Below are 45,795 nucleotides of genomic sequence, written 5' to 3'. Positions count from 1 at the left end.
TTCCCCCCCCCGCCCACTCACACCCCCCTTCTCCCCCCCCCCCCCGCCACTCCGCCCCTTCCCCCGGCGCCGGAGGCGCCGCCCTCCCCCCCCCCCCCTCCCCCCCCCCCCCCCCCCACGCCATTTCCATGGGCTGGGGACGGGTTCGATACCGCCGTACAGCGCCGTCTCGGGTCTCGCCGTCGCGGAGCACGATCAGGACCCGGCGCCCGTCGAGCAGCGACCGGTACAGCGCGGCCCGCGCGTCCAGCCCGTCCGGGATCTGCTCCTGCGGTACCCCCTGGGCCCGCAGGCACGCCTCCACCGCGGCCTCCGGGGTGACGGCGGGCCCGCTGTCGTAGCCGTGCAGATCGACGCAGAGCTCGCCGTCCGGGAAGTACGCGCGCTGGGTGTGCCCCCAGTGGACGGCGAGCGCGGTCTTGCCGGAGCCGGGGATGCCGGCGATCAACACGGTGGCCGGGTACTCCGGCGTTGTTTCCGTCCCCCGCAGCAGCTCGTCCAGGCGGGCCAGATGGCCGACCCGGTCCGTGAAATGCCGTGCGGCGAGCGGAAGTTGGCGCGGCACGGGGCTGCACCGGCCTGGCCCGCCGTGGAAGTGGACGTCGCCCTCGATCGTGCGCGCCTGGACGGCGTTGTGGGCGTTACCGGTCAAGTCGTTGTACGTGCTGTCGCCGCTCGGCGCTGTCTCCGCCTGTTGATGGGCGTACCCATGCGGAGGTCCCGTACCCCTCAAGGAGTACGGGACCTCCGCATGGCGTTCGGGTTAATTACCGCAGGCGCGCCATCAGCGCGTGCTCGACCAGCGTGATCAGCGCCGACTTCGCGTCCGCGCGGTGCCGGGCGTCCGTCGTGATGATCGGTGTGTCGGGGCCGATCTGGAGCGCCTCGCGGACCTCGTCCGGGTTGTACGGCTGGCTGCCGTCGAAGCCGTTGAGGGCGATGACGAACGGAAGCCCCGAGTTCTCGAAGTAGTCGACCGCCGGGAAGCAGTCGGCGAGACGGCGGGTGTCGACCAGGACGATCGCGCCGATCGCGCCGCGGACCAGGTCGTCCCACATGAACCAGAAGCGGTCCTGACCGGGGGTGCCGAACAGGTAGAGGATCAGGTCCTGGTCCAGGGTGATGCGGCCGAAGTCCATGGCGACGGTGGTCGTCGTCTTGTCTCCGGTGTGCGTGAGGTCGTCGATGCCCGCGGAAGCGGACGTCATGACGGCCTCGGTGCGCAGCGGGTTGATCTCCGAGACGGCGCCGACGAACGTGGTCTTGCCCACGCCGAAGCCGCCCGCCACCACGATCTTCGCGGACGTGGTGGAGCGGGAAGGCCCTCCGCTAGAGCTTGCGAAGTCCACTGAGCACCCTTTCGAGCAATGTCACGGCTGGCTGGCCGCCGGCGCTCTCGTCGCCGCCGGGCTGATGAATGGCGACCAGGCCCGCCTCCGCCAAATCGGCGACGAGGATCCTGGCCACGCCGAGGGGGATCGTGAGGAGCGCCGAGATTTCGGCGACCGACTTGATCTCTCGGCAGAGGTTGCAGATCCGCTGATGCTCGGGCAGCTGGCCCTGCATCTGGTGCGGCTGCGCGGTGGTGTGCACCAGCGCCTCGATGGCGAGCTGGTAGCGGGGCCTGGTGCGGCCGCCCGTCATGGCGTACGGGCGCACCAGGGGGTTGTTCGACGACCCCGCGGGCGACGGCTCGGGAGAGCGTCGCTGCGGCTGCACAGGCTGGATGCGTGGCGCCGCCGGCTGGTCGTACGGCGACGGACCGGGACCCTGGGGGCCCTGGGGCGCGTACGGCTGACGCCGAGGGCTCGGCGCGGAGGGGAAGTTGTACCGGTTCGGGTTCTGCGAACCGTCACCCTGGCCGCCCTGCCCCTGGCCGGGGCCGTACGACCAGTTGCCCGAAGACGAACCGCCTGGGGGTGTTGCCACTTTCTCCTCCTCCGACTGTGCCGGGCACCCATCACTGTGGGACCGCGTCCCGAAACCTTACGGCCACGGGACGCCAAAACGCACCGTCTGTCTGCTAGTTGAGAAGGCTCCCCTGGAGCTCCGCTCGAAGGTCCGGGGTCAGGACCGTACCTGCACGGTCCACCAGAAGTGCCATCTCGTACCCAATGAGACCGATGTCCGCCTCCGGGTGTGCAAGCACGGCGAGTGACGACCCATCGGAAACGGACATGATGAAGAGGAATCCTCGCTCCATCTCCACAACCGTCTGGTTCACACTGCCGCCCTCGAAGATGCGGGAGGCTCCCGCGGTCAACGAGGTCAGACCGGACGCGACGGCCGCCAACTGGTCGGCGCGGTCACGGGGAAAGCCTTCGGACATCGCCAGAAGGAGTCCGTCGGCGGAGACCACCACCGTGTGCGACACCCCAGGGGTGTTGTCCACGAAGTTGGTGATCAACCAGTTGAGGTTCTGCGCCGCCTGGCTCATCGGGCTCACACTAACGCTCCTGGTTGTAGGTGCTGTCAGGACCGAAGCCCTGGCCGTTCGTGTCACTACCTGCATTACGTCCCCGCTGTACGCCGCGGCGCAGGTTGCTCAGCCTGCCCCGGACGTCCTCGGGAGCGCGGGAGACCTGGGGGCCGCCCTGGGGGGTCGATTGCGCGGTTCCCTCGACCAGGTTGGCCTTGGGTACCCGCCGCGGCAGACCGGACGAGGTGACCCCGCCCGCCTTGGGCTTCTTGAGCTGCTCGGCGCGCTGCCAGCGGTCGTCGTTGGACGAGCGCCAGTCGTCGTTGCCCTCGGTGGCCGCAGGCGGGGCCTGGACCCCCTGGTCCACGGGGCGCTGGCCGTTGCCGTTCGCGTTGCCGCTCGGGGTGGATCCGCGGCGGGGCAGCCCGGCGTCGGTCAGCGCGTGGGTGGCGGAGGGAGCCGGTCCCGGACGGGTGAAGCCTACGCGGTCCTGCTCACTCACGTCAGCGGCCTGCGCGGATTCCGCTTCCGGAACGTAATCGGACCGATACGTGTTCTGATACGCGTCCTGCTGCGGCCAGTCGTCCTGGTAGGACGGCTCTTCGAACGCCGAGAACGTCTCCGAGGCGGCGCTCCGGCTGCTCGGGTGCTCCTCCTGGACCGGTTCCGCATACGTGGGCTCCGGGTAGCCGCCGTTCGACGGGAAGTACGTCTCGTCGTACGTCGTCTGCTGCGGTCCCTCGTACGCCGCCTGCTGGTCGTACGTCGCCTGCTGCTCCTCGTACACGGGCTGACCGTTGTCGTACGCGCCGCGGCTGTCGTAGGACGGCTGACCGTTGTCGTAGGCGGGCTGCTGGGCGTCGAACTCGTCCGGGTAGCGCGGGGGCTCGATGGCCTCCTGGCCCTGTGCCTGGGCCTCCAGGGCCGCACGGCGCTCCTCGCGCATCAGCGAGCGGCCCACGGGGTCCAGCTCGCGGATGTCGTCCGGGACCTCGGTGTAGCGGCTGTCGTCGAAACCGAGCTCGGCGGCCGTACGCAGCGGCTGCTGGCCGCCCCCGAAGTTCTCGCCCTGGAACGACTGCTGCTGCGGGATGATCTGCGAGACGGTGAACTCGTCGCGCTGGAGCTGCTGTTCGCCGCCGCTGCCACCGTGGGTGATCGCGTCGGGAAGCATGACCAGCGAGGTCGTACCGGCCTGCTCGCCCGAGGGGCGCAGCTGGACGCGGATGCCGTGCCGGTCGGACAGGCGGCCGACCACGAACAGGCCCATGCGCTGCGAGATCGCGGCGTCCACGGTCGGCGGGTTGGCCAGCTTGTGGTTGATGTCCGCGAAGTCCTCGGCGGTGAGGCCGATGCCCTTGTCGTGGATCTCGACCATGATGCGGCCGTCCGGGAGACGGGTCGCGGTGACGCGGACCTTCGTCTGCGGCGAGGAGAACGTGGTGGCGTTCTCCAGGAGCTCGGCGAGCAGGTGCACGAGGTCGGTCACGGCGCGGCCGTGGATCTCGGCCTCCGGGACGCCGGAGAGCTCGATGCGCTCGTACTGCTCCACCTCGGAGGAGGCGGCGCGCAGCACGTCGACCAGCGGGACCGGCTGGTCCCAGCGGCGGCCCGGCTCCTCGCCGGCGAGGACCAGGAGGTTCTCGCCGTTGCGGCGCATACGGGTCGCGAGGTGGTCCAGGCGGAAGAGGTTCTCCAGCTGGTCCGGGTCGGCCTCGTTGTTCTCCAGGTCGGTGATCAGGGTCAGCTGACCCTCGATCAGGGACTGGTTGCGGCGCGACAGGTTGGTGAAGATCGCGTTGATGTTGCCTCGGAGCAGAGCCTGCTCGGCGGCGAGTCGTACGGCCTCGCGGTGGACCTGGTCGAAGGCGCGGGCGACTTCGCCGATCTCGTCCGTCGTGGTGATCGGGATGGCCTGCACGCGGGTGTCGACGCGGCCCGGGTCGGTGCGGGAGAGCTGGTCGACCAGCATCGGCAGGCGCTGCTCGGCGACGTTGAAGGCCGCGTTGCGCAGCTGGCGCATCGAGCGGCTCATCTGGCGCGCCACCATGCCGGCCAGGATGAACGCGGCGAGCAGGGCGACGACCACGATGGCGCCGGTGGTGAAGGCGTCGGTCTTGGCGCTGTCGGAGATGACCGCGGCCTCGGCCACCGCCTTGTCGGCGAGGTCCGACTCGATCTGGCGGTAGGCGTTGTACTTGGCGGTGTTGACCGCCCACCAGTTCTGGGCGGTGATGCCCTTGGTGGCGAGCGCCTGGAGAGAGATCGCGTCCGGGGTCTTCATCGTCGCGACGCCCGAGACCATCGTGGTGGTGTTGGACGGCGGCGGCACGTAGGTCTTGCCCTTGGCCGCCGCGGCCGCGTAGGCCTGCTTGGCCTGGGCCGTGAGGTCGGTCTTGATCTTCTTCTTGGCCGCGTCGAGCTTGTCCGCGTCGGCCTGGGTGCCACCACCGAGGTACTCCTCGACGGCGATGCCTTCGAGGTAGGCGTACGAGGAGAGGGCGACGCGCTGGCTGGCGAGGTTGCCGGCGTCAGGGCCGGGCCTGATCAGCATGTGCATGCCGATGGATCGCTCCAGCGACAGCGCGGCCTTGGAAAGGGAGATGGCGTAGACCGTACGGCCGTAGCTGGTGATGTTTCCGGTACCCAGACCGAGCTCGTTGGCGAACTCCATCAGCGGGTGCTGGATCTGCAGGTAGCCCTCTTCGGTCTTCACGCCGGAGAGCCTGGTGGTGTACGCGACCTTGCGCAGGGAGTCGAGGCCGGGCTCGACCTTGCGGAAGATGCTGAGCCGGCGCTCCAGGCCCGCCGTCTTCGGCATGTTCTGGGCAGCCTCGTCGAAGACGTCGGCGGCCGCGTCCGTGGCCGCACGGGCCTTCACGACGGTCGCGTCCTTCTGCCCCGCGCCGCTCAGCAGCGGTGCGGCGGTGACGTCACGCTCGACGAACAGCTTGTCGCCGTAGGTCAGGGCGGCCTGCACCAGGCGCGCCGTCTTCTCGGCGTCCTGCGCCTGCTGCCAGGTGTCGATCGAGCTCTTCACCTGGAAGCCGCCCATGACCAGGCCGACCGCCACGGGTATGAGCAGGATCGCGTTCAGCCTGGTCGGCACGCGCCAGTTGCGCGGGGAGAAACGTCCGCCGCTCGGCGCCGGCGCCGCCGTGGGCTCCGGGCCGGACACTTGTGCGGGCGCCGCTCCGCGCGGCGGCGGGGTGAAGTTGCCCCGTGCCGACGGCTCGGGACCGCTCTTGCTTCGCCTCACTCGACCAACAACCTCTCGGCGTCGGCACCTACGTTGTGCCGCGGTGTCTCCAGCGCCCTTGACTACTGGGCAGTTCAGCGCATTCCAGCACGTCAGGCGGCGCCCTTCCAAACACTCGGAACCAGCCATTCCGAGTGCGGTTGGCCCCAGATAAAACGGTCATAAAGAGCGAGCCCCGCCAAAAGGCGGGGCTTTTGTGAGCGCAGCGGCACCGGGTGACCGCGATGCGTGGCGATGCCAGTGAAATTCTCTGTCGAAACGTTATGAACACTGTGGCCGACCGTGTCAAACGACACAGCCGGCTCCAATGCGTCTACGACAACTTCCCTATGGAACTGTCGACTTGAAGTGCTACCGCAGACGTGCCATGAGGGCGTGCTCGACCAGCGTGATCAGCGCGCTCTTCGCATCCGCACGGTGTCGGGCGTCCGTGGTGATGATCGGCGCGCCCGGGCCGATCTGGAGCGCCTCGCGCACCTCTTCGGGGTTGTACGGCTGGTGCCCGTCGAAGCCGTTGAGGGCGACGACGAAGGGCAGCCCGCTGTTCTCGAAGTAGTCGACCGCAGGGAAGCAGTCGGCGAGTCTGCGGGTGTCCACCAGGACCACCGCGCCGATGGCGCCGCGGACCAGGTCGTCCCACATGAACCAGAAGCGGTCCTGGCCCGGCGTACCGAAGAGGTACAGGATCAGGTCCTGGTCGAGGGTGATACGTCCGAAGTCCATGGCCACCGTGGTGGTGGTCTTGTCCCCGGTGTGGGTGAGGTCGTCGATGCCCGCGGAAGCGGACGTCATGACGGCCTCCGTGCGCAGCGGGTTGATCTCGGAGACGGCGCCCACGAACGTGGTCTTGCCGACGCCGAAACCACCCGCCACCACGATCTTGGCGGAGGTGGTCGCCCGACCTCCGTCAGAGCTTGCGAAGTCCACTGAGCACCCTTTCGAGCAAAGTCACGTCCGGCGCGCCGCCGTTGTTCTCGTCGCCGCCCGGCTGGTGGATGGCGACGAGTCCGGCCTCCGCGAGGTCCGCGACGAGGATCCTGGCCACGCCCAGCGGCATGGACAGGAGGGCCGACACCTCGGCCACCGACTTGACCTCACGGCAGAGGTGGCAGATCCGCTGGTGCTCGGGGAGCAGCCCCATCAGCTGCGCCGGGTCGGCCGTGGTGCTGATCAGTGCCTCGATGGCGAGCTGGTAGCGCGGCCGGGTCCGGCCGCCGGTCATCGCGTACGGACGTACCAGCGGCTGGTCGCCCTCATCCTCGTACGTATGTGCGTACGGATCATGAGAGGCGGTGGGCGGGGTCATGAATCCTCCGGGCGGGACAGCAAGTCGGTCAGTCGTGCCGTCTGTTGGGGCCGGTGGGGGGATTGTGGCGGCCGGACGGTGGTTTCGTGCAGTCGGTGGAACCAGGGCGGTCAGTGGAGCAGACTGCCTTGGAGCTCGGCGCGCAGGTCCGGCGTGAGGACGGCGCCCGCACGGTCGACGAGCAGCGCCATCTCGTAGCCGACAAGGCCGATGTCGCACTCCGGGTGGGAGAGGACCGCCAGGGACGATCCGTCCGAGACGGACATCAGGAACAGGAAGCCGCGCTCCATCTCCACAACCGTCTGGGCCACCGTGCCGCCTTCGAAGATCCGGGATGCCCCGGCCGTCAACGAGGTCAGACCGGAGGCGACGGCCGCGAGCTGGTCGGCACGGTCACGGGGAAAGCCTTCGGACATCGCCAGAAGGAGTCCGTCGGCGGACACGACGACGGTGTGGGACACCCCGGGGGTGTTGTCCACGAAGTTGGTGATCAACCAGTTCAGGTTCTGTGCCGCCTGGCTCATCGGGCTCAACTAACGCTCCTGCTGGTGAGTGGGGCTGGGGAAGCTGCCGGTCTGGCCGGAACCGGCCTGTCGACCCTGCTGAATGCCCCTACGGAGATTGGTCAGCCGGCCGCGTACGTCATCAGGCGCACGCGAGACCTGCGGACCGGTTTGGTGCTGTTGCTGCTGTGCCGTGCCCGCGACGAGGTTGGCTCGCGGGACGCGGCGCGGCAGGCCTGAGGTGGTGACCCCGCCCGCCGACGGCTGACGGACGCGTTCTGCCTGCCGGCCGAGGTCGTCGTTCGGCGACGTACGCCAGGAGGCAGGTGCGGCGGGGGCGGAGGGAGCCGGTGCGGCGGCCGGCCGCTGAGGAGCCGAGGGAGCCTGCGGCTGCTGCGGAGCCTGCGGCGCACCCTGGGAGCCGGTGTGCTGAGCGCCGTTGCCCGGGGCGCCGCCCGCCTGACCGTGGAACCAGTTGGTCTCCAGCGTGTCGTACAGCGGCGTACGCCCGTCACCGGGGCCCGACGCCGGCGGCAGCGCCTCGGGCTCCTGCGGACGCGTGGGCCGCTGCTGCTGCGGCGGCTGCGGACGCTGCGGTGCCTGGGGCCGCTCGAACTGGCCGGTGGACGACGGGTCCTGGCGGTTGCCGTACCCGGGCGTCGCGAACTGGCCGGTGGACGAGGGGTCCTGGCCGTAGCCCGGCCGGGCGAACTGGCCGGTGGACGACGGGTCCTGGGAGGTGCCGTAACCCGGGGTGGCGAACTGGCCCGTGGAGGAAGGGTTCTGGCTCGCGGGCGCCGGGTTCCCGGGGCCGAACACATCGGGGCGGACGAACTGCCCGGTGTTCTGGCCGGAGTTCTGCGGCGCGCCGGCGCCGGGGCGCGGGGCGTCGAAGTCGGGGCGGGCGAACTCGGACGTCGCACCCGGACCCTGGCGGTCGTCGATCCGGGGCATTTTCGAGGTCGCACCCGGGCCCTGGCGGTCGTCGATCCGCGGCATGCGCGAGGTGGTGTCGGGCTCCTCGTGGCCACGCGGGGTGTCGAGGGACGCGCGCGGCACCGGCGGCTGCGCGTTGTCGTCGCTCCAACTCGGCACGCGCGGCTGCGGGTTGGCGCCGGGCAGCTCGGCACGCGGACCACCGCGCCCCGGGAGCTGCGGCCTGCGACGGCTGCCCTTGCCACCGGACGGCTGCTGCGGGGGCGCGGCCGCGGGGCCGCTCTCACCGAAGCTGCCCTGACGCGCACCGGAGGTGTCACCGAAGCCGCCCTGGCGCGCACCCGGTCCGTCGCCGAAGCCCTGCGGCGCGCCGGTTCCGGCGGCCTGGAGGCCCTGCGGGGCGCCCGGCGCACTCTGCCCGAAGGCACCGGCACCGGCACCGGCCGGAGTCGGCCTGCCCTGCTGCGGGGCGGCCGGACCCTGCGGCCCACGCGCCCCGCCCGGAGCGCCGGGGCGACCGCCCTGGTTGCCGCCGGGCAGCGCGGGACCGCCCGGGTTGCTGCCGGGCAGCGCTGCCCGCGGGCCCTGGCCCGCACCGACCTGTCCACGCTGCGGCGCGGCGCCGAGAAGTCCGCCGCCGGCGGCGGGAGCACCGGAACCGAGCGAGGGGCCGCCGGTCGGACCGTTGCCGCGGCGGGCCGCGGCGACACCGGCCGAGGCCTGCGCGGCGCCCGGACCACCGACGCCCGGAGCGCCCTGGCCCGGCTTGCCCGGAGCCTTCTTGCCGCCCTGGGCGACATCGACGGGGAGCATGACGAGCGCGGTCGTACCACCGGAGTCGGACGGACGCAGCTGGATGCGGATGCCGTGACGCTGCGACAGACGACCGACCACGAAGAGGCCCATGCGCCGGGAGACGGAGACGTCCACGGTGGGCGGCGAGGCGAGTCGCTCGTTGATCGCGGCGAGGTCCTCGGGGGAGAGGCCGATGCCGGTGTCGTGGATCTCGATCAGCACACGGCCGTCGGGCAGCGCGTGACCGGTGACCTTGACCTTGGTCTGCGGCGAGGAGAACGAGGTGGCGTTCTCGAGCAGCTCGGCGAGCAGGTGCACGAGGTCGTTGACGACCCGGCCCGCGACCTCGGTGGTCGGGACCGCGGCCAGCTCGATGCGCTCGTACTGCTCCACCTCGGACGCGGCGGCGCGGAGCACGTCGACCAGCGGGACCGGGCGGGTCCAGCGGCGGCCGGGCTCTTCACCGGCGAGAACGAGGAGGTTCTCACCGTTACGGCGCATGCGGGTCGCGAGGTGGTCGAGCTTGAAGAGTGAGGACAGCTGGTCCGGGTCGGCCTCGCGGGACTCCAGCTCGGAGATGAGCGAGAGCTGGCGCTGGATAAGACCCTGGGAGCGGCGCGAGAGGTTGGTGAACATCGCGTTGACGTTGCCTCGCAGGAGGGCCTGCTCGGCGGCCAGTCGTACGGCCTCGCGGTGCACGTCGTCGAAGGCCGCGGCCACCTGGCCGATCTCGTCCCGGGAGTGCACACCGACCGACTCGACGGAGGTGTCGACGTCCTGCGGGTCCGACTCCGAGAGCTGCTTGACCAGCTCGGGCAGGCGGTCCTGGGCGACCTTGGTCGCGGTGTCCTGGAGGCGGCGCAGCGAGCGGATCATGGAGCGGGCCACCACGAAGGCGCCGACGAGGGAGACACCGAGGACGAGGAGGATCAGCGCACCCGAGATGATCGCTTCGCTCTCGGACTCGTTGCGCAGCTCACGGGCCTTCTGCTCCATCTGGCCGAGCAGCGTGGTCTCGATCTTCGACATCTGGTCGATCTTGGCGGAGTCGTCGTCGACCCAGTCCTTGTACGAGCGCTTGTCCTGCGTCTTCAGGCCGTCCGCGCTGTTCAGTACGCGCTTCGCGTACTCGCCGGCGGACTTGATCGTCGGGTTGTCGCCCAGGATGGGCTTGAGGAGCTCCGTGACGCCGTCGCCGTAGATGCTCTCGAAGCCGCCGAGTTCGGAGTCTTCGCTCTCCAGCGCCGAAAGCGCGTACTGGCGGTCGTTCTCCGCCAGCGAGCCGAAGGTGGTGTTGCCCTCCGGCAGCGCGGCGGCGATGACGGCGCGCTGCATCGACGCGTACTCCTTGGCGGACGAGAAGGCCGCCAGGGCGCGCGTGCGCTGGATCATCTCCGGGTTGCTGGTCGCCTCGGCCATGTCCTGCGAGAGGCCCAGGAGCTGGGTGATGACGCGGTGGTACGCCTCGACCGTCTGCGTGGAGTTGTTGCTCTGCGTGTAGGCGGCGCTGCGGATCTCGTTCAGGTTGCCCAGCTCGGTGGCGAGGCCGACGAGGCTGTCGCGGACACCGTTGAGCTGCCCGTTGGCAGTGGCGTCGTCGACCTGCTGGACGCCCTCGAGGAAGTGCTTCTGGGCGATGTCCGTCGCGTCGCGGACGCCCTTGACCGTGTAGTCGGTGGCCTTGGCGCCGTGCGCGAGCGGTCCCGCGGACTGGTCGCGCTCCTTCTGGAGCGCGGCGGCCAGCTCGGTCGCCTGCTTGGTGATGTCGGTCAGCAGCTTCATGTTGTCGAGCTGCTGGATGCTGTCCATCGACTGGTTGATGCGCAGCGCACCGAGCGAGGTCGCGGCGACCACGGGGAGCGCGAGCAGCGAGACCAGACGCGTGGAGATGCGCCAGTTGCGCAGGGCTATTCGCGAGCCGGGGCCCGAAGGGCCCTTCGGCTTCGAGGCCTTGGCTGCCGGTGTGGCGGGAGCCTTCGCGCCGGGGCGTGCGGAACGTTCACCGCTGCCGCCGACCTCTGCCGGTCCCGGGTTTTGGGCGTGCTGGGGCGAGGAACCGCGGTCGGTCCCGCCTTGCGGCTCCGGCTCCGCCGAAGCGCTGCCATCCCTCTTGAAACGTCCCTGCACTAGCGTCGCAACCTCTGGACCAGGCGCCCCTCCGCGTGAACGGTGAGGCGGTGTCGGCGTCGTGGGGGCGCCCTGAATGCGTCCCCATGGTGGTCGTGAGTGACCGGCGCTGGCTCCCCTTCCCGCCGCCACTCGGCGCTGCGTTGCGCCCTTGCGCGCCGGTTCGATCCCGCGGCGGTCCGTGGAATTCCAGCACAGTGCCGGATCTCCAACAAGGCCCGAGTGTCAGGCTGTGACCTCCGTGACAGTTTGTGAGGGAGGCGTCACGAGACGTAGAAAGTGATCTCGTACATAACGGGCGTATGCCTACGAGGTGTTGGGGTATGCAGGGTGTCCCAGTCGCCATGATCAGGAGCGGAATGTTTGCTTCAGTGGAGCAATGTCCGTTTCGCCGGGGCGAGTCGAGGGCCTGAATTGACCGGTTTGCCTGCTAGTAAGTGAGGAAACTCACACGCCGATCATGGCGTCTTCACGTCTTCACCCGGGAATTGCATGTTTAGCCTGACGCTTTACAGGGATGGCGAATCCGACAACCCGCACCGGCGCGAGGGCCCTTGAGCCCGCCCGGCGCCCACGACGACAAGGTCGAGTACAACAGTGAAGACGACGATGATGTTCCGCAACATAGCCAACCCGCGACGCACCACGCTGGCGCACCTCGAGGACGCCGACGCGCTGCAGACGCCGGAGCAGCCGGAGCACTCGGTCGACCTCCCCGCCCAGACCGCCAACCCCCGGCGCACCATCCTCATGGAAGCCCCGGTCGCGGCCTCCGTCGCGGAGTAGTACGCGCGCCGGCCGCGGACCGCTCACCGCTCCGGTCGGCACGACCGCTCAGCATGCCGCTCGAGACGACTGCTCAGCATGCCGTTCGATCCGACCGCTCACCGTGCCGCTCGATATACGCGAAGCTCGTACCCCTTGCCGCGTTAGCCTGGAGCGTCAGACTCCAGCCAGCTCAGTGAGGGGCGCAAGGATCCCGTGCGCATCGCCAGATTCTCCATCGACGGCAACGTCGCTTTCGGCGCGGTCGAGGGCGACAAGCCGGACGAGCTCGTCCTCGACATCATCAAGGGCATTCCGTTCGCGGACTTCGAGCTCTCCGGTACGAAGGTTCCGCTGAGCAAGGTCCGGCTGCTGCCGCCCGTGCTCCCGAACAAGGTCGTGGCCTTCGGCCGCAACTACGCGGAGCACGCGAAGGAGCTCGGCAACGAGGTGCCCGACGCCCCGTTCGCCTTCTTCAAGCCGTCGACCTCCGTGATCGGCCCCGGCGACGAGATCCAGTACCCGCCCTTCTCCCAGGACCTGCACCACGAGGCCGAGCTGGCCGTGGTCATCGGCCGGATGTGCCGCGAGGTCCCGCGCGAGCGCGTCAAGGACGTCATCCTCGGCTACACCTGCGCCAACGACATCACCGCGCGCGACGTCCAGAAGCGCGAGAAGCAGTGGGCGCGGGCCAAGGGCTTCGACACCTCCTGCCCGCTCGGCCCCTGGGTGGAGACGGACCTCGACCCGAGCGACCTCACCATCCAGCTCACGGTCAACGGCCAGCAGCGCCAGCTCGGCCGCACCAGCGAGATGATCCACTCCATCGAGGATCTGATCGTCAACATCACCGAGGCCATGACGCTGCTCCCCGGCGACGTCATCCTCACGGGCACCCCGGCTGGGGTCGGCCCCCTGAACGTCGGCGACGAGGTCGCCGTCACCATCGAAGGCATCGGCACTCTCACCAACAAGGTGATCAAGCGTGGCTAACGCGAACGTCCGCGTACGTTTCTGTCCGTCCCCGACCGGCAACCCCCACGTGGGCCTGGTCCGCACCGCCCTGTTCAACTGGGCGTTCGCCCGGCACAACGAAGGCACCCTGGTCTTCCGCATCGAGGACACCGACGCGGCCCGCGACTCCGAGGAGTCGTACAACCAGCTGCTCGACTCGATGCGCTGGCTGGGCTTCGACTGGGACGAGGGCCCCGAGATCGGCGGCCCCCACGCGCCGTACCGCCAGTCGCAGCGCATGGACCTCTACAAGGACGTCGCGCAGAAGCTCCTGGACGCCGGTCACGCGTACTACTGCTACTGCTCGACGGAGGAGCTGGACACCCGCCGCGACGCCGCCCGCGCCGCCGGCAAGCCCTCCGGCTACGACGGTCACTGCCGCGAGCTGACCGCCGAGCAGAAGGCCGCGTACGAGGCCGAGGGCCGCACGCCCATCGTCCGCTTCCGCATGCCCGACGAGGCGATCACCTTCACGGACCTGGTCCGCGGCGAGATCACGTACCTCCCGGAGAACGTGCCGGACTACGGGATCGTGCGCGCCAACGGCGCGCCCCTGTACACGCTGGTCAACCCGGTCGACGACGCCCTGATGGAGATCACTCACGTCCTGCGCGGCGAGGACCTGCTCTCCTCCACCCCGCGCCAGATCGCCCTCTACAAGGCGCTGACCGAGCTGGGCATCGCCAAGGAGACCCCGGCCTTCGGCCACCTCCCGTACGTCATGGGCGAGGGCAACAAGAAGCTCTCCAAGCGCGACCCGCAGGCGTCGCTGAACCTCTACAGGGAGCGCGGTTTCCTCCCGGAGGGTCTGCTCAACTACCTCTCCCTCCTCGGCTGGTCGCTCTCGGCGGACCGCGACATCTTCAGCATCGACGAGATGGTCGCCGCCTTCGACATCGCGGACGTGAACCCGAACCCGGCCCGCTTCGACCTGAAGAAGGCCGAGGCGATCAACGCCGACCACATCCGCCTGCTCGATGTGAAGGACTTCGCCGAGCGCTGCGCCCCCTGGCTGAAGGCCCCCTTCGCCCCCTGGGCGCCGGAGGACTTCGACCAGGCCAAGTGGGACGCGATCGCCCCGCACGCCCAGACCCGCCTCAAGGTCCTCGCCGAGATCACCGACAACGTCGACTTCCTGTTCCTGCCGGAGCCGGTCTTCGACGAGGCGTCCTGGACGAAGGCCATGAAGGAGGGCTCGGACGCCCTCCTGCGGACGGCCCGCGAGAAGCTGGAAGCGGCCGACTGGTCCTCGCCGGAGTCCCTCAAGGAGGCCGTCCTGGCCGCCGGTGAGGAGCACGGCCTCAAGCTCGGCAAGGCGCAGGCCCCGGTCCGCGTCGCCGTCACCGGCCGCACGATCGGCCTGCCGCTCTTCGAGTCCCTGGAGATCCTGGGCAAGGAGAAGACGCTGGCGCGCATCGACGCGGCGCTGGCGAAGCTGACCGCGTAAGGCGTACCGGTGAAGGGGGCGCCACCCGGCCCGGGTGGCGCCCCCTTCGTCGTCCCCTCCATGACCCCCATGCACCCCCCATGACCCACTCCCATGACAACTGCCGACCGGCAGACGTGCTTCAGGGCCGCGCGTTACCGTCGGATCATGAGCATTCGAGCCGTGGTCTGGGACGTCGACGACACCCTCTTCGACTACACGTCCGCGGACCGCACCGGTATGCGCGGACACCTCACGGCCGAGGGCCTGCTCGATGGGTACGAGACCGTGGAGGAGGCCGTGGCGCGGTGGCGGGAGGTCACCGACGCCCAGTGGGCGCGGTTCGCGGCCGGGGAGACGTCCTTCGAGGGGCAGCGCCGGGATCGCGTACGGGTCTTCCTGCGCGAGGAGCTGACCGACGCGGAGGCCGACGCCTGGTTCCTGCGCTACCTGGCCCACTACGAAGCTGCCTGGGCTCTCTTCCCGGACGTCCTGCCCGTCCTCGACGCCCTCGCCGCCAGCCACCGGCACGCGGTGCTCTCCAACTCCAGCATCCACGTCCAGGAGCGCAAGCTGCGCGTTCTCGGCGTCCGTGACCGCTTCGAGGCCGTCCTGTGCGCCGCCGAGCTCGGCGTCTCCAAACCCGAGGCCCAGGCGTTCCTGGCCGCCTGCGACGCCCTGGAACTGCCCCCGTCGCAGGTCGCCTACGTCGGCGACCACCCGGAGATCGACGGGCGGGGTGCCGCGGAGGCCGGTCTGCTGTCGGTCTGGATCGACCGGGACGGCGCGCACACCGGAGCAGACGCGTACAGCGGCCCCCACCGCATCGCGTCCCTCGCCGAACTCCCCACGGTCCTCGGCGCCGATACCCGTTTTGGAGCGCCGTCCACCTTCAGGTAATGTTCTTCCTGCGCCGCCGGAGAGCGGGCCGAAAGGTCCGAAAACCCGGAGGCGCAAGCTAAAACAAGATCCCCGCAAGGGATTGTGTTTCAGTGGCCTATGGTGTAATTGGCAGCACGACGGTTTCTGGTTCCGTTAGTCTAGGTTCGAGTCCTGGTAGGCCAGCTCGCAGAGCTTATCTGCATCGCAGACACCAGTTCTGCAAGGCCCCCGTTGTGTAGCGGCCTAGCACGCCGCCCTCTCAAGGCGGTAGCGCCGGTTCGAATCCGGTCGGGGGTACTGATCCTTCCCAGGGGGACAGTCCGGGTCGCACCCACTGACTCTCATGCAGGATCGCTAGGGCCCCCGTTGTGTAGCGGCCTAGCACGCCGCCCTCTCAAGGCGGTAGCGCCGGTTCGAATCCGGTCGGGGGTACTCGGTGGTCTAGACCACCTTTGGGCTATGGTGTAATTGGCAACACGACGGTTTCTGGTTCCGTTGTTCTAGGTTCGAGTCCTGGTAGCCCAGCTGGATCATCCGTGATCCTTGCCCCCGTTGTGTAGCGGCCTAGCACGCCGCCCTCTCAAGGCGGTAGCGCCGGTTCGAATCCGGTCGGGGGTACAACAGGAAGGCCCTCCACTTCGGCGGAGGGCCTTCGTCGTGCCCGGCGCCGGCTACTCGAAGCCGTACCGCCGCGTCGACTCCTCCTCCTGGGCCAGCCGGTGCAGCGCCTGCAGCACCGGCTCGTTGAGGATCGCCCCCAGGATCGCGAACTCGATCTGCTCCTCCTCCGACGGTTGCGTCTCCATGAGGTTCAGGTCGAGGACAGCCATCCGGTGCATCAACTCGGCGTACGGCGTGAGCAGTTCGGCCGCCCAGTCGTAGCCGAGCCGGAGGAGCGCGGCCACGGCCACCACCAGTGAGCGGTACGCGGGGGAGATGGTCGTGAGCCGCTTGGCGTTCTCCCAGCCGAGCCGGTCCAGGAGCGTGGTGACCTCCTGGTGTGCGGCCCGGATGTACTCGTCGTCCTCGTCGGGCTCCGGTACCTGCGGCAGCGCCCACATGGCCGCGCCCAGGCGGAGCGCGCGGCCCGGGGAGTCGTCGTCCACATGTCCGAGCACTTCGCGGACCGTCGCCACCGGCACCCGGCCGACCTGGATCATCGCGCGCACCAGCCGCAGCCGGCGCAGCTGCTCCTCGTCGTACTCGGCCGTGGTCGCGTTGACCTGGCGGCCGGGCGTCAACAGACCTTCACGCAGGTAGTACTTGATCGTCGCGACGGACACACCGCTGCGCTCGCTCAACTCGGCCAGCCGCATCTCTCGCGCCTCTCTTCGGGGGGCTTGCGCCCCTCCTTGGGAAGTGTCACTATCCAAGCATTGCTCAGAAGGATAGTGCCGCTATCCGATCGGAGATCCGGGGGATCGTCATGTTCGCGAAACCGATACCGGGCCACACCACCGCCGCAGTCGAAGGTGACGCGGTCGTGTTGCTGATCGGCATGCGCATCAACCACTTCTGGGCCGTGCACCACTGGCTGCCGGTGCTCCTCGCGATGCCGCGCATGCTGCGTGAACTGCAGAAGGACAAGAGCCGCGGACTGCTCGGCCACGTGCTGCTGACGGCGTCCCCGCGGACGTACTACGTCGTCCAGTACTGGGAGTCCAAGGAGAAGCTCTACGCGTACGCGACGTCGCCCGACATGCTCCACCACAAGGCGTGGGCGATCATCAACCGCCAGGAGCGGGCCGGAAAGATGCGCGCACACGTCGGGCGGTGGCACGAGAGCTATGTCGTGCCGGAGGGGGCGTACGAGTCGATCTACGCCCACATGCCGGCCTTCGGGCTCGCTGCGGCGCACGGTCAGGTGCCGCTGGAGAAGCGGGGCCGACGGGCCAAGGACCGGTTCGCGTACCGGTCGGCGGAGGGTGCCGAAAAAGCCGGGTGACCGGGGGGGATCGGGGGAACGAAGGGGCCTGCCGCGGCGTTGAGGCAGGCCCCTTCGTCGATGTCCCCGAACAGTCAGCCGGTGCGGCGCAGGGCCTCGGAGAGGCGGCCGGCGGCGTCGATGACCGCCTGGGCGTGCATACGGCCCGGGTGGCGCGTCAGGCGCTCGATGGGGCCGGAGACGGAGACGGCGGCCACCACGCGGTTCGAGGGGCCGCGTACGGGCGCGGAGACGGACGCGACGCCGGGCTCGCGCTCGCCGATCGACTGGGCCCAGCCGCGGCGCCGTACGCCCGACAGGGCCGTCGCCGTGAAGCGGGCGCCCTGCAGGCCGCGGTGCAGACGCTCCGGCTCCTCCCAGGCCATCAGGATCTGGGCAGAGGAACCGGCCTTCATGGTGAGCGTGGAGCCGACCGGGACCGTGTCCCGAAGGCCCGACAGGCGCTCGGCCGCGGCGACGCAGATGCGCATGTCGCCCTGGCGGCGGTAGAGCTGTGCGCTCTCGCCCGTGATGTCACGCAGGTGCGTGAGCACCGGCCCCGCCGTCGCGAGGAGGCGGTCCTCGCCGGCGGCTGCGGCCAGCTCGGCCAGGCGGGGGCCGAGAATGAAGCGGCCCTGCATGTCGCGCGCCACCATGCGGTGATGTTCAAGTGCCACGGCGAGGCGATGTGCCGTGGGTCGTGCCAGTCCGGTCGCCGCGACCAGGCCCGCGAGGGTGGCCGGACCGGACTCCAGAGCGCTCAGGACAAGGGCTGCCTTGTCCAGAACGCCGACGCCGCTACTGTTGTCCATGCAACGATACTCGCGTCTCACTCTGTGAAACGCAAGTTCAATTTTCCGTGGAACGCGCCACCCTTGTAGACACAGCGGCCCGCGGACCAACGGGCCCGGCGGACGACGTACCGGTACGAGGGGTACGAACGTTGCCGCCCCGGAAATCTCTAGTTGGGCCGGCGCCACACAGGCCGGCCGGAGGGAAAGCGATGGGTAGGACACTCGCGGAGAAGGTCTGGGACGACCATGTCGTCCGGCGCGCCGAGGGCGAGCCCGACCTCCTCTTCATCGATCTGCACCTGCTGCACGAGGTGACCAGCCCGCAGGCCTTCGACGGTCTGCGTCAGGCGGGGCGCCCGGTGCGCCGCCTCGACCTCACCATCGCCACCGAGGATCACAACACCCCGACCCTCGACATCGACAAGCCCATCGCGGACCCGGTCTCCCGGGTCCAGCTGGAGACGCTGCGCAAGAACGCCGCCGAGTTCGGCGTGCGGCTGCACTCGCTGGGCGACGTCGAGCAGGGCGTCGTCCACGTGGTGGGACCGCAGCTGGGTCTGACCCAGCCCGGCACCACCGTGGTCTGCGGTGACTCCCACACCTCCACGCACGGCGCCTTCGGCGCGCTGGCGTTCGGCATCGGCACCTCCCAGGTGGAGCACGTGCTGGCCACCCAGACGCTGCCGCTGGCCCGCCCGAAGACCATGGCCATCACCGTCGACGGCGAACTGCCCGACGGCGTGACGGCCAAGGACCTGATCCTGGCGATCATCGCCAAGATCGGTACGGGTGGCGGCCAGGGCTACATCCTGGAATACCGCGGCTCCGCCATCGAGAAGCTCTCGATGGAAGCCCGGATGACCATCTGCAACATGTCGATCGAGGCCGGTGCCCGCGCGGGCATGATCGCCCCGGACGAGACCACCTTCGCGTACCTCAAGGGCCGCGCCCACGCCCCCGAGGGCGAGGACTGGGACGCCGCCGTCGCGTACTGGAAGACCCTGAAGTCGGACGACGACGCGGAATTCGACGAGGAGGTCGTCATCGACGCCGCCTCCCTGTCGCCGTTCGTCACCTGGGGCACCAACCCCGGCCAGGGCGCGCCGCTTTCGGCGTCCGTCCCCGACCCGGCTTCGTACGAAGACGCTTCGGAGCGCCTGGCCGCCGAAAAGGCCCTGGAATACATGGGGTTGACCGCCGGACAGCCGCTGCGCGACATCAAGGTCGACACCGTCTTCGTAGGTTCCTGCACCAACGGCCGTATCGAGGACCTGCGCGCCGCCGCCGAGATCGTCGGGGGCCGCAAAGTCGCCGACGGCGTACGGATGCTGGTGGTCCCCGGCTCCGCGCGGGTCGGTCTGCAGGCCGTCTCCGAGGGCCTGGACGTGGTCTTCAAGGAGGCCGGCGCCGAATGGCGGCACGCGGGCTGCTCGATGTGTCTGGGCATGAACCCCGACCAGCTGGCCCCCGGTGAGCGCTCCGCGTCCACCTCCAACCGCAACTTCGAGGGCAGGCAGGGCAAGGGCGGCCGGACGCACCTGGTCTCGCCGCAGGTCGCCGCCGCCACCGCCGTGCTGGGCCATCTGGCTTCGCCGGCCGACCTGTCCGACGCCGACGTCCGTACGCCCGCTGGAGTCTGATCAGCCATGGAAGCATTCACCACGCACACCGGCCGGGCCGTCCCGCTGCGCCGCAGCAACGTCGACACCGACCAGATCATCCCCGCCCACTGGCTCAAGAAGGTGACCAGGGACGGCTTCGAGGACGGGCTGTTCGAGGCCTGGCGCAAGGACGAGAACTTCATCCTCAACCGGCCCGAGCGGGCAGGCGCCACGGTCCTGGTCGCCGGTCCCGACTTCGGCACCGGTTCCTCGCGCGAGCACGCCGTCTGGGCGCTGCAGAACTACGGCTTCAAGGCCGTCATCTCCTCCCGCTTCGCCGACATCTTCCGCGGCAACTCGCTCAAGAACGGCCTGCTCACGGTGGTTCTGGAGCAGAAGATCGTGGACGCGCTGCAGGAGCTGACGGAGCAGGACCCGCAGGCCGAGATCACGGTCGACCTGGAGGCCCGCGAGGTGCGCGCCGAGGGCATCACCGCCGCCTTCGAACTCGACGAGAACGCCCGCTGGCGGCTGCTGAACGGCCTGGACGACATCTCCATCACCCTCCAGAACGAGGGCGACATCGCGGCGTACGAGGCCAAGCGGCCGTCGTACAAGCCGAAGACGCTCCAGGTCTGACGCGAGGGCCGGATCCGCGGCTGACGCAAGACTGATTTCGGCCACGGCAACACCCCGCTGTACCCCCAATCGTGGACGGTTGGGGGTACAGCTGTGTCTGCCCTCGGACGGCTCCGGTTCACCCCTTCGAAGGGCTCCAACTCCCCTAGTTACAAAGGCGATTGCTTGGGTACGCGCACCAAGGTCCCGCGTCGTTCCGAGGTGCTCAGAACCCCCTCCAGGGGCGGCAGTTACCCCCTGCGCAGGCGACAACTCGCCCCAGATGGCACAATCTGTGCATGGAACACGACGGCCAACTCGAGCTCTATACGGCAGTCGCGGCCCAACTCAAGGAAGCGCACACAAGAGTGCGTGCACTGCAAGTCCCGGAGGGCGTACGGATGGCGCTGACCCGGAAGCTGCTGGTCATTACGGCCGTGGCCAAGCACGATCTCGCCGATGCGACAAGGCGTCTGGAGCGGTTCACCTCCGACCTCGACGAGGGGCGATTCCTCGAAGGGGAACGCTGAGGAACTCCGCGACAGCCCGAGTTCGTTGCGGCACAAGGGTGATTAGCCCGTTTCGTGTTTGATTTGCGGTATATATCTGCCTAACGTGCGAAAAAGCTTGAACGCATTCGTTCGGGCAATGTCTCCGAAGGGGAAGACGTGAACAAGGCGCAGCTCGTAGAAGCGATTGCCGACAAGGTCGGCGGGCGTCAGCAGGCCGCCGACGCGGTCGACGCCGTACTGGACGCCATCGTCCGTGCAGTTGTCGGCGGGGACCGGGTCTCGGTCACCGGCTTCGGTTCCTTCGAGAAGGTGGACCGTCCGGCTCGTTACGCCCGCAACCCGCAGACGGGTGAGCGTGTTCGGGTCAAGAAGACCTCCGTGCCGCGCTTCCGCGCGGGCCAGGGCTTCAAGGACCTGGTGAGCGGCTCGAAGAAGCTCCCGCGTGGCGGCGAGGTCGCCGTCAAGAAGGCCCCCAAGGGCAGCCTGACCGGCGGCGCGGCGGTCACGGTCAAGAAGGCCGCGGCCAAGAAGGCCACCACCGCCAAGAAGGCGGCGGCGAAGAAGACGGTCGCGAAGAAGGCGGTCGCGAAGAAGACCACCGCCGCCGCGAAGAAGACCACGGCCAAGAAGACGACCGCCAAGAAGACCACGGCGACCGCCAAGAAGGCCACGGCCAAGAAGACCACCGCCAAGAAGGCGACGGCCAAGAAGGCCCCGGCGAAGAAGGCGACGGCCAAGAAGGCCCCCGCCAAGAAGTCGACGGCTCGCAAGACCACCGCCAAGAAGGCCACCGCCCGCAAGTAGCAGGGGCGCAGGGCAACTCACGCGCCGGGCCGGGCTCCCACCGGGAGCCCGGCCCGCGGCGTGTTCACGGCGCTCGGAACGCCTTTCGCGGCGCTCGGGGCGTCATTCGTGGCGCTTGGGGCGCCTTTCGTGGTGCTTGGAGCGTCATTCACGGTGCTTGGGGCGTCTTTCGGGGCGTCCCAAGCACCGTTCGCGGCGTCTAGAGCGTCTGCAGCGTGATCAAGGTGATCCGGAGCGTCTCGCCCTCGCCCTCGGTCTCGATACGCACCCGCTGTCCGGGGCGCAGCAGCCGCAGACCGCCCGCGTCGAACGCCGGGCCGTCGAAGGGCACCGGGGTGCCGTCGTCGAGCAGCACCTGGCCGCTGCGGGTCTCGGGGTCGTACGTGTACGAGGTCGCCTGCATGGCGGCAGCCTACTGTTCGGGAATCAGCAGGCGCGCGGCGACCGCGGCCGTACGCGGGCCCACGCCCAGCGCGAGCGCCGCCCGCAGATCGTCGCCGGTGTCGACGTCCTGACGTACGGAATCCACCGCGGTGAGGTGGAGTTCCATGGCCCCCGAAGCGCGATGCCGGGCGCGCGAATCGATGCCGAAAGCCGGGAGCAAATTCCGGCCCGGGGCAGCGGCCAGCAGAGTGGTACCGATTGCGGCGGCATCGGGGAGAAAAGCGCGGGGGAATTCAGCGGCCGCGTCGAGTACCCGGGCCAATTCCAGGGGGCGCAGTGCGGGCAGATCGGCGTTCAGAGCCGCCACGGCGCTTTCGGGACTTCGGGAGCGTACGGCCGACGCTCCGTGCGTCAGAGCGGCGTTCAGGCCGCCGGCCGGCTCGTCCCGGACGATGCGGGCGCCCAGCGCGGCCAGCTCCCTCCCGGCCAGGGCGTCGTCCGTGACTACCGCCACATCGCACACCACCGCGCAGGCCAGCGCGGCCGCCACGGTGTCCTGCGCGAAGGCGAGGGCGAGGCCGGGGCGCACCCCGTCCGCGGCGGTGTCCGACAGCCTGCTCTTGGCCCGCGCCAGGGGTTTGAGGGGTACCACCAAGGTCCACTGCACGAGCGCTCCGTCCCTCCCTTGTTCGCGCCCATTGTGACCCGGCAACCCTGGCGGCCCGGAAGCCGGGGCGTACGGTGTTCTCGACAGACAAGCGGCCTGGGGCGACACTTGTGCGGCCCCCCAGGCCCTAGAGGAAGGTGTCCGCGTGCCCCGCCGCAGAATCGGCTTCTGGTACCGCTTCGCAGCGGTCCTCTGCAAACCGCCACTGGTGGTTCTGATCAAGCGGGACTGGCGCGGAATGGAGAACATTCCGGTCGAGGGCGGATTTATCACCGCGGTGAACCACAATTCGCATGTGGACCCGTTCGCGTATGCGCACTATCAGTACAACACCGGGCGTGTTCCGCGATTCCTGGCGAAGGCGGCCCTTTTCAAGAAGGGATTCGTGGGGGCCGCGATGCGCGGCACCGGACAGATCCCCGTCTACCGCGAGAGCACCGACGCGCTGAGCGCCTTCCGGGCCGCGATCGACGCCGTGGAGCGCGGTGAATGCGTCGCGTTCTACCCCGAGGGCACCCTCACCCGCGACCCCGACGGCTGGCCGATGACCGGCAAGACCGGCGCCGCGCGGGTCGCCCTGCAGACCAAGTGCCCGGTGATTCCGGTCGCCCAGTGGGGCGCCAACGAACTGCTGCCGCCGTACGCCAAGAAGCCCAACCTCCTTCCGCGCAAGACCCACCACGTGCTCGCGGGCCCCCCGGTGGACCTTTCGCGCTTCTACGAGAAGGAGATGACCCCGGACGTCCTCAAGGAGGCGACCGAGGTCATCATGGCCGCCATCACCGCGCAGCTGGAGCACCTCCGCGGTGAGAGGGCGCCCGGGAAGCCGTACGACCCGCGCGAGGTGCGCATCGCACAGCGCCGCAGGGCCGCGGCCATGGAAAAAGCACAGCAGGAAGAGGGGCAGGGCACGTGAGCAAGCCGGTCAAGGCGGCAGTCTTCGGGACCGGATCGTGGGGTACGGCCTTCGGCATGGTGCTAGCCGACGCGGGGTGCGACGTCACCCTGTGGGCGCGCCGCCCCGAACTCGCCGAAGCGGTCAACTCCACGCGGATGAACCCGGACTACCTGCCCGGCATCGAACTTCCGGAGAATCTGCGGGCCACCACGGATCCCGCGGAAGCCGCGCGCGACGCCGACTTCACCGTGCTCGCCGTGCCCTCCCAGACCCTGCGCGCGAACCTGGCGGAGTGGGTGCCGCTGCTCGCCCCGAACACCGTGCTCGTCTCGCTCATGAAGGGCGTCGAACTCGGTACGGTGAAGCGGATGAGCGAGGTCATCGAGGAGGTCGCCAAGGTCTCCCCGGACCGTGTCGCCGTGGTCACCGGACCCAACCTCGCCAAGGAGATCGCCCAGCGCATGCCCGCCGCCGCGGTGGTCGCCTGTCGCGATGAATCGGTGGCCCAGCGCCTCCAGGCCGCCTGCCACACGCCGTACTTCCGTCCGTACACGATCACGGACGTAGTGGGCGCCGAACTCGGCGGCGCGGTCAAGAACGTGATCGGTCTCGCCGTCGGTATCGCCGACGGAATGGGCCTCGGAGACAACGCCAAGGGCTCACTGATCACCCGTGGCCTCGCCGAAACCACCCGCCTCGGGCTCGTCATGGGCGCCGACCCGATGACGTTCTCCGGCCTCGCGGGTCTCGGTGACCTCGCCGCCACGTGCTCCTCGCCGCTCTCGCGCAACCACACCTTCGGCATCAACCTCGGCAAGGGCATGACCCTCCAGGAGACCATCGCGGTCACCAAGCAGACCGCCGAGGGCGTCAAGTCCTGCGAGTCCGTGCTGGATCTGGCCCGCAGACACGGCGTCGACATGCCCATCACCGAGACGGTCGTCAGCATCGTCCACGAGGGAAAGCCGGGGGTCGTCGCCCTCAAGGAGCTGATGTCGCGCAGCGCGAAGCCCGAGCGGCGCTGATCATCAACGCTGTGCAACGGCTCGTACGACGCTGAGCAACGGCCGTCGTGGGGCGCTGACTCACCCCCGTACCAACGGGTACTCTCAACCCGATATGAGCACCGAGAACCTCCCCCAGAGCCCCGAGCAGCCGCCTCGCAAGCCGCGCGTGGCCGTCGTCTTCGGCGGCCGCAGCTCCGAACACGGGATCTCCGTGGTCACGGCCGGCGCCGTCCTGCGCGCCATCGACCGGACGAAGTACGACGTCCTGCCGATCGGCATCACCCAGGACGGCCGTTGGGCGCTCACCGCGGACGAGCCGGAGCGAATGGCGATCATCGACCGGCAGCAGCCCAGCGTCGAGCAGCTCGCCGAGTCGAGCGAGGGCGGCGTGGTGCTCCCCGTCGACCCGGCCAACCGCGAAGTCGTCTACAGCGAACCGGGTTCCGTCCCCAAGGCCCTGGGTGAGGTCGACGTCGTCTTCCCCATGCTGCACGGCCCGTACGGCGAGGACGGCACCCTCCAGGGTCTCCTGGAGCTCTCCGGAGTCCCGTACGTCGGCTCGGGCGTGCTCGCCTCGGCCGTCGGCCAGGACAAGGAGTACATGAAGCGGGTGTTCACCTCCTTCGGGCTGAAGGTCGGCCCGTACGTGGTGATCCGGCCCCGCGAGTGGGAGCTCGACCCGTCCGCCGCCCGCAAGAAGATCGCCGAGTTCGCGGGCGAGCACGGCTGGCCGCTGTTCATCAAGCCCGCGCGCGCGGGGTCCTCGTTCGGCATCACGAAGGTCGACTCCTTCGAAGGCCTCGACGAGGCGATCGAGGAGGCCCAGCGCCACGACCCGAAGATCATCGTGGAGGCGCTGCTGCGCGGCCGCGAGATCGAGTGCGGGGTCCTGGAGTTCGAGGACGGGCCGCGCGCGAGCGTGCCCGCCGAGATCCCGCCGGTACAGTCCCACGACTTCTACGACTTCGAGGCGAAGTACATCGACTCGGCCTCCGGGCTGGTGCCCGCGCCGCTCACCGAGGAGGAGACCGCCGAGGTGCAGCGGCTGGCCGTCGAGGCCTTCGACGCCGCTTCCTGCGAGGGTCTCGTCCGCGCGGACTTCTTCCTCACCGAGGACGGCGAGTTCGTGATCAACGAGATCAACACGATGCCCGGCTTCACGCCGATCTCCATGTACCCGCGGATGTGGCAGGAGAGCGGGGTCAGCTACCCGGAGCTCGTCGACCGCTTGGTCCAGGCGGCGCTGCGGCGGCCGACGGGGCTGCGCTAGACGCCGTACGCGCGCTCAGGAGGCGATCCCCTTCGGGATCGCCTTCTTGATGGACGGGGCCAGGTCGACGAGTACCCCGGAACTGTCCCGCCCCTTGGGCACGGTCACCTCGACGTACGCGCGGCGCAGACTGGTGGTGAAGCGGTACGCCCCGTCGTCCTGCTTCTCCATCAGCCAGCCGACGCCGTCCACGCCGCCGCCGACCGCGTTCGGGTCGTCGCCGGTGGCCACCTTCGGGTCGACCATCTTCGGGGGCTTGTCGACACCGCAGCGCAGTATGATCGCCGGGCCTCCCCAGCCCGCGGTCAGCGCGGACCGGGGCTCGGGATCGTTCCGGTCGAGGCCGTCCACCTTCTTCGGCAACGCTTTGTCCAGGTTCTGACACAGCTTGGTGACCTTCGCGTCCGGGCTGGGAACCACGGCCGAGGCGTCGTCGTCTGCTGAGGAGCAGCCCGTGGCGGCGATCAACAGTGCGAGAACGGGCAGCCCGAAGGAAGTGGTGCGCCGGTGACGGAAAGAGTTCACCGGCCAAGGGTAGACGGGGGCTAGAGGTGCACGACCGGGCAGGTCAGGGTGCGGGTGATGCCGTCCACTTGCTGGACCTTCGCAACCACCATGCGGCCGAGTTCATCGACCGTGTCGGCCTGGGCGCGCACGATCACGTCGTACGGTCCTGTCACGTCCTCGGCCTGGATCACCCCCGGGATCTTGCTGATCGTCTCGGCGACGGTCGACGCTTTGCCGACCTCCGTCTGGATCAGGATGTACGCCTGTACCACGGAACCTCCAGGGCGGCCACGAGGATCATGTGGGGAAAAGGAACGCCACGGTATCGCGTCGCCGCTCGCCGCGGGGAGACCCGCGGTGGCTGGGGCTTGCGCGCCGGGGTGCACGGACTGCACAAGTTGACGGTCAACTCGACCGTACCGAGTACGGAGACGGCTCGCGACCGGGCACGGGTAGCGACAGAGGGAGCACTACGATCATGAAGGGCACCGTGGGCGAGTTGGGGGAGTTCGGGCTCATTCGAGAGCTCACCTCGCGCCTCACCACCACCCCGGCGGTCCGGGTCGGTCCCGGCGACGACGCCGCGGTGGTGGCCGCGCCCGACCGCAGGGTCGTGGCGAGCACCGACATTCTCCTGGAGGGGCGGCACTTCCGCCGCGACTGGTCGACGGCGTACGACGTCGGGCGCAAGGCGGCCGCGCAGAACCTCGCCGACATCGCGGCGATGGGCGCCGTACCGACCGCGCTGCTGCTCGGCCTGGTCGTCCCGGCCGAACTCCCGGCCACCTGGCCGTCCGAGATGATGGACGGGCTGCGCGACGAGTGCCAGGTCGCGGGCGCGGCCGTGGTCGGCGGCGACGTCGTACGCGGCGACACCATCATGGTGTCGATCACCGCGCTCGGCGATCTGCGCAACCACGAGCCGGTGACCCGGGGCGGGGCCCAGCCCGGCGACGTGGTCGCCGTGACGGGCTGGCTGGGCTGGTCGGCGGCCGGATTCGCGGTGCTCTCCCGGGGCTTCCGCTCGCCGCGCGCCTTCGTCGAGGCCCACCGGCGCCCCGAACCGCCGTATCACGCGGGTCCCGCGGCCGCCGGGCTCGGCGCCACGGCGATGTGCGACGTGAGTGACGGCCTGATCGCCGATCTGGGACACATCGCGGAGGCGAGCAAGGTGCGGATCGACATCCGCTCCGGCGACATCGACATTCCGTCCCAGATGAACGACATCGGGCAGGCCGTCGGCGTCGACCCCATCCAGTGGGTGCTCACCGGCGGCGAGGACCACGCGATCGTCGCGACCTTCCCGCCGGACGTGAAGCTGCCCGCGCGCTGGAAGGTGATCGGCGAGGTGCTCAACCCGTCGGCGCTGCCGCAGGTCACGGTGGACGGGGCGCCGTGGACGAGCAAGGGCGGCTGGGACCACTTCGGGGACATCGAGTCGTGAGTGCGCCGCCCAGGGTCCTGACGGTCGCGGGCTCCGACTCCGGCGGCGGAGCCGGGATCCAGGCCGACCTGAAGACGATGCTCGCGCTCGGCGTACACGGCATGAGCGTGATCACCGCCGTCACCGCGCAGAACTCCCTCGGCGTACAAGGCGCTTGGGAGCTGCCGGTGGACGCGGTGCGCGCCCAGTACCGCAGCGTCGTCGACGACATCGGAGTCCAGGCGGTCAAGACCGGCATGCTCGCGTCGGCCGAACTCGTCGAGACCGTGGCCGAGTTGATCGGCGCCACGGACGCGCCGGCCGTCGTCGATCCGGTCGGCATCTCCAAGCACGGGGACTCCCTGCTCGCCGAGTCCGCCCTCGACTCCGTACGCACGAAGCTGCTGCCGGTGGCGACCGTCGCCACGCCGAACCTCGACGAGGTCGCCCAACTGACGGGGGTGCGGGTCGAGTCGGAGGACGGGATGCGCCGGGCCGCGGCGGCCGTGCTGTCGTACGGGCCGCGGTGGGTGCTCATCAAGGGCGGTCATCTGCCCGGTGACGCCCTGGACTTGCTGACCGACGGCTCGGACGAGCACTGGCTGCGCGCGCCCCGCCACGACAACCGGCACACCCACGGCACGGGCTGCACCCTCGCGTCCGCGATCGCGTCGCAGCTCGCCAAGGGGGAGTCGGTGCCGGAGGCGGTCGCGGCGGCCAAGGAGTACGTCACCGGGGCGATCGCGGCCGGGTTTGCGCTCGGGGGCGGGATCGGCCCGGTGGATCATGGCTGGGCCTTCAGACGGGGTACTCCCTCAGCTTGATGCCGGTGACCGCCTTCTCGGTGAGCTTCTTGAAGAAGCCCGCGAGGGGGCGTGAGCTGAGGAGCCGGTACATACGGTCGCGGCTGCGGATCCTCCGCTCGGTCGCCCGGGGCGAAGAACGGGCCCGCGTTGCCGGAGATCTTCTGGCAGCCCTGGGCGAAGTCCCGGATCCGCGTCTCGTACTCGGCGAACGCGGTGGTCGCCGTCCGCCAGGGCCAGCTCCCCGGCGAGGACGTACGCGCCGACGATGGCGACCCCGGTGCCCATGCCGCCCATGGTGGCGTCGTACCCGGCGTCCCCGAGCAGCGCCACGGGCCCCTGGGTGAGTCGGTCGACATGGATCTGGGCGATCGCGTCGAAGCACAGGTCGTCGGCCTCCTTCAGGTCCTTGAGGACCTCGGCGCCTCCCAGCCCATCCCGACGAACCGCTCGGCGAGGATCCGCTTCTGCGCGGTCACGTCACGGGGTCGAACGTCAGCTTCTCGGACCGGAAGACGAGCAGCGCGCCCGCCCGGTCCGGATCGCCGTCGTAGTTGCCGAGGGCGATCGCCCGGCCCGGTTCGCTGTAGACGCGGCCGGTGCGGTCCAGGCCCACATGATCCGCGCCAGCTCGCCGCGGTAGATCTCCACGTCTCCGCTCATCAGCTCGGCCGGCAGATCGACGCGCGGGGTGCCGTCGGCGTCGACGACGGTCTGGCGGCCCATGTGGGTCTGGCGGGCGTGGATGTCGTCCCAGATGCCCATGGCGGTCAGGACGGTCCGGTGGACGTGCCCCCGGAAGTCGACCGCGAACCCGCCCCCGCGCAGCTCGGCGGCCTTCTCGACGACCGTCACACGGGCGCCGTACCGGGCGAGGTTCAGTGCGAGGGCGGGGCCGGCGCCCGTGTGACGGTCGTCGAGCAGAAGCAGGGTGAGCAGGACGCGGGGGCGCGTGAGCGCAGCAAAAAACCGGCCCACCGTGAGGTGGACCGGTTCAGTGCAAGCGAACCAGCAGTGGCCGCGCGCTGGCGGTTGTCAGCGCGTGACCTTGCCGGCCTTGATGCACGAGGTGCAAGCGTTCACGCGCTTCGGCGTCCCGCCCACCACGGTACGGACGCGCTGGATGTTGGGGTTCCAGCGACGGGACGTACGGCGGTGCGAGTGCGAGATGTTGTTGCCGAAGCCCGGCCCCTTGCCGCAGACGTCGCAGTTGGCAGCCACGGGTCACTCCAAAGACTTCAGATGCACTTACGGTGGATCCCGGCATGCCGGGATCAAGATCTAGGATCTGAGTGGCGGTGCCAGGGGAAGACCCGATCAGATCGGGCAACTGGAGCAGCATACAACGACTGCGTCCGGAGAACGAAACTACCATGGCTGCCCCGGGCTCCGTCCCGGCCCTCGTCAGGGCCCCCTACCGCCAGTAACCCGTCCTGGGTCTACGCTGCGTCCCACGTCCAGCAGCTCAAGGAGGCGCAGGTGCCGCAGGTGCCGCAGACATTGGATGCTCTCGCGGTGCGCACCTGGTGCGGTCTCGCGCTGGAGACGCTGGGGCGGGCGCGCGAGGAGATCGACGCGATCAATGTCTACCCGGTGGCCGACGGAGACACTGGGACGAATCTGTATTTGACGGTGGAGTCCGCGGCCGCGGCCGTCGAGGCGGTGTTCGCGGGTCATGACGCTGTGTCCGCCGTTGTTCTGCCCACGGGGACGTTGCGGCCCACCCTCGCCGACGCCGTGCGGGCGATGGCGCACGGGGCGCTGATAGGAGCCAGGGGCAACTCCGGGACGATCCTCGCGCAGCTGCTGCGCGGCATGGCGCAGGTGCTCGCCACCGAGAGTGACACCGCTCACGCCGATGGCCAGGGTCTGCGGCTCGCCCTCCGGCACGCCGCCGACTCCGCGCGCCAGGCCGTCGCGCACCCCGTGGAGGGCACGGTGCTCACCGTCGCCTCGGCCGCGGCCGACGCGGCCACCGGTGCCGAGGGCGATTGCGGCATGGTCGCGCGCGCGGCGTACGAGGGGGCGCGGGCGGCCCTCGCGGCGACCCCCGGACAACTGGCCGTCCTGGAGCGCGCCGGTGTGGTCGACGCGGGCGGGCGGGGGCTGGTGGCGGTCCTGGCGGCCTTGGTGGAGACGTTCACGGGGGAGGCGCCGGAGCCCGCGGAGATCCACGCGCGCGTGCAGGAGGTGGAGCCCGTGCCCGATGTCATCGGCGTCGGCATCGGCGGAGTGCACCCCGACGTGTGCGCGGACGCGGTGCCGGAGGAGGACGGGCCCGCCTTCGAGGTGATCTACCTGCTGGAGGCGGAGGACGCGGCAGTGGACCTGCTGCGGGACCGGCTCGACGGCCTGGGGGACTCGCTCGTCGTGGTCGGCGGGGACGGGCTGTGGAACGTCCATGTGCACGTGGACGACGCGGGCGCCGCCGTGGAGGCGGGCGTCGAGGCCGGGCGGCCGTACCGGATCAGGATCACCCACTTCGGGCTCGGGGACGCTCACACCACGCGCGCGGGCGGGCGGCCGCCCCGGGAGCGGGCGCAGCGCGCCGTCGTGGCGGTCGTGCCCGGCGAAGGCCTGGCCGGGCTGTACGCGGAGGCCGGCGCGACCACCGTGCTCGCGCGGCCCGGGGAGCCGCCCGCCAGCGGTCAGCTCGTCGAGGCCGTACGGCGGGCCCACGCGCGTGAGGTGGTGCTTCTGCCCAACGACGCCGAGCTGCGCCACACCGCTGCGGCCGCCGCCGAGCAGGCGCGGGCGGACGGCGTCCGGGTCGCGCTGATCCCGACCCGCTCCGCCGTGCAGGGCATCGCCGCGCTCGCCGTGCACGAACCGGAGCGCCGTTTCGACGAGGACGTCGTCGCCATGACCTCGGCGGCCGGTGCCACCCGTTACGCCGAAGTCGCCGTCGCCGAGCGGCAGTCCTGGACCATGGCCGGCATCTGCCAGGCCGGTGACGTCCTCGGCCTCATCGACGGCGATGTCGCCGTGATCGGCTCCGACATCACCGTCACCGCCGAAACCGTCCTCGACCGCATGCTCGCCGCCGGCGGCGAAATGGTCACCCTCGTCCTCGGCGACGAGGCCCCCGACTCCATCGCCGCCCATCTCGAATCCCGCGTACGGGAGTCCTACCTGGCCGTGGACACGGTGGTGTACCGGGGCGGGCGCCAAGGGGCGTTGCTGCTGATCGGTGTTGAGTAGCTGCCCCTACCCGTCCCTTCCCCCCGGGTACGGGACGGGCAGGGGCGGCGGGGGCGAAAAACCCACCCCACCAGGCATACCTCAGCCTTCCGAACGCGCCCGCATCAGCTCCAGCATGTTCTCCGCCTCCGCGCGCCGCGCCACCGCGGTCTCCCCGTCCAACCCCGCGTACGCGGAAAGCACCGCACGCGCGCGTGCGGACGCCGCGGCGGGACGCCGAAGGTCGGCCTCCAACCACCCGGCCGCGAGCTCGGCACCGGTACGGTCGTCGAGGCCGTGCTCCCCGAGGGAGACGAACACCGAGATCGCCCGCGTGACGTGGGTGAGGGCCTCCTTGAACGCCCCCCGAGCGGAAGCCTCCTCGGCGCCGTCGGGGACGGAACGGGCCACGAGGTCGCCGAACTGACGGCAGGTGTACCCGAGTTCGGCGACGAGCCGGTGACGCGCGTCCTCGCCGTCCGGCGAGCCGGCCGCGGCGGGCACGCCGGCGACCGCCGACTCGCACTCCCGCACCGCCTCCGCCATCAACTCCCGCGCCCCGTCGAGCCCCACATCCGTACGGGCCGCGGCCCACGCACGGGCCCGCAGCGACCGGACCAGCCCGTGGACGTTGCCGAGGTCGCGCCAGAGGTCTCCGGCGCGGGCGTATGCCTGGTCCGCCTGGGCGGTCAGCCCGGCGTGACCGAGCGCCTCGGCGGCGAGATGGGCGAGCATCGCGTGGTCGCGCTGCTCGGGCCAGTGCCGGGCGATGTCCGCGGCCCGCAGCCAGTGGCCGGCGGCGTCACGGTGTTCGCCGAGCTCGGTGAGACAGTCCCCGAGCCACCACCGCGTCTGCACGATCGCACCGTCACCGTGCATGTCGGTGGTCAGATCGGGCAGTGCCGACTCCAGCACCTCGGCGGCTTCGGCCCACCGTCCCTGACGGAGCAGGAAACCGCCGAGCTGGTGGCGGGCCCAGGTGCCGAGCGTGGGACCCTGGCCCGCCTCGTCGGCCCAGTGCGCGGCCTCCAGGGCGTGCTCCGCGGCGGGCCCGAACTGCCCGGTTGCGCCGAGGATTTCGGCGAGCTGCAAGTGCAGCTGGGCGTGGCCCGTCGCCTCCAGGTGTGCCCCGCCGTGCTCCAGTGCCGCGCGCGCCGCCCGCTCCGCCGTTTCCGCGTCGCCGAGGCGCAGGGCAATCCCCGCGAGCCGGGACTCGTATTCCACCGCGAACCATGGCAACCCGGCCGTCACGAACGCCTCCGCGGCCCGCGAGAGCAGCTCCGCGGCCGTCTCGGCGTCCTCTACGCGCGCCGCGAGCTCCCCGAGCATCGCCCACGCCTCCGCGGCCCGCGAGGCCAGCGCCACGTCCGCGATGTGCGGCTCGGCGAAAGCCAGCAACTCCCGCGCGGCTTCCTCAGCAGCGCCGAGAATGTCATCCCCAGCCTCATCCCCATCCCGAGAAGCGAACTCGACGCCCGCCCCGCCCCCCACCTCATCCACCCGATGCATCAAGATCCGCGCCCGCCCCACCAGCACGGACGCCGTCTGAGACACCCCCGTCCCGCCCCCCTCGAAGAGGGCGAGCACCTTCTCGTACAGCTCGGAGACGGCCGCCAGGGCCTCCTCCGTCCCGCCGGACAGGGCGCCGACGTACGCCGCGCGGGCGCGGGCCGCGAGGGCCTCGCCGGGGTCGCCCGCCTCGGCGTACAACTCGGCCGCGCGATGAAAGAGCTCGATGCCGTCGGGACCGCGCCCCATCGCCGCGTGGTCGGCGATCTCGGCGCGGTCGCGGACCTCCAGCTCGTGGCCCTCGGCGGCGCGCGAGACCGCGGCCCAGGCCTCGACGGCGTCCGGGCTCCGCAGGCCCGAGAGCCGCCGCGCCTCGGCGAGCAGCGCGGAGAGGTCCGGCTCGGCCGAGGGTTGCGCGGCGGTGCTCGGCCGGGGCGCGGGCGCCGACGTGCGCGCGGGGCGCGTAGAGCGGACGCCCAGCGGCAGCCGGTCCACGAGCGCCGGCTGATCCATCCGCGCGCGGGCGCGCTCACTGACGTACGACGTGCCGTTGCGCGCGTCGAAGCGCGCGGCCAGCGAAAGCGCCTCCCCGCGCGCGTGGACGGCGAGTTCGCCCGCGGTCCACGCGCGCCCGGCAGGGCCCGGCACGGTCCGTTCGCCGAGTCCGAGCTCGGTCAGGCGGTCCATGAGCAGGGCCGTCACGGCCATGAAGTCGAGCTTGCTGCGCGGGTCCCCGGAGTCGGTGAAGTACGCGGGCCGCTCGGCGACCAGCTCCAGGGCGCGCGCCTCGTTGCCGGAGAGCGCGCAGAACTCCATGTGATCCGCGTACGCGCTGCGCATGCTCTCCATGGCGCGCACCAGCCGGAAGCCCCGCAGATGATGGGCGCGCGCCTCGTCCACCCGCCCCAGGCGCAGCAGGGGCACCAGGGAGGACGCGAGGACGGTGTGCGGCTCATGGGCGCAGGTGTACTCGCCCTCCAGGACCGGGCGCCACAGCTCCAGCGCCTCCGTGTCGGCGTCGCGCTCCGCGCGCCACCACCCCTGGCTGTGCAGCTCACACGCGTGGCAGTCGGCCATGGTGTCCCGGTCGGCGGCCAGCCAGGCGACGTACGCCCGCTCGGCGCGCTCCAGGTCGCCCAGGTGGGCGGCGACGCTGAACTCGGCGCCGCGCACGGCCCGCTCGGAGTGGCCGGCCAGCCGGTAGCGGTGCTCCATCTCGCCGAGCCACTTCTCTATGGAGGCGAGCGGAATGTGCGGCTGGTCCAGCATTCCGGCCGACATCCACTTGAAGACCCAGTGCAGCGAGTGGATCTCGTACTCGTCGAAGTCCTCGGGGCGCTCGTCCCACATGCGCAGCAGGCGCGCGAAGGGGACGAACATCTTGTCCTTCTCGGAGCTGTAGTTGTAGACCTTCAGCTGGTGTCCGAGCGCCTCGATCACGGCGAGCGGGATGTTCAGCTTCTCGGCCTCGACGAGCAGCTGCTCCGCGCGCGTGTTGCGGGCGGGTCCCTCCGGCTGCTCGTAGTTGTCCGCCATCGCCTGGCGCAGCGTGTCGAAGTCCATGGCCTGGCTGCTCACCGGTGGTCGTCCTTCCCGGGGTCGGTGTGGGTGGCCCACTCCAGGAGGCCGATGAACGCGCGGTTGAGGAGCGCGGAGTCCGCGGGTCGCAGGGGACGCTGGGCCATCAGGAGGGCCTGCCCGTAGAGGGACTCCGTGGCGGTGCCTATCAGCTCCGGGTCGCTGAGTGAACTGATCCTTCGGATCAGTGGGTTGAGGTGGTTGAGGACCAGGCGCGCGCGTGGAGCGCTGCCGCGCAGCGAGCCGAGGATGCCCGCCCACAGGTCGTCGGCCTGCTCCTCGGCGTCCGCGCGGGCCTGCTCGTGGCGGGCCGCCCGGTCGTCCAGGTGCAGGGCCGGGACCGAGAGCGGGTGGAAGGCGCGCAGCACCACGTCGCAGCCCAGGGGGTCGAGTTTGGCCCGTGCGGCCGCCAGGAAGGCCGACAGCGCCAGTTCCTCGGCCGGGTCGACGGCGTCCAGGTGCGCCGTCACGGTGTCGGCGTCCAGCTCCGAGACGACGGTCCCAGGGCGTACGGACGGCAGCGCCTCGATCAGCTCGCTGTCGTACGTGTAGCCGCCGTTGATGACCCCGACGCCCTGCGCGGAGGCGATCGGCGCGACCTGCCGGTACTCCTCCACGGTCCGCGTGAAGTGCACCACCGGGTGCCGCTGCGCGAACTCCTCCAGGGACAGCCGCCCGTCGGTCGTCTCGAAGGGCAGCCACGGCAGCATCGTGCGCAGCATCTCCTTGTCGTGCCGCGCCAGGGACTTCACGCCCAGGTAGTGCACCGACAGGAAGGCGGCCAGCCGCTCGGGATCACCGGCGGCGAGCCCGGTCAGCCAGGAGCGGACGCGCTCGCCCAGCGCCTCCCGCACGGCAGCGAGCGTCTCGTCCTCGTACAGCGACTCGCGCGACGCGGTGGGCCGCAGGCTGTCCGTGTCGAGGACACAGCGCACGAAGAACGCCCAGTCGGGCAGCAGCTGTTCGGCCCGCTCGGTGAGCAGCATGCCCTTCAGGTGCACGCGGTGGCCGGCCCGCTGGGCCGGGCTGACCGCGGACGGCAGGACGTACGCCACGCCCCGGATACCGGCGAGCGGCACGTCCAGGTCGATCGAGTCCAGCGGAGTGAATCCGAACAGGTCGTGGCAGTGCCGGGCCAGGGCCACCCTTCGGGTGGCGGGGCTCGGGTACGCGCGGTCCCAGGGCGCCGGAAGGTCCGTGATCGCCTCGTCGCCGACGCGCACGTCGTACGGCAGCAGCGACCCGAAGTCCCGCGCCAGCGACCGCACCCGCTGCTCGGTGAGCCACTCGCCGGTCCCGGCGCGCGCCACCAGGTGAACGGTGGTGCCCGGTTCGGTGCGCGCCTCCTGCGGCAGCGTCCGCACGGTGTACGAGCCGTCGTCGGCCGCCGTCCACTCCACGGGCGGCGCGTCGGGCGTACGCGCGCTGCGGCTGACGACCCGGATGCGCTCGGCGACGACGAAACACGCCAGCAATCCGATGCCGAACTGCCCCAGGAACTCGGAACGCGCCGCCTGAAGACCGTCGTTCCGCTTGGAACTGCGGCCGATGGTCGCGAGGAGGCTGTGCACGTCGGACTCGGTGAGCCCGACACCGGAGTCCTCCACCCGCAGGGTGCCGCTCTCGGCGTACAGCCGGACCGTGGCAGGCGCGTCCGGCTGCTCGGCCCGCCGCGCCGTGATCGCGTCCACGGCGTTCTGCAGCAGCTCGCGCAGATAGACCTTGGGACTGGAGTAGAGGTGATGGGAGAGCAGGTCCACCAAACCGCGCAGGTCGACCTGGAACGTATGAGGTGACTGAGGTGCCTGGGATGACTGTGAGGTCTGGGAGTCCATCGTCGCAGCGCCGTCGGTGGGGGGACGGGCGACGGCGCGGGGTCGGGCGGTCCCGGGGGACGGTGACCGCGGAGCGGGCCGGAGCGCGCCATGCTAGGCCCAGAACGACCCGCCTGACCAGCGGATTTCCAGGACGTATACGGCATTGTCAGTGCCGTGGTGTGCAATGGATCTCGTGCCCGTGCTCGAAGAACCACTGAAGAAGGCGCTCGGTCCCGCCACCGCGAAGGTGATGGCCGAGCACCTCGGCCTGCACACCGTCGGCGATCTGCTGCACCACTATCCCCGCAGATACGAGGAGCGAGGGCAGCTCACCCACCTCGCCGACCTGCCCATGGACGAGCATGTGACGGTGGTCGCCCAGGTCGCCGACGCGCGCCTGCTCACCTTCGCCTCGTCCAAGGCCCCGCGAGGCAAGGGCCAGCGCCTCGAAGTGACCATCACGGACGGCAGCGGCCGCCTCCAGCTGGTCTTCTTCGGCAATGGCGTGCACAAGCCCCACAAGGACCTGCTCCCCGGCACGCGCGCGATGTTCTCCGGCAAGGTCTCCGTCTTCAACCACCGCCTCCAGCTGGCCCATCCGGCGTACGAGCTGCTGCGCGGCGACAGCGACGAGGCGGCCGAGACCGTCGACTCCTGGGCGGGCGCCCTCATCCCGATCTACCCGGCCACCGCCAAGCTGGAGTCCTGGAAGATCGCCAAGTCCGTCCAGACGGTGCTGCCGAGCGCCCAGGAAGCCGTCGACCCCCTCCCGGACTCCCTCCGGGACGGCCGCGGTCTGGTCGCCCTCCCCGAGGCCCTCCTCAAGATCCACCGCCCGCACACCAAGGCGGACATCCACGACGCGCGCGCCCGCCTCAAGTGGGACGAGGCCTTCGTCCTCCAGGTCGCGCTGGCCCGCCGCCGCCACGCCGACGCCCAACTCCCGGCCGTCGCACGCAAGCCCAAGCCCGACGGCCTCCTCGCCGCCTTCGACGCCAAGCTGCCCTTCACCCTCACCGAGGGCCAGCAGAAGGTCTCCAAGGAGATCTTCGACGACCTCGCCACCGAGCATCCGATGCACCGGCTGCTCCAGGGAGAGGTGGGCAGCGGTAAGACGATGGTGGCCCTGCGCGCCATGCTCGCCGTCGTCGACGCGGGCGGCCAGGCCGCGATGCTCGCCCCCACCGAAGTGCTCGCCCAGCAGCACCATCGGTCGATCACGGAAATGATGGGGGAGTTGGCGGAAGGCGGCATGCTCGGAGGGGCCGAGCACTCCACCAAGGTCGTGCTGCTCACCGGTTCCATGGGGGCGGCGGCCCGGCGACAGGCGCTGCTCGACCTGGTCACCGGGGAGGCCGGGATCGTCATCGGTACGCATGCGCTGATCGAGGACAAGGTGCAGTTCCACGACCTGGGCCTGGTCGTGGTGGATGAGCAGCACCGCTTCGGTGTCGAGCAGCGCGACGCCCTGCGTGGCAAGGGCAAGCAGCCCCCGCACCTGCTGGTCATGACCGCCACGCCGATCCCGCGCACGGTCGCGATGACCGTCTTCGGCGACCTGGAGACCTCCGTCCTGGACCAGCTCCCCGCCGGGCGCTCGCCGATCGCCAGCCATGTCGTCCCGGCCGCGGACAAACCGCACTTCCTTACGCGCGCGTGGGAGCGCGTGCGTGAGGAAGTGGAGAAGGGGCATCAGGCGTATGTCGTCTGCCCCCGCATCGGTGACGAGGAAGACGACCCGAAGAAGAGCGGCAAGAAGAAGTCCCCCGAGGACGAGGCCGAGAAGCGCCCGCCGCTCGCCGTCCTCGACGTCGCCGACCAGCTCGCCAAGGGCCCCCTGCACGGACTCAAGGTCGAGGTCCTGCACGGCCGTATGCAGCCCGACGACAAGGACGCCGTCATGCGCCGCTTCGCCGCCGGCGAGACCGACGTCCTGGTCGCGACCACCGTCATCGAGGTCGGGGTGAACGTGCCGAACGCCACGGCGATGGTGATCATGGACGCCGACCGTTTCGGCGTATCGCAGCTGCACCAGCTGCGCGGCCGCGTCGGCCGCGGCTCGGCCGCCGGCCTCTGCCTCCTGGTCAGCGAGATGCCGGAGGCGAGCCCGGCACGCCAGCGCCTGAACGCGGTGGCGTCCACGCTCGACGGCTTCGAACTCTCCCGCATCGACCTCGAACAGCGCCGCGAGGGCGATGTCCTCGGTCAGGCCCAGTCCGGCGTCCGCTCTTCGCTGCGCATGCTCGCCGTCATCGACGACGAGGAGATCATCGCCGAGGCCCGTGAGGAGGCGGCCGCGGTCGTCGCCGCCGACCCGGACCTCACCGGTCTCCCCGGCCTGCGCACCGCCCTGGACGCCCTCCTCGACGAGGAGCGTGAGCAGTACCTGGACAAGGGCTGAGAGACGGTGAGCACCACCGCGACAGGGGCTGAGAGACTGGACCCGACACACCACCAGCGCAAAGGACCCTCATGACCCGCGTGATCGCCGGCCGGGCCGGTGGACGCCGTCTGGCCGTCCCGCCGGGCACCGGCACCCGGCCCACCTCCGACCGGGCGCGCGAGGGCCTCTTCTCCACCTGGCAGTCCCTGCTCGGCGGCCCTCTGGAGGGCGAGCGCGTCCTCGACCTGTACGCAGGTTCGGGCGCCGTCGGCCTTGAAGCGCTCAGCCGCGGCGCAGGGCACGCCCTCCTGGTCGAGGCCGACGCCCGCGCGGCCCGGGTCATCCGCGAGAACGTGAAGTCGCTGGGCCTGCCCGGCGCCGAAGTCAGATCAGGCAAAGCGGAACAGATCATCCAGACGCCGGCGCCGGCGGACCCGTACGACCTGGTCTTCCTGGACCCGCCGTACGTCGTCTCGGACGACGATCTTCGCGAGATTCTGCTCACACTCCGCACGCAGGGCTGGCTCACGGCCGAAGCCCTCGTCACCGTGGAGCGCAGCACCAGAGGCGGCGAATTCGAGTGGCCGGACGGCTTCGAAGGGATCAGGGCCCGTCGTTACGGCGAAGGGACGTTTTGGTACGGTCGCGCCGCCTCTACGTGCGAAGACGCACGATGACCGGACCGGAGAGCGAGGGAACTGAAGTGCGCCGCGCCGTCTGTCCGGGGTCATTCGACCCCATCACCAATGGACACCTCGACATCATCGCCCGCGCCTCCAGGCTGTACGACGTCGTGCACGTCGTGGTGATGATCAATCAGTCGAAGCAGGGCCTGTTCACCGTCGACGAGCGGATCGAGCTGATCCGCGAGGTCACCGCCGAGTTCGGCAATGTGCAGGTCGAGGCCTATCACGGCCTGCTCGTCGACTTCTGCAAGCAGCGCGACATCCCCGCCATCGTCAAGGGTCTGCGCGCGGTCAGCGACTTCGACTACGAACTCCAGATGGCCCAGATGAACAACGGCCTCTCGGGCGTCGAAACGCTGTTCATCCCGACCAGCCCCACCTACAGCTTCCTTTCCTCCTCGCTGGTCAAGGAGGTCGCGAACTGGGGCGGCGACATCTCCCACCTGGTGCCGCCGGTGGTCCTCGAGGCGCTCAAGGGGCGGCTCGGCAAGGGCTGAGCGCCTGACAGTCCGTCACCCGGTGTCGGGCGGGGCAGGAGTGGTCGTACAGTCGACCCGTCCGTCTCCATCACAGCTGTAGAGAGTGGCGAGCACACGGTGGACGTGCAGAAGAAGCTCGATGAGATCGTCGCGGCGGTCGGCAGCGCCCGTTCCATGCCCATGTCGGCCTCGTGCGTGGTCAACCGCGCGGATCTGCTCTCGATGCTCGAAGAGGTGCGTCAGGCGCTGCCCGGCTCCCTCGCTCAGGCGCAGGAGCTGATCGGCGGCCGGGAGCAGATGGTCGAGCAGGCCCGTCAGGAGGCCGAGCGGATCATCGAGACCGCGCACGCCGAGCGCGGCTCGCTGATCTCCGACACCGAGGTCGCCCGCCGCTCTCAGAACGAGGCCGACCGCATCCTCACCGAGGCCCGCCAGGAGGCCGAGGAGATCCGCGCCGAGGCCGACGACTACGTCGACTCCAAGCTCGCCAACTTCGAGGTCGTCCTCACCAAGACCCTCGGCTCGGTCGGCCGCGGCCGCGAGAAGCTCCTCGGCACCGGGCCCGGGGTCGACGAGCAGGGGTACGAGGACGAGGACGCCCCCGAGCGCAGCCACGACCCGGAGACCCTGCGCCGCAACGCCGACGACTACGTCGACGTCAAGCTCGGTGCCTTCGAGGCCGTCCTGGCCAAGACCCTGGAGGCCGTCGGCCGCGGCCGGCAGAAGCTGCACGGCCGGATCGCCAGCGACGACCTGGGCGACCTGGGCGCTTTCGCGGACGACGGGATGCCCGCGCAGCACACCAGCGACTCCGACTACCTGGCGGGCCTCGCGGAGCTCGCGGACGCCCCCGAGCAGCCCGCGCAGGCCCCCGAGGTGCCCGCCCAGCCGTCCTACGGGCAGCAGGACGCCTACGCGTACCAGCAGCAGGCGCAGGTCGACCCCTACGGCTATCAGCAGCAGTACGCCCAGCAGGACGCGTACGGCTACCAGCAGGCCGACCCGTACGCCGCCTACCCGCAGCAGGGCTACGACCAGCAGCCGGCGTACGACCAGAGCCAGCAGCAGGCCTACGCCCAGCAGGCGCAGGCCCTCGACGAGGCCAGCCTCTTCGACACCAGCATGATCAGTGCGGAGCAGCTGCGGGCGTACGAGCAGGGGCGCGGCGGTCACTGACGAGGGGGCGCACACCGGCGCACGGGACCGGGAGCGCACACCGGATTGGGCCGAGAGCGAAAGGTCCAGTATCCTGGCTCTTCGGTCGCGCGTACGTCCGCGATCACCGCTGCCCAGGAACACCAAGGGCAGCGCCCCCACGAGCTTCGAAGATCGAAAGCAGGAACGGCTCTGAACACCCACCTCGACCACCGCAACCCTCTCGTGTTCGACACACACGAGCTGGGGCGGCGTCCTGGTGCGCTCCAGCGCCTGACCCGCACGATCGACGCCCCCAAGGATCTCGGGATCCAAGGAGTCATCGGAGTGCCGGAAGGCGCCCCGATGGAGCTTGACCTCAGGCTCGAGTCGGTCATGGAAGGGGTGCTTGTCACAGGCACCGCCCGTGCACGGGCCAAGGGGGAGTGCGTAAGGTGTCTGGAGCCGCTTGAGCAGGAGCTCGAAGCGGACTTCCAGGAGATGTTCTCGTACCCTGACGCCGATGACCGGGGCCGTGTGAAAGCGGAGCCGGCCGACGACGCCGAGGAAGACGAGGACAGGCTCTTCATCGAGGACGGCTTGTTCGACCTCGAAGCCGTGCTGCGTGATGCGGTGGTGCTCGCACTGCCGATGCAGCCGGTGTGCCAGGAAGACTGCCCGGGTCTGTGCTCCGAGTGCGGAGCACGCCTTGCGGACGACCCGGACCACCACCATGACGCCGTCGACATCCGTTGGGCGGCACTGCAGGGACTCGCCGGTTCACTCGAAGATGGCGAGAAGGACGAGATGAGCGGCGAAGCGCCCAAGTCAGCACGCGCCGCCAAGAAGCAGGAGAAGTAGCCGTGGCTGTTCCGAAGCGGAAGATGTCGCGCAGCAACACGCGCCACCGCCGGTCGCAGTGGAAGGCTGCGGTCCCCACCCTGGTTGCGTGCGAGCGCTGCCACGAGCCCAAGCTGCAGCACATCGCGTGCCCCGCTTGCGGCACCTACAACAAGCGCCAGGTCCTCGAGGTCTGAGCGGCTGGTGAGAGGTCTGATGTCTGACGCCAAGGCGGAATCAAACGCCAAGAAAAAGGCGGACAACACAGCCTCGTCCCACACGCTTCTGGAAGGGCGGCTCGGGTACAAGCTCGAGTCCGCCCTTCTGGTGCGTGCGCTGACCCACCGTTCGTACGCGTACGAGAACGGCGGTCTGCCGACCAACGAGCGGCTGGAGTTCCTCGGGGACTCCGTGCTCGGCCTCGTGGTCACGGACACGCTGTACAAGACCCACCCCGACCTCCCAGAAGGCCAACTGGCCAAGCTGCGGGCCGCGGTGGTCAACTCGCGTGCGCTGGCGGAGGTGGGCCGCGGGCTCGAACTCGGCTCCTTCATCCGGCTCGGCCGGGGCGAGGAAGGCACGGGAGGCCGGGACAAGGCATCCATCCTCGCCGACACCCTTGAAGCGGTGATCGGCGCGGTCTATCTCGACCAGGGTCTGGAAGCGGCGGGCGAACTCGTCCACCGGCTCTTCGATCCGCTGATCGAGAAGTCGTCGAATCTGGGTGCGGGCCTGGACTGGAAGACCAGTCTCCAGGAGCTCACCGCGACCGAGGGGCTCGGCGTGCCCGAGTACCTGGTCTCGGAGACCGGCCCGGATCACGAGAAGACCTTTACTGCTGCCGCCCGCGTCGGAGGCGTCTCGTACGGCACCGGCACCGGCCGCAGCAAGAAGGAAGCGGAGCAGCAGGCCGCGGAGTCCGCGTGGCGTGCGATCCGCTCCGCCGCGGACGAACGCGCCGAGGCGGCCAAGGCCGCCGAGGAGCAGGCGGCTCAGGCCGCCGAGGGGACCGCCGATACCCCCTCGGCTCCGACGAGCGATCCGGCCACGGCCTGATTCCTTCGCAACCGCAGTAACCGAAGTAAGCGAAGTAAGAAGTAAACGAAGTAAGCGAACCCCGTCGCAACGCGCCTGCGCTGCGGCGGGGTTCGCCTTTTCACGACCACTTGGGCACGGGGTACGCTGCGGGCGGCCCCCCATACCAGCCCCTCCGGAGGAGCACCGTGCCCGAGTTGCCCGAGGTCGAAGTCGTGCGGCGGGGCTTGGAGCGCTGGGTCAGCGGGCGAGTCGTGAAAACGGTCGAGGTACTGCACCCGCGCGCCGTGCGGCGGCACCTGGCGGGGCCCGACGGCTTCGCGAAGGCGCTCGCGGGGCAGCGCGTGGGAGAGGCTCGGCGCCGCGGCAAGTATCTGTGGCTGCCCCTCGACGACTCCCCGTACTCCGTGCTCGCGCACCTGGGCATGAGCGGCCAGCTCCTGGTGCAGCCGGAGGACGCCCCGGACGAGAAGCACCTGCGCATCCGCATCCGCTTCGAGGACGACCAAGGCACCGAACTCCGTTTCGTCGACCAGCGCACCTTCGGCGGGCTCTCCCTGCACGAGAACACCCCGGACGGCCTGCCGGACGTCATCGCGCACATCGCTCGCGACCCGCTCGACCCCCTCTTCGACGACGCCGCGTTCCACACGGCGCTGCGCGCCCGCCGTACGACGATCAAGCGCGCCCTGCTCGACCAGTCGCTGATCAGCGGCGTCGGCAACATCTACGCGGACGAGGCGCTCTGGCGCTCCAAGCTGCACTATGAACGCCCTACGGGTTCCTTCACCCGGCCGCGCACCGCCGAACTCCTCGGCCACATCCGCGACGTCATGAATGACGCCCTCGCCGCCGGCGGCACCAGCTTCGACAGCCTGTACGTCAACGTCAACGGGGAGTCGGGCTACTTCGACCGCTCGCTCGACGCGTACGGGCGCGAGGGCGAGCCCTGCCGCCGGTGCGGAACGCCGATACGGCGGCGCGCCTGGATGAACCGGTCCAGCTACTTCTGCCCGCGCTGCCAGCGGGCGCCGCGCGTGACGCCGTAGTCAGCCGCGCGTCAACGCCGTAGTCAAGCGCTCGTCAGCGTGCACGCGTCGCGTCGTAGCGCTCGCGGGCCTCCAGGACGTCGTCCATGCGGCCCTCCATGAAGCGGATGAGGGTCAGCAGGCACTCGGAGACCTCGCGGCCGAGCGGCGTGAGCGAGTAGTCGACGCGCGGCGGGTTCGTGGGCTGTGCGTCGCGGTGCACCAGGCCGTCGCGCTCCAGCGCCTGCAGTGTCTGGGAGAGCATCTTCTCGCTGACGCCGTCGACGCGGCGGCGCAGCGCGTTGAAGCGGAACGTGCCGTCGTACAGCGCCCCGAGCGTCAGCGCGCCCCAGCGTCCGGTGACGTGCTCCAGCGTGCCCCGGGACGGGCAGCTCCGGGCGAACACGTCGTACGCGAGGTCCTGACACTCACCGCTCTCGGTGGTCTGCACGGTGGCTGGCATGGATTCACCATACTCTGACGCAGCGCTAACCAGAAAGGTGCACTAACTGGCAGTTAGTGCACCTTGAACCGGTCGGCGGAGCCGCAGTGGCTAGTAGCCGAAGTCCTGCGTCCACCAGGGGCCGCCCGAGCCGAACTGGGCTCCGACGCCGAGGGTCTTGAAGTCGCAGTTCAGTATGTTGGCGCGGTGCCCGGGGCTGTTCATCCAGGCTTCCATGACCGCCTCGGGGGAGGCCTGGCCGCGGGCTATGTTCTCGCCGCCCAGGCTGGTGATCCCGGCCTTCGCCGCCCGGTCCCAGGGGCTGAGCCCGCCCGGGTCGGTGTGGTCGAAGAAGTCGCGCGCGTCCATGTCCTCGCTGAAGGCCTGGGCGAGGTCCGTCAGGGCGCTGTTGGCCGCCACCGGGCTGCAGCCCACCTTGGCCCGTTCCACGTTGACCAGCTTGAGCACCTCGGCCTCGGCCGCGGCCTCGTTGGACACCGTCACCGGGGCGGTGGTCTTCGGCGCCTTCGTGGCGGGCTTCTTGGGCTCCTTGGTCTTGCTGGGCTTGGCGGTGGGCTCCTTCGAAGGAGTCGTCGTCGGCGCGGCGGACGACGTCGAAGTCGAAGGAGCGGCGGAGGGCGAGGTGGAGCGTTCCGCGTCGCGGCTCGTCGACGTGTCGTCGTCGCGGGCGTCCGCGGTGCCCGAGGTGCCGCCCTGCTGGGTCTCCAGGCTGGACGGGGAGCTCGCGGCCTGCACCTTGTCGGAGCTGCCGCCGCCGAGCGAGTAGTTGTCACTGCCGGGCAGCACACCGGTCGCCACGGCGACGGTGCCCAGGGCCACGGCCGCCGAGACTCCGAGCAGGCCGGTGCGCACGGGCGTCGCGCCCTTCCTCTTGCGGTGCGAACGGGCACCGCTGGGGAGGTCGGCGACGGCTGCGTAGCCGTACAGGTTCTCCGGACCGTAGGGACCGTTGTCGTCCGTGCGGACCCTGCGGGTATCTGCGGCCCCGGTGGCGCGGCCTGTGGCGGCGCGGCCGGCGG

41 protein-coding genes, 5 tRNA genes and 3 pseudogenes (1 of these 49 running past the window's edge) are annotated in these 45,795 nt (G+C 70.2%); 28 read left to right on the top strand and 21 right to left on the bottom strand.

All coding sequences use genetic code 11. From position 1 onward, the window contains the following. From ACZ4WS_RS36210 to ACZ4WS_RS36170, 9 genes and pseudogenes are all read right to left on the bottom strand, one after another. A pseudogene (locus tag ACZ4WS_RS36210) lies at positions 1-652 on the bottom strand (hypothetical protein); the annotation flags it as partial. A 115-nt stretch (positions 653-767) separates the two neighbouring features. Continuing rightward, complete coding sequence (locus ACZ4WS_RS36205; protein ID WP_006375305.1) at positions 768-1,349, bottom strand: GTP-binding protein; 582 nt, start codon at positions 1,347-1,349, stop codon at positions 768-770. Beyond that, positions 1,330-1,929, bottom strand: a complete 600-nt coding sequence (locus ACZ4WS_RS36200) for a DUF742 domain-containing protein (protein ID WP_467987107.1) — start codon at positions 1,927-1,929, stop codon at positions 1,330-1,332. The genes ACZ4WS_RS36205 and ACZ4WS_RS36200 overlap by 20 nt, the downstream gene beginning before the upstream one ends. A gap of 94 nt (positions 1,930-2,023) precedes the next feature. Further along, positions 2,024-2,437, bottom strand: a complete 414-nt coding sequence (locus tag ACZ4WS_RS36195; RefSeq protein ID WP_005479603.1) for a roadblock/LC7 domain-containing protein — start codon at positions 2,435-2,437, stop codon at positions 2,024-2,026. Positions 2,438-2,447: 10 nt separating this feature from the next. Then, positions 2,448-5,678, bottom strand: coding sequence for a sensor histidine kinase (locus ACZ4WS_RS36190; protein WP_467987106.1), 3,231 nt, complete (start codon positions 5,676-5,678; stop codon positions 2,448-2,450). Positions 5,679-6,029: 351 nt separating this feature from the next. After that, positions 6,030-6,605 carry a GTP-binding protein gene (locus ACZ4WS_RS36185; protein WP_467987105.1) on the bottom strand — a complete coding sequence of 192 codons (576 nt, stop codon included), beginning with the start codon at positions 6,603-6,605 and terminating at the stop codon, positions 6,030-6,032. Beyond that, positions 6,586-6,984, bottom strand: coding sequence for a DUF742 domain-containing protein (locus tag ACZ4WS_RS36180; protein WP_327431980.1), 399 nt, complete (start codon positions 6,982-6,984; stop codon positions 6,586-6,588). The genes ACZ4WS_RS36185 and ACZ4WS_RS36180 overlap by 20 nt, the downstream gene beginning before the upstream one ends. A gap of 110 nt (positions 6,985-7,094) precedes the next feature. Then, positions 7,095-7,508: a roadblock/LC7 domain-containing protein gene (locus ACZ4WS_RS36175; protein WP_010984127.1), complete on the bottom strand. Its 414-nt coding sequence runs from the start codon at positions 7,506-7,508 to the stop codon at positions 7,095-7,097. 9 nt (positions 7,509-7,517) lie between these two features. Further along, complete coding sequence (locus ACZ4WS_RS36170; RefSeq protein WP_467987103.1) at positions 7,518-11,345, bottom strand: sensor histidine kinase; 3,828 nt, start codon at positions 11,343-11,345, stop codon at positions 7,518-7,520. 597 nt (positions 11,346-11,942) lie between these two features. Here ACZ4WS_RS36170 and ACZ4WS_RS36165 point away from each other — a divergent pair. From ACZ4WS_RS36165 to ACZ4WS_RS36125, 9 genes are all read left to right on the top strand, one after another. Then, positions 11,943-12,131 carry a hypothetical protein gene (locus ACZ4WS_RS36165; RefSeq protein WP_467987102.1) on the top strand — a complete coding sequence of 63 codons (189 nt, stop codon included), beginning with the start codon at positions 11,943-11,945 and terminating at the stop codon, positions 12,129-12,131. A 195-nt stretch (positions 12,132-12,326) separates the two neighbouring features. Further along, positions 12,327-13,103: a fumarylacetoacetate hydrolase family protein gene (locus tag ACZ4WS_RS36160; RefSeq protein ID WP_467987100.1), complete on the top strand. Its 777-nt coding sequence runs from the start codon at positions 12,327-12,329 to the stop codon at positions 13,101-13,103. After that, a complete protein-coding gene (gene gltX / locus ACZ4WS_RS36155; protein WP_467987099.1) occupies positions 13,096-14,571 on the top strand; it encodes a glutamate--tRNA ligase in 1,476 nt (491 codons plus the stop codon). The genes ACZ4WS_RS36160 and gltX overlap by 8 nt, the downstream gene beginning before the upstream one ends. 147 nt (positions 14,572-14,718) lie before the next feature. Beyond that, on the top strand, positions 14,719-15,450 hold the full coding sequence (locus ACZ4WS_RS36150; RefSeq protein WP_467987098.1) for an HAD family hydrolase: 732 nt from the start codon (positions 14,719-14,721) through the stop codon (positions 15,448-15,450). 93 nt (positions 15,451-15,543) lie between these two features. After that, positions 15,544-15,615: transfer RNA gene (locus tag ACZ4WS_RS36145), tRNA-Gln, on the top strand. Positions 15,616-15,656: 41 nt separating this feature from the next. Then, a tRNA-Glu gene (locus ACZ4WS_RS36140) sits at positions 15,657-15,729 on the top strand. Positions 15,730-15,791: 62 nt separating this feature from the next. After that, positions 15,792-15,864: transfer RNA gene (locus tag ACZ4WS_RS36135), tRNA-Glu, on the top strand. 21 nt (positions 15,865-15,885) lie between these two features. Beyond that, positions 15,886-15,957 (top strand) — tRNA-Gln (locus ACZ4WS_RS36130). Positions 15,958-15,977: 20 nt separating this feature from the next. Then, a tRNA-Glu gene (locus ACZ4WS_RS36125) sits at positions 15,978-16,050 on the top strand. 53 nt (positions 16,051-16,103) lie between these two features. Here the strand turns inward: ACZ4WS_RS36125 and ACZ4WS_RS36120 are convergent. Then, on the bottom strand, positions 16,104-16,748 hold the full coding sequence (locus tag ACZ4WS_RS36120; RefSeq protein ID WP_467987096.1) for a MerR family transcriptional regulator: 645 nt from the start codon (positions 16,746-16,748) through the stop codon (positions 16,104-16,106). A 110-nt stretch (positions 16,749-16,858) separates the two neighbouring features. Here ACZ4WS_RS36120 and ACZ4WS_RS36115 point away from each other — a divergent pair, with 110 nt between their 5' ends. Then, positions 16,859-17,377 carry a DUF4188 domain-containing protein gene (locus tag ACZ4WS_RS36115; RefSeq protein WP_467987095.1) on the top strand — a complete coding sequence of 173 codons (519 nt, stop codon included), beginning with the start codon at positions 16,859-16,861 and terminating at the stop codon, positions 17,375-17,377. A 74-nt stretch (positions 17,378-17,451) separates the two neighbouring features. Here the strand turns inward: ACZ4WS_RS36115 and ndgR are convergent, their stop codons facing one another. Continuing rightward, positions 17,452-18,168 (bottom strand): IclR family transcriptional regulator NdgR, encoded by a 717-nt coding sequence (gene ndgR / locus ACZ4WS_RS36110; protein WP_028806673.1) that lies wholly within the window; start codon positions 18,166-18,168, stop codon positions 17,452-17,454. A gap of 191 nt (positions 18,169-18,359) precedes the next feature. Between ndgR and leuC the strand changes: the two genes are divergently transcribed. From leuC to ACZ4WS_RS36090, 4 genes are all read left to right on the top strand, one after another. After that, complete coding sequence (leuC, locus tag ACZ4WS_RS36105; RefSeq protein WP_467987094.1) at positions 18,360-19,790, top strand: 3-isopropylmalate dehydratase large subunit; 1,431 nt, start codon at positions 18,360-18,362, stop codon at positions 19,788-19,790. Between the two features lie 6 nt (positions 19,791-19,796). After that, positions 19,797-20,390 (top strand): 3-isopropylmalate dehydratase small subunit, encoded by a 594-nt coding sequence (gene leuD, locus ACZ4WS_RS36100; protein ID WP_467987093.1) that lies wholly within the window; start codon positions 19,797-19,799, stop codon positions 20,388-20,390. A 278-nt stretch (positions 20,391-20,668) separates the two neighbouring features. After that, positions 20,669-20,899, top strand: a complete 231-nt coding sequence (locus tag ACZ4WS_RS36095) for an SCO5555 family protein (RefSeq protein WP_467987091.1) — start codon at positions 20,669-20,671, stop codon at positions 20,897-20,899. Between the two features lie 138 nt (positions 20,900-21,037). Then, positions 21,038-21,685, top strand: a complete 648-nt coding sequence (locus ACZ4WS_RS36090) for an HU family DNA-binding protein (RefSeq protein WP_467987090.1) — start codon at positions 21,038-21,040, stop codon at positions 21,683-21,685. A gap of 199 nt (positions 21,686-21,884) precedes the next feature. On the opposite strand, the gene ACZ4WS_RS36085 is transcribed toward ACZ4WS_RS36090, so the two are convergent. Both ACZ4WS_RS36085 and cofC read right to left on the bottom strand, forming a co-directional pair. After that, positions 21,885-22,088 carry a hypothetical protein gene (locus tag ACZ4WS_RS36085; protein WP_467987089.1) on the bottom strand — a complete coding sequence of 68 codons (204 nt, stop codon included), beginning with the start codon at positions 22,086-22,088 and terminating at the stop codon, positions 21,885-21,887. A 9-nt stretch (positions 22,089-22,097) separates the two neighbouring features. Further along, positions 22,098-22,736 carry a 2-phospho-L-lactate guanylyltransferase gene (cofC, locus tag ACZ4WS_RS36080; protein WP_467987088.1) on the bottom strand — a complete coding sequence of 213 codons (639 nt, stop codon included), beginning with the start codon at positions 22,734-22,736 and terminating at the stop codon, positions 22,098-22,100. 145 nt (positions 22,737-22,881) lie between these two features. Here cofC and ACZ4WS_RS36075 point away from each other — a divergent pair, with 145 nt between their 5' ends. From ACZ4WS_RS36075 to ACZ4WS_RS36065, 3 genes are all read left to right on the top strand, one after another. Next, the gene (locus ACZ4WS_RS36075) at positions 22,882-23,652 is read left to right on the top strand and encodes a lysophospholipid acyltransferase family protein (protein ID WP_467987087.1); all 771 of its coding nucleotides are present in this window, start codon (positions 22,882-22,884) and stop codon (positions 23,650-23,652) included. Further along, a complete protein-coding gene (locus ACZ4WS_RS36070; protein ID WP_467987085.1) occupies positions 23,649-24,659 on the top strand; it encodes an NAD(P)H-dependent glycerol-3-phosphate dehydrogenase in 1,011 nt (336 codons plus the stop codon). The genes ACZ4WS_RS36075 and ACZ4WS_RS36070 overlap by 4 nt, the downstream gene beginning before the upstream one ends. 94 nt (positions 24,660-24,753) lie before the next feature. Further along, the gene (locus ACZ4WS_RS36065) at positions 24,754-25,911 is read left to right on the top strand and encodes a D-alanine--D-alanine ligase family protein (protein ID WP_467987083.1); all 1,158 of its coding nucleotides are present in this window, start codon (positions 24,754-24,756) and stop codon (positions 25,909-25,911) included. 15 nt (positions 25,912-25,926) lie between these two features. Here the strand turns inward: ACZ4WS_RS36065 and ACZ4WS_RS36060 are convergent, their stop codons facing one another. Continuing rightward, on the bottom strand, positions 25,927-26,436 hold the full coding sequence (locus tag ACZ4WS_RS36060; RefSeq protein WP_467987082.1) for a DUF3515 domain-containing protein: 510 nt from the start codon (positions 26,434-26,436) through the stop codon (positions 25,927-25,929). Between the two features lie 20 nt (positions 26,437-26,456). Then, positions 26,457-26,690, bottom strand: a complete 234-nt coding sequence (locus tag ACZ4WS_RS36055) for an Lrp/AsnC family transcriptional regulator (RefSeq protein WP_028802415.1) — start codon at positions 26,688-26,690, stop codon at positions 26,457-26,459. A gap of 206 nt (positions 26,691-26,896) precedes the next feature. Between ACZ4WS_RS36055 and ACZ4WS_RS36050 the strand changes: the two genes are divergently transcribed. After that, positions 26,897-27,862, top strand: coding sequence for a thiamine-phosphate kinase (locus ACZ4WS_RS36050; RefSeq protein WP_467987081.1), 966 nt, complete (start codon positions 26,897-26,899; stop codon positions 27,860-27,862). Beyond that, positions 27,859-28,665 carry a bifunctional hydroxymethylpyrimidine kinase/phosphomethylpyrimidine kinase gene (gene thiD / locus ACZ4WS_RS36045; protein ID WP_467987080.1) on the top strand — a complete coding sequence of 269 codons (807 nt, stop codon included), beginning with the start codon at positions 27,859-27,861 and terminating at the stop codon, positions 28,663-28,665. The genes ACZ4WS_RS36050 and thiD overlap by 4 nt, the downstream gene beginning before the upstream one ends. Here thiD and ACZ4WS_RS36040 read toward each other — a convergent pair. Together ACZ4WS_RS36040 and rpmB are read right to left on the bottom strand one after the other, a co-directional pair. Further along, positions 28,640-29,583: pseudogene (locus ACZ4WS_RS36040) on the bottom strand (Rossmann-fold NAD(P)-binding domain-containing protein). The gene thiD and the pseudogene ACZ4WS_RS36040 sit on opposite strands and share 26 nt — an antisense overlap. Before the next feature lie 96 nt (positions 29,584-29,679). Next, a complete protein-coding gene (rpmB, locus tag ACZ4WS_RS36035) occupies positions 29,680-29,865 on the bottom strand; it encodes a 50S ribosomal protein L28 (RefSeq protein WP_037741545.1) in 186 nt (61 codons plus the stop codon). Positions 29,866-30,123: 258 nt separating this feature from the next. Between rpmB and ACZ4WS_RS36030 the strand changes: the two genes are divergently transcribed. Further along, complete coding sequence (locus tag ACZ4WS_RS36030) at positions 30,124-31,845, top strand: DAK2 domain-containing protein (RefSeq protein WP_467987079.1); 1,722 nt, start codon at positions 30,124-30,126, stop codon at positions 31,843-31,845. Positions 31,846-31,926: 81 nt separating this feature from the next. On the opposite strand, the gene ACZ4WS_RS36025 is transcribed toward ACZ4WS_RS36030, so the two are convergent. Beyond that, the gene (locus ACZ4WS_RS36025; protein WP_467987118.1) at positions 31,927-34,896 is read right to left on the bottom strand and encodes a tetratricopeptide repeat protein; all 2,970 of its coding nucleotides are present in this window, start codon (positions 34,894-34,896) and stop codon (positions 31,927-31,929) included. Between the two features lie 11 nt (positions 34,897-34,907). Beyond that, entirely contained in the window at positions 34,908-36,746 is a 1,839-nt protein-coding gene (locus ACZ4WS_RS36020) for an HSP90 family protein (protein WP_467987077.1), read from the bottom strand. A 166-nt stretch (positions 36,747-36,912) separates the two neighbouring features. On the opposite strand from ACZ4WS_RS36020, the gene recG reads away from it, so the two are divergent. The 8 genes and pseudogenes from recG (at position 36,913) to mutM (ending at position 44,334) form a co-directional block, all read left to right on the top strand. Further along, entirely contained in the window at positions 36,913-39,129 is a 2,217-nt protein-coding gene (gene recG, locus ACZ4WS_RS36015) for an ATP-dependent DNA helicase RecG (protein WP_467987076.1), read from the top strand. 68 nt (positions 39,130-39,197) lie between these two features. Continuing rightward, positions 39,198-39,788: pseudogene (gene rsmD, locus ACZ4WS_RS36010) on the top strand (16S rRNA (guanine(966)-N(2))-methyltransferase RsmD); the annotation flags it as partial. Positions 39,789-39,814: 26 nt separating this feature from the next. Continuing rightward, a complete protein-coding gene (coaD, locus tag ACZ4WS_RS36005; protein WP_467987116.1) occupies positions 39,815-40,294 on the top strand; it encodes a pantetheine-phosphate adenylyltransferase in 480 nt (159 codons plus the stop codon). A 99-nt stretch (positions 40,295-40,393) separates the two neighbouring features. Beyond that, positions 40,394-41,452 carry an ATP synthase F0 subunit B gene (locus tag ACZ4WS_RS36000; protein ID WP_467987074.1) on the top strand — a complete coding sequence of 353 codons (1,059 nt, stop codon included), beginning with the start codon at positions 40,394-40,396 and terminating at the stop codon, positions 41,450-41,452. A 171-nt stretch (positions 41,453-41,623) separates the two neighbouring features. Then, positions 41,624-42,271 (top strand): YceD family protein, encoded by a 648-nt coding sequence (locus ACZ4WS_RS35995; protein WP_467987115.1) that lies wholly within the window; start codon positions 41,624-41,626, stop codon positions 42,269-42,271. A 2-nt stretch (positions 42,272-42,273) separates the two neighbouring features. Then, positions 42,274-42,447 (top strand): 50S ribosomal protein L32, encoded by a 174-nt coding sequence (rpmF, locus tag ACZ4WS_RS35990; RefSeq protein ID WP_006139588.1) that lies wholly within the window; start codon positions 42,274-42,276, stop codon positions 42,445-42,447. Positions 42,448-42,466: 19 nt separating this feature from the next. After that, complete coding sequence (gene rnc, locus ACZ4WS_RS35985) at positions 42,467-43,306, top strand: ribonuclease III (RefSeq protein WP_467987072.1); 840 nt, start codon at positions 42,467-42,469, stop codon at positions 43,304-43,306. Positions 43,307-43,473: 167 nt separating this feature from the next. Next, positions 43,474-44,334: a bifunctional DNA-formamidopyrimidine glycosylase/DNA-(apurinic or apyrimidinic site) lyase gene (mutM, locus tag ACZ4WS_RS35980; protein WP_467987070.1), complete on the top strand. Its 861-nt coding sequence runs from the start codon at positions 43,474-43,476 to the stop codon at positions 44,332-44,334. Positions 44,335-44,368: 34 nt separating this feature from the next. On the opposite strand, the gene ACZ4WS_RS35975 is transcribed toward mutM, so the two are convergent. Continuing rightward, positions 44,369-44,776, bottom strand: coding sequence for a winged helix-turn-helix transcriptional regulator (locus ACZ4WS_RS35975; protein ID WP_467987068.1), 408 nt, complete (start codon positions 44,774-44,776; stop codon positions 44,369-44,371). Positions 44,777-44,866: 90 nt separating this feature from the next. After that, positions 44,867-45,795, bottom strand: partial view of a CAP domain-containing protein gene (locus tag ACZ4WS_RS35970; RefSeq protein ID WP_467987067.1) — the 3' portion only. Its footprint extends 22 nt past the window's final position; only the last 929 of its 951 coding nucleotides appear in the window; its start codon lies off the right edge, out of view; the stop codon is at positions 44,867-44,869.

Source organism: Streptomyces sp. NPDC029292, from assembly GCF_055569295.1.
Note: the sequence above shows the minus strand (reverse complement) of the source record. Positions and strands in the feature narration are given on the sequence as shown.

What these genes read in the sequence shown, in the direction of transcription:
- ACZ4WS_RS36195 (WP_005479603.1), bottom strand. Translation starts at nt 2,437, where the DNA reads ATGAGCCAGGCGGCGCAGAACCTCAACTGGTTGATCACCAACTTCGTG.
- ACZ4WS_RS36180 (WP_327431980.1), bottom strand. Translation starts at nt 6,984, where the DNA reads ATGACCCCGCCCACCGCCTCTCATGATCCGTACGCACATACGTACGAG.
- ACZ4WS_RS36175 (WP_010984127.1), bottom strand. Translation starts at nt 7,508, where the DNA reads ATGAGCCAGGCGGCACAGAACCTGAACTGGTTGATCACCAACTTCGTG.
- ACZ4WS_RS36150 (WP_467987098.1), top strand. Translation starts at nt 14,719, where the DNA reads ATGAGCATTCGAGCCGTGGTCTGGGACGTCGACGACACCCTCTTCGAC.
- ACZ4WS_RS36120 (WP_467987096.1), bottom strand. Translation starts at nt 16,748, where the DNA reads ATGCGGCTGGCCGAGTTGAGCGAGCGCAGCGGTGTGTCCGTCGCGACG.
- ACZ4WS_RS36115 (WP_467987095.1), top strand. Translation starts at nt 16,859, where the DNA reads ATGTTCGCGAAACCGATACCGGGCCACACCACCGCCGCAGTCGAAGGT.
- ndgR (WP_028806673.1), bottom strand. Translation starts at nt 18,168, where the DNA reads ATGGACAACAGTAGCGGCGTCGGCGTTCTGGACAAGGCAGCCCTTGTC.
- leuC (WP_467987094.1), top strand. Translation starts at nt 18,360, where the DNA reads ATGGGTAGGACACTCGCGGAGAAGGTCTGGGACGACCATGTCGTCCGG.
- leuD (WP_467987093.1), top strand. Translation starts at nt 19,797, where the DNA reads ATGGAAGCATTCACCACGCACACCGGCCGGGCCGTCCCGCTGCGCCGC.
- ACZ4WS_RS36095 (WP_467987091.1), top strand. Translation starts at nt 20,669, where the DNA reads ATGGAACACGACGGCCAACTCGAGCTCTATACGGCAGTCGCGGCCCAA.
- ACZ4WS_RS36085 (WP_467987089.1), bottom strand. Translation starts at nt 22,088, where the DNA reads ATGCAGGCGACCTCGTACACGTACGACCCCGAGACCCGCAGCGGCCAG.
- ACZ4WS_RS36065 (WP_467987083.1), top strand. Translation starts at nt 24,754, where the DNA reads ATGAGCACCGAGAACCTCCCCCAGAGCCCCGAGCAGCCGCCTCGCAAG.
- ACZ4WS_RS36050 (WP_467987081.1), top strand. Translation starts at nt 26,897, where the DNA reads ATGAAGGGCACCGTGGGCGAGTTGGGGGAGTTCGGGCTCATTCGAGAG.
- ACZ4WS_RS36025 (WP_467987118.1), bottom strand. Translation starts at nt 34,896, where the DNA reads ATGGACTTCGACACGCTGCGCCAGGCGATGGCGGACAACTACGAGCAG.
- ACZ4WS_RS36020 (WP_467987077.1), bottom strand. Translation starts at nt 36,746, where the DNA reads ATGGACTCCCAGACCTCACAGTCATCCCAGGCACCTCAGTCACCTCAT.
- recG (WP_467987076.1), top strand. Translation starts at nt 36,913, where the DNA reads ATGGATCTCGTGCCCGTGCTCGAAGAACCACTGAAGAAGGCGCTCGGT.
- rnc (WP_467987072.1), top strand. Translation starts at nt 42,467, where the DNA reads ATGTCTGACGCCAAGGCGGAATCAAACGCCAAGAAAAAGGCGGACAAC.
- ACZ4WS_RS35975 (WP_467987068.1), bottom strand. Translation starts at nt 44,776, where the DNA reads ATGCCAGCCACCGTGCAGACCACCGAGAGCGGTGAGTGTCAGGACCTC.